The sequence below is a fragment of the Brevibacterium iodinum ATCC 49514 genome (assembly GCF_900169265.1).
Classification (GTDB): Bacteria; Actinomycetota; Actinomycetes; order Actinomycetales; family Brevibacteriaceae; genus Brevibacterium; species Brevibacterium iodinum.
The window spans coordinates 112,965-170,635 of record NZ_FXYX01000002.1; the positions used below are offsets into that span (position 1 = coordinate 112,965).

General features: G+C 64.8%; 50 protein-coding genes, 1 tRNA gene and 1 pseudogene (2 of these 52 cut by a window edge). 14 read left to right on the forward strand and 38 right to left on the reverse strand.

Annotated elements, in window-relative coordinates; genetic code table 11:
- From BI49514_RS03315 to BI49514_RS03325, 3 genes are all read right to left on the reverse strand, one after another.
- Nucleotides 1–176: the 5' end (the start) of a SixA phosphatase family protein gene (locus tag BI49514_RS03315; RefSeq protein ID WP_101544264.1), read on the reverse strand. It extends 331 nt beyond the left edge of the window; 176 of the gene's 507 nt are visible here — the first part of the coding sequence; its start codon is at nucleotides 174–176; the stop codon falls past the left edge of the window.
- 8 nt (nucleotides 177–184) lie between these two features.
- Nucleotides 185–943, reverse strand: a complete 759-nt coding sequence (gene fabI, locus BI49514_RS03320; protein WP_101544266.1) for an enoyl-ACP reductase FabI — start codon at nucleotides 941–943, stop codon at nucleotides 185–187.
- Between the two features lie 147 nt (nucleotides 944–1,090).
- The gene (locus BI49514_RS03325) at nucleotides 1,091–1,801 is read right to left on the reverse strand and encodes a beta-ketoacyl-ACP reductase (RefSeq protein ID WP_101544431.1); all 711 of its coding nucleotides are present in this window, start codon (nucleotides 1,799–1,801) and stop codon (nucleotides 1,091–1,093) included.
- A 130-nt stretch (nucleotides 1,802–1,931) separates the two neighbouring features.
- On the opposite strand from BI49514_RS03325, the gene BI49514_RS03330 reads away from it, so the two are divergent.
- Genes BI49514_RS03330 through BI49514_RS03340 form a run of 3 tightly spaced genes read left to right on the forward strand, consistent with a single transcriptional unit; the run spans nucleotide 1,932 to nucleotide 3,567 of the window.
- Nucleotides 1,932–2,459: a DUF3099 domain-containing protein gene (locus tag BI49514_RS03330; RefSeq protein ID WP_101544267.1), complete on the forward strand. Its 528-nt coding sequence runs from the start codon at nucleotides 1,932–1,934 to the stop codon at nucleotides 2,457–2,459.
- On the forward strand, nucleotides 2,456–2,668 hold the full coding sequence (locus tag BI49514_RS03335; RefSeq protein WP_101544269.1) for a hypothetical protein: 213 nt from the start codon (nucleotides 2,456–2,458) through the stop codon (nucleotides 2,666–2,668). Before BI49514_RS03330 ends, BI49514_RS03335 begins: the two co-directional genes overlap by 4 nt.
- Nucleotides 2,665–3,567 carry an SURF1 family cytochrome oxidase biogenesis protein gene (locus BI49514_RS03340; protein WP_101544271.1) on the forward strand — a complete coding sequence of 301 codons (903 nt, stop codon included), beginning with the start codon at nucleotides 2,665–2,667 and terminating at the stop codon, nucleotides 3,565–3,567. Before BI49514_RS03335 ends, BI49514_RS03340 begins: the two co-directional genes overlap by 4 nt.
- 51 nt (nucleotides 3,568–3,618) lie before the next feature.
- On the opposite strand, the gene BI49514_RS03345 is transcribed toward BI49514_RS03340, so the two are convergent.
- The 10 genes from BI49514_RS03345 to BI49514_RS03390 all read right to left on the reverse strand — a co-directional run bounded on the left by BI49514_RS03345 (nucleotide 3,619) and on the right by BI49514_RS03390 (nucleotide 12,669).
- The gene (locus tag BI49514_RS03345) at nucleotides 3,619–5,217 is read right to left on the reverse strand and encodes an ABC-F family ATP-binding cassette domain-containing protein (protein WP_101544273.1); all 1,599 of its coding nucleotides are present in this window, start codon (nucleotides 5,215–5,217) and stop codon (nucleotides 3,619–3,621) included.
- On the reverse strand, nucleotides 5,214–5,912 hold the full coding sequence (locus BI49514_RS17250; RefSeq protein WP_101544275.1) for a ribonuclease H family protein: 699 nt from the start codon (nucleotides 5,910–5,912) through the stop codon (nucleotides 5,214–5,216). Before BI49514_RS17250 ends, BI49514_RS03345 begins: the two co-directional genes overlap by 4 nt.
- Nucleotides 5,913–6,127: 215 nt before the next feature.
- Nucleotides 6,128–6,463 carry a metal-sulfur cluster assembly factor gene (locus BI49514_RS03355; RefSeq protein ID WP_025778421.1) on the reverse strand — a complete coding sequence of 112 codons (336 nt, stop codon included), beginning with the start codon at nucleotides 6,461–6,463 and terminating at the stop codon, nucleotides 6,128–6,130.
- Nucleotides 6,456–6,935: a Fe-S cluster assembly sulfur transfer protein SufU gene (gene sufU, locus BI49514_RS03360; protein ID WP_167443945.1), complete on the reverse strand. Its 480-nt coding sequence runs from the start codon at nucleotides 6,933–6,935 to the stop codon at nucleotides 6,456–6,458. The genes BI49514_RS03355 and sufU overlap by 8 nt, the downstream gene beginning before the upstream one ends.
- A 16-nt stretch (nucleotides 6,936–6,951) precedes the next feature.
- Nucleotides 6,952–8,202, reverse strand: a complete 1,251-nt coding sequence (locus BI49514_RS03365) for a SufS family cysteine desulfurase (protein ID WP_101544276.1) — start codon at nucleotides 8,200–8,202, stop codon at nucleotides 6,952–6,954.
- A complete protein-coding gene (gene sufC / locus BI49514_RS03370; RefSeq protein WP_101544277.1) occupies nucleotides 8,202–8,960 on the reverse strand; it encodes a Fe-S cluster assembly ATPase SufC in 759 nt (252 codons plus the stop codon). Before sufC ends, BI49514_RS03365 begins: the two co-directional genes overlap by 1 nt.
- Nucleotides 8,961–8,986: 26 nt before the next feature.
- Nucleotides 8,987–9,310, reverse strand: a complete 324-nt coding sequence (locus tag BI49514_RS03375; protein ID WP_101544279.1) for a non-heme iron oxygenase ferredoxin subunit — start codon at nucleotides 9,308–9,310, stop codon at nucleotides 8,987–8,989.
- Nucleotides 9,307–10,482 (reverse strand): Fe-S cluster assembly protein SufD, encoded by a 1,176-nt coding sequence (gene sufD, locus BI49514_RS03380; protein ID WP_101544281.1) that lies wholly within the window; start codon nucleotides 10,480–10,482, stop codon nucleotides 9,307–9,309. Before sufD ends, BI49514_RS03375 begins: the two co-directional genes overlap by 4 nt.
- Before the next feature lie 40 nt (nucleotides 10,483–10,522).
- Nucleotides 10,523–11,953: a Fe-S cluster assembly protein SufB gene (sufB, locus tag BI49514_RS03385; RefSeq protein WP_101544284.1), complete on the reverse strand. Its 1,431-nt coding sequence runs from the start codon at nucleotides 11,951–11,953 to the stop codon at nucleotides 10,523–10,525.
- On the reverse strand, nucleotides 11,950–12,669 hold the full coding sequence (locus tag BI49514_RS03390; RefSeq protein ID WP_101544285.1) for a helix-turn-helix transcriptional regulator: 720 nt from the start codon (nucleotides 12,667–12,669) through the stop codon (nucleotides 11,950–11,952). Before BI49514_RS03390 ends, sufB begins: the two co-directional genes overlap by 4 nt.
- A 137-nt stretch (nucleotides 12,670–12,806) precedes the next feature.
- Here BI49514_RS03390 and BI49514_RS03395 point away from each other — a divergent pair, with 137 nt between their 5' ends.
- The 4 genes and pseudogenes from BI49514_RS03395 to BI49514_RS03410 all read left to right on the forward strand — a co-directional run bounded on the left by BI49514_RS03395 (nucleotide 12,807) and on the right by BI49514_RS03410 (nucleotide 15,790).
- Nucleotides 12,807–13,724, forward strand: a complete 918-nt coding sequence (locus BI49514_RS03395; RefSeq protein ID WP_101544287.1) for an ABC transporter ATP-binding protein — start codon at nucleotides 12,807–12,809, stop codon at nucleotides 13,722–13,724.
- A complete protein-coding gene (locus BI49514_RS03400) occupies nucleotides 13,721–14,452 on the forward strand; it encodes an ABC transporter permease (protein ID WP_101544288.1) in 732 nt (243 codons plus the stop codon). The genes BI49514_RS03395 and BI49514_RS03400 overlap by 4 nt, the downstream gene beginning before the upstream one ends.
- Nucleotides 14,453–14,460: 8 nt before the next feature.
- On the forward strand, nucleotides 14,461–15,363 hold the full coding sequence (locus BI49514_RS03405) for a COX15/CtaA family protein (RefSeq protein ID WP_244195110.1): 903 nt from the start codon (nucleotides 14,461–14,463) through the stop codon (nucleotides 15,361–15,363).
- Between the two features lie 16 nt (nucleotides 15,364–15,379).
- Nucleotides 15,380–15,790 (forward strand): annotated as a pseudogene (locus BI49514_RS03410) (VOC family protein).
- 130 nt (nucleotides 15,791–15,920) lie between these two features.
- Here the strand turns inward: BI49514_RS03410 and BI49514_RS03415 are convergent.
- Both BI49514_RS03415 and BI49514_RS03420 read right to left on the reverse strand, forming a co-directional pair.
- Nucleotides 15,921–16,907 (reverse strand): heme o synthase, encoded by a 987-nt coding sequence (locus BI49514_RS03415; protein ID WP_101544292.1) that lies wholly within the window; start codon nucleotides 16,905–16,907, stop codon nucleotides 15,921–15,923.
- A gap of 10 nt (nucleotides 16,908–16,917) precedes the next feature.
- A complete protein-coding gene (locus BI49514_RS03420; protein WP_101544294.1) occupies nucleotides 16,918–17,475 on the reverse strand; it encodes a hypothetical protein in 558 nt (185 codons plus the stop codon).
- Nucleotides 17,476–17,701: 226 nt separating this feature from the next.
- Here BI49514_RS03420 and tkt point away from each other — a divergent pair, with 226 nt between their 5' ends.
- From tkt to BI49514_RS03435, 3 genes are read left to right on the forward strand one after another with little or no spacing between them, the layout of a single operon-like run.
- Nucleotides 17,702–19,783, forward strand: a complete 2,082-nt coding sequence (gene tkt, locus BI49514_RS03425; protein ID WP_101544434.1) for a transketolase — start codon at nucleotides 17,702–17,704, stop codon at nucleotides 19,781–19,783.
- The gene (gene tal, locus BI49514_RS03430) at nucleotides 19,780–20,883 is read left to right on the forward strand and encodes a transaldolase (protein ID WP_101544296.1); all 1,104 of its coding nucleotides are present in this window, start codon (nucleotides 19,780–19,782) and stop codon (nucleotides 20,881–20,883) included. The genes tkt and tal overlap by 4 nt, the downstream gene beginning before the upstream one ends.
- Nucleotides 20,880–22,511, forward strand: a complete 1,632-nt coding sequence (locus BI49514_RS03435; RefSeq protein WP_101544298.1) for a glucose-6-phosphate isomerase — start codon at nucleotides 20,880–20,882, stop codon at nucleotides 22,509–22,511. The genes tal and BI49514_RS03435 overlap by 4 nt, the downstream gene beginning before the upstream one ends.
- Before the next feature lie 176 nt (nucleotides 22,512–22,687).
- Here the strand turns inward: BI49514_RS03435 and secG are convergent, their stop codons facing one another.
- The 10 genes from secG to BI49514_RS03485 form a co-directional block, all read right to left on the reverse strand.
- On the reverse strand, nucleotides 22,688–22,933 hold the full coding sequence (gene secG, locus BI49514_RS03440; protein WP_101544300.1) for a preprotein translocase subunit SecG: 246 nt from the start codon (nucleotides 22,931–22,933) through the stop codon (nucleotides 22,688–22,690).
- A gap of 55 nt (nucleotides 22,934–22,988) precedes the next feature.
- The gene (gene tpiA, locus BI49514_RS03445; protein WP_101544302.1) at nucleotides 22,989–23,774 is read right to left on the reverse strand and encodes a triose-phosphate isomerase; all 786 of its coding nucleotides are present in this window, start codon (nucleotides 23,772–23,774) and stop codon (nucleotides 22,989–22,991) included.
- A gap of 14 nt (nucleotides 23,775–23,788) precedes the next feature.
- Complete coding sequence (locus tag BI49514_RS03450; RefSeq protein WP_101544304.1) at nucleotides 23,789–25,006, reverse strand: phosphoglycerate kinase; 1,218 nt, start codon at nucleotides 25,004–25,006, stop codon at nucleotides 23,789–23,791.
- A complete protein-coding gene (gap, locus tag BI49514_RS03455; RefSeq protein WP_101544306.1) occupies nucleotides 25,003–26,004 on the reverse strand; it encodes a type I glyceraldehyde-3-phosphate dehydrogenase in 1,002 nt (333 codons plus the stop codon). The genes BI49514_RS03450 and gap overlap by 4 nt, the downstream gene beginning before the upstream one ends.
- Nucleotides 26,005–26,013: 9 nt before the next feature.
- Entirely contained in the window at nucleotides 26,014–26,997 is a 984-nt protein-coding gene (gene whiA / locus BI49514_RS03460; RefSeq protein WP_101544308.1) for a DNA-binding protein WhiA, read from the reverse strand.
- A gap of 25 nt (nucleotides 26,998–27,022) precedes the next feature.
- On the reverse strand, nucleotides 27,023–28,018 hold the full coding sequence (locus tag BI49514_RS03465) for a gluconeogenesis factor YvcK family protein (RefSeq protein WP_101544310.1): 996 nt from the start codon (nucleotides 28,016–28,018) through the stop codon (nucleotides 27,023–27,025).
- A 1-nt stretch (nucleotide 28,019) separates the two neighbouring features.
- A complete protein-coding gene (gene rapZ / locus BI49514_RS03470) occupies nucleotides 28,020–28,910 on the reverse strand; it encodes an RNase adapter RapZ (RefSeq protein WP_420808575.1) in 891 nt (296 codons plus the stop codon).
- Nucleotides 28,911–28,994: 84 nt separating this feature from the next.
- A complete protein-coding gene (gene uvrC, locus BI49514_RS03475; RefSeq protein ID WP_101544315.1) occupies nucleotides 28,995–30,854 on the reverse strand; it encodes an excinuclease ABC subunit UvrC in 1,860 nt (619 codons plus the stop codon).
- Between the two features lie 5 nt (nucleotides 30,855–30,859).
- Nucleotides 30,860–33,730 carry an excinuclease ABC subunit UvrA gene (gene uvrA, locus BI49514_RS03480; RefSeq protein WP_101544317.1) on the reverse strand — a complete coding sequence of 957 codons (2,871 nt, stop codon included), beginning with the start codon at nucleotides 33,728–33,730 and terminating at the stop codon, nucleotides 30,860–30,862.
- Between the two features lie 15 nt (nucleotides 33,731–33,745).
- On the reverse strand, nucleotides 33,746–36,283 hold the full coding sequence (locus BI49514_RS03485) for a DEAD/DEAH box helicase (RefSeq protein ID WP_101544319.1): 2,538 nt from the start codon (nucleotides 36,281–36,283) through the stop codon (nucleotides 33,746–33,748).
- A gap of 65 nt (nucleotides 36,284–36,348) precedes the next feature.
- On the opposite strand from BI49514_RS03485, the gene BI49514_RS03490 reads away from it, so the two are divergent.
- Nucleotides 36,349–36,639, forward strand: a complete 291-nt coding sequence (locus BI49514_RS03490) for a YciI family protein (protein WP_101544320.1) — start codon at nucleotides 36,349–36,351, stop codon at nucleotides 36,637–36,639.
- 131 nt (nucleotides 36,640–36,770) lie between these two features.
- On the opposite strand, the gene BI49514_RS03495 is transcribed toward BI49514_RS03490, so the two are convergent.
- The 5 genes from BI49514_RS03495 to rpsA form a co-directional block, all read right to left on the reverse strand.
- Nucleotides 36,771–37,829, reverse strand: a complete 1,059-nt coding sequence (locus BI49514_RS03495; RefSeq protein ID WP_101544323.1) for a TerC/Alx family metal homeostasis membrane protein — start codon at nucleotides 37,827–37,829, stop codon at nucleotides 36,771–36,773.
- A gap of 186 nt (nucleotides 37,830–38,015) precedes the next feature.
- Nucleotides 38,016–40,148 carry an excinuclease ABC subunit UvrB gene (uvrB, locus tag BI49514_RS03500; protein ID WP_101544325.1) on the reverse strand — a complete coding sequence of 711 codons (2,133 nt, stop codon included), beginning with the start codon at nucleotides 40,146–40,148 and terminating at the stop codon, nucleotides 38,016–38,018.
- Nucleotides 40,149–40,238: 90 nt separating this feature from the next.
- Nucleotides 40,239–41,414 (reverse strand): dephospho-CoA kinase, encoded by a 1,176-nt coding sequence (gene coaE, locus BI49514_RS03505; protein WP_101544326.1) that lies wholly within the window; start codon nucleotides 41,412–41,414, stop codon nucleotides 40,239–40,241.
- A gap of 9 nt (nucleotides 41,415–41,423) precedes the next feature.
- A complete protein-coding gene (locus tag BI49514_RS16475) occupies nucleotides 41,424–43,319 on the reverse strand; it encodes a hypothetical protein (RefSeq protein WP_180954348.1) in 1,896 nt (631 codons plus the stop codon).
- The gene (gene rpsA / locus BI49514_RS03515) at nucleotides 43,297–44,781 is read right to left on the reverse strand and encodes a 30S ribosomal protein S1 (protein ID WP_101544328.1); all 1,485 of its coding nucleotides are present in this window, start codon (nucleotides 44,779–44,781) and stop codon (nucleotides 43,297–43,299) included. The genes BI49514_RS16475 and rpsA overlap by 23 nt, the downstream gene beginning before the upstream one ends.
- Before the next feature lie 206 nt (nucleotides 44,782–44,987).
- Here rpsA and BI49514_RS03520 point away from each other — a divergent pair, with 206 nt between their 5' ends.
- Nucleotides 44,988–45,827 (forward strand): class I SAM-dependent methyltransferase, encoded by an 840-nt coding sequence (locus BI49514_RS03520; RefSeq protein ID WP_101544330.1) that lies wholly within the window; start codon nucleotides 44,988–44,990, stop codon nucleotides 45,825–45,827.
- Nucleotides 45,828–46,224: 397 nt separating this feature from the next.
- On the opposite strand, the gene polA is transcribed toward BI49514_RS03520, so the two are convergent.
- A complete protein-coding gene (gene polA, locus BI49514_RS03525) occupies nucleotides 46,225–48,888 on the reverse strand; it encodes a DNA polymerase I (RefSeq protein WP_101544332.1) in 2,664 nt (887 codons plus the stop codon).
- 42 nt (nucleotides 48,889–48,930) lie between these two features.
- On the opposite strand from polA, the gene BI49514_RS03530 reads away from it, so the two are divergent.
- A complete protein-coding gene (locus tag BI49514_RS03530) occupies nucleotides 48,931–49,392 on the forward strand; it encodes a PaaI family thioesterase (protein ID WP_101544333.1) in 462 nt (153 codons plus the stop codon).
- 117 nt (nucleotides 49,393–49,509) lie between these two features.
- Here BI49514_RS03530 and BI49514_RS03535 read toward each other — a convergent pair whose 3' ends face one another.
- A complete protein-coding gene (locus BI49514_RS03535; protein ID WP_373284070.1) occupies nucleotides 49,510–50,130 on the reverse strand; it encodes an ANTAR domain-containing response regulator in 621 nt (206 codons plus the stop codon).
- A gap of 192 nt (nucleotides 50,131–50,322) precedes the next feature.
- On the opposite strand from BI49514_RS03535, the gene BI49514_RS03540 reads away from it, so the two are divergent.
- A tRNA-Leu gene (locus BI49514_RS03540) sits at nucleotides 50,323–50,404 on the forward strand.
- 174 nt (nucleotides 50,405–50,578) lie between these two features.
- Here BI49514_RS03540 and BI49514_RS16480 read toward each other — a convergent pair.
- From BI49514_RS16480 to gltB, 6 genes are all read right to left on the reverse strand, one after another.
- Entirely contained in the window at nucleotides 50,579–50,737 is a 159-nt protein-coding gene (locus BI49514_RS16480) for a GNAT family N-acetyltransferase (RefSeq protein ID WP_167443898.1), read from the reverse strand.
- A complete protein-coding gene (locus tag BI49514_RS17255) occupies nucleotides 50,685–51,212 on the reverse strand; it encodes a GNAT family N-acetyltransferase (RefSeq protein ID WP_101544337.1) in 528 nt (175 codons plus the stop codon). The genes BI49514_RS16480 and BI49514_RS17255 overlap by 53 nt, the downstream gene beginning before the upstream one ends.
- On the reverse strand, nucleotides 51,097–52,470 hold the full coding sequence (locus tag BI49514_RS03550) for a dicarboxylate/amino acid:cation symporter (protein ID WP_101544338.1): 1,374 nt from the start codon (nucleotides 52,468–52,470) through the stop codon (nucleotides 51,097–51,099). Before BI49514_RS03550 ends, BI49514_RS17255 begins: the two co-directional genes overlap by 116 nt.
- Nucleotides 52,471–52,687: 217 nt before the next feature.
- Entirely contained in the window at nucleotides 52,688–54,235 is a 1,548-nt protein-coding gene (pyk, locus tag BI49514_RS03555) for a pyruvate kinase (protein WP_101544340.1), read from the reverse strand.
- 126 nt (nucleotides 54,236–54,361) lie between these two features.
- Nucleotides 54,362–55,819 (reverse strand): glutamate synthase subunit beta, encoded by a 1,458-nt coding sequence (locus BI49514_RS03560; RefSeq protein ID WP_101544342.1) that lies wholly within the window; start codon nucleotides 55,817–55,819, stop codon nucleotides 54,362–54,364.
- Nucleotides 55,812–57,671, reverse strand: the end of a protein-coding gene (gene gltB, locus BI49514_RS03565; RefSeq protein WP_101544345.1) for a glutamate synthase large subunit. The gene runs 2,835 nt beyond the window's last position; the window shows 1,860 of its 4,695 coding nt (coding positions 2,836–4,695); its start codon lies off the right edge, out of view — the gene reads right to left on this strand; it ends in the stop codon at nucleotides 55,812–55,814. The genes BI49514_RS03560 and gltB overlap by 8 nt, the downstream gene beginning before the upstream one ends.

Below are 57,671 nucleotides of genomic sequence, written 5' to 3' on the forward strand. Positions count from 1 at the left end.
GTCTGCACGGTGCGCCTGGCCGCCGAGGCAATGGCCACATCGGGTGACCAGCGCTCGGCGATCTCGGCTCCGGCCTCGACCGCTTGAGCCAGACCCTTCGAGTCCAGGGACCGTTCGAAGTCGGTCGGACCGTGCGCTTCCGCCTTGGCGTGGCGGGCGAGGATGAGCACAGGCATGAGTGGTCTCAGGCGCCGGTGGAGTGGAATCCGCCGTCGACGTGGATCATCTCGCCGGTAGTGGCGGGGAACCAGTCGGAGAGCAGGGCGACGATGGCCTTGCCGGCAGGAGTGGTGTCCTTCTGGTCCCAGCCCAGGGGTGCGCGGTCGCCCCACATGTCTTCGAGCGTTCCGAAGCCGGGGATGGAGGTTGCGGCGGTGGTCTTCAGCGGTCCGGCCGAGACGAGATTGACGCGCACGCCGTCTTCGCCGACGTACTTGGCGAGGTAGCGGGCGGTCGATTCGAAGGCGGCCTTGGCCACACCCATCCAGTCGTAGACCGGCCAGGAGATGGTCGCGTCGAAGGTCAGTCCGACGATTCCGGCGCCCTTGTTGAGCACGGGCTTCGCGGCCACGGCGATGGCCTTGAGCGAGTATGCGGAGACGTGGATGGCCGCGGACACGGAGTCCCAAGGCGTGTCGAGGAAGACTCCGCCGAGGGCGTCCTTCGGAGCGAAGGCGATGGCGTGGACGATTCCGTCGATATTGCCGCCAAGGCGCTCGGGCAGGGCCGCGAGGTCCTCTTCGTTCGTGGCGTCGAGTTCGATGACCTGCGGGGTCTCGGGCAGGCGTTCGGCGATCACCTGAGTGATCTTCATCTGGCGGCCGAAGCTCGAGAGGATGACCTCGGCTCCCTGCTCCTGTGCGATACGGGCAGCGGCGAAGGCGATCGACGCCTCGGTGAGCACGCCGGTGACGAGAATGCGCTTTCCGTCAAGAATTCCCATGGTGGTCCTTTCGAAAGGAAGGTGGTTGCGTGTGCATGACGCCGCTTCGGGCGGTGTCTCTGTATCGAAGTCTACGGGCTGTGGCCCGGCCGGGCCGCATCGTCTGCGGCCCAGGATCCGGTTGTAACCGGCCCAGCGCCGTCTGAGTCAGTGGCCCATCCCCAGTCCGCCGTCGACGGGGATGACGGCACCGGAGATGTAGGCGGCTTCGTCGGAGGCCATCCAGCGGACGACCTTGGCGACCTCAGCGGGTTCGGCGAACCGCTTGGCCGGGATGGTGGCGAGATATTCCTTCTGCTGCTTCTCGCTGAGCTCATCGGTCATGTCCGTGCGGATGAAGCCCGGGGCGACGACATTGGCGGTGATTCCGCGGGAGCCGATTTCACGGGTGATGGAGCGGGCGAAGCCGACGAGACCGGCCTTCGACGCCGAGTAGTTCGCCTGACCGGGCACGCCGTAGAGACCCGACACGGAGGAGATGAGGACGATGCGGCCCTTCTTCGCACGGATCATCCCGGTGATTCCGCGCTTGACGGTGCGGAAGGCACCGGTGAGATTCGTTTTGATGACGGACTCGAATTCGTCATCGTTCATCCGCATGAGCAGGTTGTCGGCGGTGATTCCCGCATTGGCCACGACGACCTCGACGGGACCGAGCTTCTCCTCGATCTCGGTGAACGCCCGATCGATCGATTCGCTGTCGGTGACATCGGCGGCCACGGCCAGCGCTCCCTCCGGGGCCTGACCGTTGCGGGAGGTGACTGCCACCTTGTCCCCCTGGGCGAGGAATTCCTCGGCGATGGTGCGACCGATTCCGCGGTTGCCGCCGGTGACGAGGACTGTGCGTGGTTCTGACACGTTGGTCTCCTGTTGATCGACTGTGTTCTTCAAACCTATCGTGGACAAACCTATCCTGTCCTTTAGCCGATGGATATGACTCTCACAAAGGACGAGTATCATGTTTGGCAGTCATCGATCGAAGAGGGATATGGTCAGGCACGCTCAGCAGATCACAACGGCAGACACCGCCCTTGATGACGATATGCGGTCTCGGATCATCAAGTATTCGATCACCATGGGCATCAGGACGGTCTGCTTCGTGGCCGCCTATTTCGCTTTCGTCGCAGATATGCACATCCTCATGTGGATGTGCGTGGCAGGGGCGGTCGTCCTCCCCTACCCTGCGGTGATCTTCGCCAATGCGGGCCGTGAACGCACCCGAGATGATCGTTCCGCCCTTCTCGAACAGGCCCCGCTGACAGAGCTGCCGCCGGCGCGAGGTGAGACGATCTCCGGGGACACCCTCGGCGGAGAGACGGTCGATGACGAGACGGTCGACGACCCAGATCCCCGAGGCGGCTCCGATCCCCGAGGCGGCGCCCCTGACGCGACCGATCCAGGCGCGGATCACCGGCACGAAACGATCCGGGGCGAAACGATCCCGGGCGAAACGATTCCGGGTGAGACCATCCCCGGTGAGACCGTAGAAGACGAGGACAGGAGGGACCAGGTTTGAGCGAGCAGCTGCAGTGTTCCGCGAAGGAATGCCGGGCGTTCGCAACCCGCGCCCTGCTGTGGAACAATCCCCGCGTCCACACTCCCGAGCGGAAGAAGACGTGGTTGGCCTGCGATGAGCACCTCGACTATCTGCGCGACTTCCTGACTCTGCGCGACTTCTTCATCACCGACGTCTCCGTCGACGAGATTCCGGAGGACGCAGGTTGAGCCGCTATTCCTTCCTCTTCTCCGCACGCTGGCTCAAATACATCGCCATGGCGATCATCGTCATCATCGCCTGCGTGTTCCTCGCCCTATGGCAGAAAGACCGCCGCGATCAGCGGGAGCAGGAGATCGCGACGATCACCGCGAACTACTCCGCCGACCCCGTCGACATCACCTCGGTGCTCTCGACACCGAATTCGACGCTGGAGACCACCGATGAGTGGACCCAGGTGGAGCTGACCGGAGAGTTCTCCGACGAGGACACCGTCCTCGCACGCAATCGCACGGTCGAAGACGAACCCGGCTTCTATGTGGTGACTCCGTTCGAGATCAGCGGCGGTTCGACGATCGCCGTCGTCCGCGGCTTCACTGCCGAACAGGATGCCGTGCCGCCGGCTCCCCAGGGTGAGCAGACCGTCGTCGCTCACCTGCGTCCTGCTCAGGACGGGTCCGAGGATGAGAACCCGAAGGGACTCATCAAGGCCATCGATCCCGCACGGATTCCGGGAATGGACGATGCCTATTCGCATGTCTACGTCGAGGCGTCACCGGCCGAGACGGGCGGCTCCCCGGAAGAGGGACTGACCCCGCTGCCGATGCCCGAGCTCGACCCGGGCAACCACCTGTCCTATATGCTCCAGTGGTTCGCCTTCGGAATCATGATCATCATCGCCGTGGTCATCTCGGCCCGTCGTGAGCGCAAGGCCGCCGCCGAGGCGGTCGAGCACGGCTCTGCCGACAGCGAAATGGTCGTCATCGACAAGGCCGCCCTCGACGCGGGTGCGAAGATCAGTCAGCCCGGCAGTCGCTATGGCCGCAACCGCTGGGCCTCGCCCACCGTGCGCGGGCAGGCCGAAGCCGATGAGGATGCCCTGTTCGAGGAGCGCTTCCGCTCTCAGTGAGCCGATCAGCCGAGTGAGGCCGACCGGCTCAGCCGAGCGCGATGAGCCGGCTCAGGCGAGCGTGACGAGATCGAGGTACGTGTCGTTCCACAGGTCCTCGTCGCCGTCGGGCAGCAACAGCACCCGGTCGGGATCGAGCGCGGACACCGCACCCTCATCGTGGGTGACGAGCACGATCGCACCTTCATAGCGGCGGATCGCCGAGAGGATCTCCTCGCGGGAGGCCGGATCGAGGTTGTTCGTCGGCTCGTCGAGCAGCAGCACATTCGCGCTCGAGACCACGAGGGTGGCCAGAGCCAGACGTGTCTTCTCGCCTCCGGAGAGGACCCCGGCAGGTTTGTGCACATCGTCACCGCTGAAGAGGAACGAACCGAGCACATTGCGCACCGCGGTGTCATCGAGATGCGGAGAGTTCCGCTTCATGTTCTCCAGCACTGTGCGCTCGAGGTCGAGGGTCTCATGCTCCTGCGCGTAGTAGCCGAGCTTGAGGCCGTGTCCGGGCACGACTTCTCCGGAGTCGGGTTCGTCGAGTCCGGCGAGCAGACGCAGCAGCGTCGTCTTTCCGGCGCCGTTGTAGCCGAGTACGACGACTCGTGTGCCCTTGTCGATGGCGAGATCGACACCGGTGAACACCTCGGTCGAACCGAAGCTGCGAGAGAGTCCCTCGGCCGTCAGCGGCACACGTCCGCAGTCGGCCGGGGCCGGGAAGCGCAGATTCGCAACCTTCTCCGTGGCGCGTTCGTCCTCGAGACCGGCGAGCAGACGGTCGGCGCGCTTGGCCATCTGCTGGGCGGCGACGGTCTTCGTCGCCTTCGCCATCATCTTGTTCGCCTGAGCGTTGAGCGCCGCGGCCTTCTTCTCGGCATTGGCACGTTCGCGGCGGCGACGCCGCTCATCGTCCTCACGCTGTTTGAGGTAGAGCCGGTAGCCCATCGAATAGATGTCGATGGTCTGACGGGTGGCGTCGAGGAAGAAGACCTTGTTGACCACTTCGTCGATGAGATCGAGGTCGTGGCTGATGATGATCAGACCACCGGAGTAGGCCTTGAGATGGTCGCGCAGCCACAGCACGGATTCGGCGTCGAGGTGGTTCGTCGGCTCATCGAGGATCATCGTATCCGGGGCCGAGAACAGGATCCGGGCGAGTTCCACACGGCGGCGCTGACCGCCTGAGAGCGTCCCGATCTCCTGGCTGATCAGTGCCTCGTCGAGTCCGAGGTTCGCGGCGATCGCGAAGGCTTCGGATTCGGCTGCATAGCCGCCGGCGGCTATGAACTCCGCTTCGATGCGCGGGTAGCGGTCGATGGCCTTCGTCGCCACCTTCTCATCCGGTGAGGCCATCTGCCGTTCGGCCTTGCGCAGACGCTTGACGACGACGTCGAGGTCGCGCACCGAGAGGATGCGTTCCATGCCGGTGGCGGTGAGGTCGCCGCTGCGCGGGTCCTGCGGCAGATAGCCGACGGTGCCGGAGATCGACACGGATCCGGATTGGGCCGGGTGTCCTCCCATGATCACCTTGGTCAGGGTCGTCTTGCCGGCGCCGTTGCGGCCGACGAGACCGACTCGGTCGCCCTTGTCGACGCGGAAGGACACCTCGGACATGAGGGTGCGGGCGCCGACGGCGACTTCGAGGCCGGAGGCCTGAATCATTCTGTCTCCAAACTGCGGCCGATGAGTTCGGCCAGAAATTCTTGGGGGTGGATGCCGCGGGCCTGGGCCCGGGCGACGAGGTCATCTGCGACTGAGGACGGCACAACGCAGGACACGACAGTGGTGTCTAACCCGGCGGCTGCGGTCACGGGCGCGACGGAAACATCGTCCTGAGCAACAGGTTTCGTCGAATCGTCTGCCGGTTCGCCCGCCGTCGCGGTCGACGTCCCCGCGGGGACGTATCCGGGGCCTTCCGGCACGGGCGTGCCCTTCTGGAAGGCGGTGGCTGCCGCGCGGGCGCGAACGTCGGCAGCCTCATTGAGTTCGTGGTGGTTGTGTCCTTTGACCCATTCGAACTCGACCGTCCGCCCGCTCAGTGCCTCATCGAGAGACGCTAAGAGGTCCTTGTTGAGGACTTCTTTTCCATCGGCCTTCTTCCACCCTTTGCGTTTCCACCCCGGCATCCATTTGGTCAGAGCGTTGATGACGTACTGCGAATCACAGTATATCTTCAGTTCGTCGTCGCTGTCCGCGGTCGACCGGAGCAGGTCGAGGACGGCCATGAGCTCACCGCGGTTGTTCGTCGCGTTCTTCCACCCGCCGGCGTGCCAGGAGGTGTCGTCGATGTACCAGGCCCACCCGGCGGGTCCGGGGTTGCCGAGCGCGGATCCGTCGGCGGCAGCGATGATCGTCAATGGTTCTCCTTGGAAAGTCGGATTCCATTCTTTCACGCCGCTCTCGGGTTCTCGGTCCGCGGGGCGGTGATCTCCGCGACCCTGCCCAAGGACGATGGCCGGATCGGACGACAATCGCCGAGGCGGGGCTGACTTTCTCAGGTCGCCCCACCTCGGCGATGGTGTTCGTCTGCGTTCCCGAGGGACGCGGACAACCGAACGTCGTCGGTGTCGGATCAGATGTTGAATCCGAGGGCGCGCATCTGTTCGCGGCCGTCCTCGGTGATCTTCTCCGGACCCCACGGCGGCATCCATACCCAGTTGATCCGGTAGGCCGGCACGATTCCCTCGAGCGACTGTGCGGTCTGGTCCTCGATGACGTCGGTCAGCGGGCAGGCCGCCGAGGTCAGGGTCATCTCGATCACGGCGGTGCCGTCGTCTTCGACCGAGAGTCCGTACACGAGGCCGAGATCGACGATGTTGACACCGAGCTCGGGATCGACGACGTCCATCATCGCCTCGCGCACTTCGTCGACGCTGGCATTCTGCGGTGCGTCAATGACTTCAGGCATTGTGTTTCTCCTCACGAGCTGCTTGTGCTTGGTTGAGTGCGTCCTTGAACGCCATCCATGCCAGGAGAGCGCATTTGATCCTGGCCGGGAATTTCGACACTCCGGTGAACGCCGCGGCGTCCCCGAGAATCGACTCATCCGCCTCCATTGTCCCACGTGAATGCATGAGTTCGTGGAACGCGCCTTCGATCTCGAGCATCTGCGCGACGGAGGATTCGGCGGCCAGCTCCGACAGCACCGAGGCCGAGGCCATCGAGATCGAACAGCCGTCGCCGGTCCACCGCACCGCGATCGTGCCGTCCTCACGCAGTTCGGTCTCGAGCTCGATCTCATCGCCGCACGTCGGGTTCACCTGATGCGAATATCCGTGCGGTGACTCTGCGGCGTCACGGAGCAGTTCGGTGTTGCCGATGCGTGCCCGCGACTGGTCGAGGATCACCTGTTGGTAGAGCTGCTGCATCTGAGTGCTCATTGGTTCGCTCCCTTCCTCAGCCGACTCCGAAGAAGGGCCGCACTTCCGCCAGAGTAGAAAGGAAGCGGGTGCAGTCTTCGACGTTGTTGTACAGGTACGTGCTCGCCCGCGTCGAGGCGGTGACCCCGAAGCGGCGGTGCAGCGGCTGAGCGCAGTGGTGGCCCACCCGCACGGCGATGCCCTGCGAGTCGAGATACTGTCCGACATCGTGGGCGTGCACGCCGTCGACGTCGAAGGCCACGGTTCCGATCCGGTCTTCGGCCTCGCCGAGGATGCGGATTCCGGGGATCTGGCCGATCCCGTCGAGGAGGACTCGGGCGAGTTCCTTCTCATGCTCGAGAACATTGTCCAGCCCCACCTCGGTGAGGTATCCGATCGCTGTCGCGAAAGCCGCCACCTCGGCGACCGGCTGAGTGCCGGCCTCGAACCGCTGCGGAGCGGGCATGAACTCGGTCTCCTCCATGGTCACCGTGGTGATCATGGATCCGCCGGTGAGCACCGGCGGCAGAGCGTCGAGCAGTTCGGACTTGCCCCACAGCACACCCAGACCGGTGGGGCCGAGTGCCTTATGAGCGGAGAAAGCGGCGAAGTCGACGTCGAGGTCGACGAAGTCCACAGGCATATGCGGAACGGACTGGCAGGCGTCGAGCACGACGTAGGCTCCGACGGCGCGGGCCCGGTCCACGAGGCGGTCGACCGGGTTGATCGTGCCGAGGACGTTGGAGACGTGCGTGAACGCGAGCACCTTCGTCGATTCGTCGACGATCGTGTCGAGATCGGTCAGATCGAGTTCACCGGAGTCAGTGACCGGCAGCCAGCGCAGCTGTGCTCCCGTGGAGGCAGCCAGCTGCTGCCACGGCACGAGATTCGCATGGTGCTCCATCTCGGTGACGACGATCGAGTCACCGGGGGCGAGGGCGAAACGCTCTGCGTCGTCTCCCCCGAAGCCATGGCTGGCCCGATCCATGCCGAGGGCCACGATGTTGAGCGCCTCGGTCGCATTCTTCGTCCAGCACACCTGGTCCGGTGTCCCGCCGACGAGTCCGGCAGCGGCGATCCGACCGTTCTCGAAGGCGTCCGTGGCCTCGACGGCCAGGGAGTGCGCGCCTCGGTGGACGGCGGCGTTGCGCTGTTGGAAGTACTCGACGAAGGTGTCGATGACGCACTGCGGCTTCTGCGATGTCGCTCCCGAATCGAGATACGACAGCGGCGACTCCCCGACCCTCACATCGAGGATCGGGAAGTCGCCCCTCAGACGTGAGAACATCAGACGCCGGCGGTGAAGAAGCGGTCGTAGCCTTCGTTCTCGAGGCGTTCGGCCAGTTCCGGTCCGCCTTCCTCGGCCACCTTGCCCTTGATGATCACGTGGACGTGATCGGGCTTGATGTAGTTGAGGATGCGCGTGTAGTGGGTGATGAGCATGATGCCGACGTCGGTGGCGTCCTTGACGCGGTTGACGCCTTCGGACACGATGCGCAGCGCGTCGACGTCGAGGCCGGAGTCGGTCTCGTCGAGGACGGCGAACTTCGGCTTGAGCATCTCGAGCTGCAGGATCTCGTGACGCTTCTTCTCGCCGCCGGAGAAGCCTTCGTTGACGTTGCGCGAGGCGAAGGCGGGATCCACGCGAAGGTTCTCCATGGCCTGCTTGAGGTCCTTGGTCCAGTTGCGCAGCTTCGGAGCTTCACCGTCGATGGCGGTCTTGGCCGAACGGAGGAAGTTCGTCACGGTCACGCCGGGAACCTCGACGGGGTACTGCATGGCCAGGAACAGTCCGGCCTTGGCACGCTCGTCGACGGACATCTCGAGGACGTCCTCACCGTCGAGGGTGACCGAACCGGAGGTCACTTCGTACTTGGGGTGCCCGGCCAGGGCGTAGGCCAGGGTCGACTTGCCGGAGCCGTTGGGGCCCATGATGGCGTGGGTCTCGTTCGTGTTGATGATGAGGTCGATGCCGTTGAGGATGGGCTTGAGACCGGTATCGGTGTTGACACCGACGTGCAGGTCTTCGATCTTGAGAGTGGACATAATGATCCTTCTTCTTCGGTCTTGAGTCAGTTCAGGGTGGTGTTCGGGTCGACGAGGATGCGGCCTGCGATCTCTTTGCAGTCATAGACCGCGACGGGTTCGAACGCCGGGGGATTCACCGGCTTGCCCGTGTTGAGGTCGAACTGCGAGCCGTGCAGCCAACATTCGATGGTGCAGTCCTCGACGTCGCCTTCGGCCAGCGACACCTCACCATGGGTGCACAGGTCGTCGATGGCGTGGATCGTGCCGTCGGAGTCGCGAGCGATGCAGATCTCGTACTCGCCGACCTCGATGCGCATGGTGCCGCCGGGGTCCACCTCGTCGGTGGCCGCCACGTCGATCATGGTCACAGAACACTCCGGGACAGTTCGTCCTCGATGCGTTCGTTGATCACGTCTTCGATCTCGGGCACCTGGATCTTCTGGATCACTTCGTTGAAGAATCCGCGGACCACGAGCTGACGAGCGACATCCTCGGGGATGCCGCGGCTCATGAGGTAGAACAGGTGCTCCTCATCGAAGCGACCCACCGAGGAGGCGTGGCCGGCACCGGCGATGTCACCGGTCTCGATCTCGAGGTTCGGCACCGAGTCGGCGCGGGCGCCATCGGTGAGGATGAGGTTCCGGTTGAGCTCGTAGGTGTCGATGTCGAGGGCTTCGGGACGGATGAGCACATCGCCGATCCACACGCTGCGCGCGTCCTTGCCCTGCAGAGCGCCCTTGTAATGGACGTTCGACTGGGCCTTCGCCGTGTTGTGGTCGATGTAGGTGCGGTGCTCGAGGTGCTGACCGGCATCGGCGAAATAGAGTCCGAGAAGTTCGGCCTCTCCCCCGGCTGCCGAGTAGCGCACGTTCGTGTTCAGGCGCACGACGTCACCGCCGAGGGTGATATGGATGTGCTTGAACTTCGCGTCCTTGCCCACGATCGCATCGTGCTGACCGAGGTGCTGGGAGCCGTCGTCCCACAGCTGGAGCGATACGAAGGTCACGTCCGCACCATCGCCGATGACGAGGGAGACGAGTTCGGAGTACCGGGCCAGTCCCTCGTGTTCGACGACGATGGTCGCCTTCGAATTCGCTCCGACCGTGACGACGACATGGCCGTGGCCGAGTGCCTCACCGGTGCCGTCCGCGTGGATGATTGCGGCCCGCTCGAGTTCGGTGTCCGCGGGGACCGAGTAGTGCGTCACCGCAGAGGCGCGGTTGGCGGCGACGGCCGCGGCGCGGTCCTCGGGCTCGAGGATGCCCAGTTCCTGAGCCGACTCGAGGGAGATCTCCTCGACGGACAGGCCCGCGGGCAGATCCGACTCGAACTTCAGCTTCGCCTCGGTGGCGGTGTCCTCGAAGAACTCGCTGAACTTGCGGACAGGAGAGAAGCGCCATTCCTCCTCCCGGCCGGTGGGCACGGGGAAGTCGGCGACATCGAAGCTGCGCGTGCGCGCGTCGCGCTTCGAATCGGGCACCTGGACCTCGGAACCGTGCGAATGCTCCGAGAGGCCAAGCGGGTTGGTGGTATCAGTCACAGATTTACTCCTTTGGGTGCAGTGGGCGCCGGGTCGGGTCTCAGCCGACCGCGCCTTCCATCTGCAGTTCGATGAGGCGGTTGAGTTCGAGGGCGTACTCCATCGGGAGTTCGCGTGCGATGGGCTCGACGAAGCCGCGCACGATCATCGCCATCGCCTCGGTCTCCTCCATGCCGCGGGACATGAGGTAGAAGAGCTGATCCTCACTGACCTTCGACACGGTGGCCTCATGGCCGAGTGTGACGTCGTCTTCGCGGATGTCGATGTAGGGGTACGTGTCCGAACGGGAGACGTTGTCGACGAGCAGGGCGTCGCAGAGGACGTTGTTCGACGAGCCTTCGGCGCCCGGGTGGACGTGGACGAGTCCGCGGTAGCCGGCGCGGCCGCCGCCGCGGGCCACGGACTTCGACACGATCGACGAATGGGTGTGCGGAGCGGCGTGGACCATCTTCGCACCGGTGTCCTGGTGCTGTCCCTCGCCGGCGAAGGCCACGGACAGCGTCTCGCCGCGGGCGTGCTCACCTGTCAGCCAGATGGCCGGGTACTTCATGGTCACCTTCGAGCCGATATTGCCGTCGACCCATTCCATGGAGGCGCCCTCTTCGGCGATGGCGCGCTTGGTGACGAGGTTGTACACGTTGTTCGACCAGTTCTGGATCGTCGTGTAGCGGACCTTCGCATCCTTCTTCGCGATGATCTCGACGACGGCCGAGTGCAGGGAATCGGTCTTGTAGATCGGTGCGGTGCAGCCCTCGACGTAGTGGACCGAGGAGCCCTCGTCGGCGATGATGAGCGTGCGCTCGAACTGGCCCATGTTCTCCGTGTTGATGCGGAAGTAGGCCTGCAGCGGGATCTCGACGTGGACGCCCTTGGGGACGTAGACGAAGGAACCGCCGGACCAGACAGCGGTGTTCAGAGCGGCGAACTTGTTGTCACCGGACGGAATGATCGACCCGAAGTACTCTTCGAAGATCTCCGGGTATTCGCGCAGGCCGGTGTCGGTGTCCATGAAGATGACACCCTGAGCCTCGAGCTCCTCGTTGATCTGGTGGTAGACGACCTCGGACTCGTACTGAGCGGCGACACCGGCGACGAGGCGCTGCTTCTCGGCCTCGGGGATGCCGAGCTTGTCATAGGTGTTGCGGATGTCCTCGGGCAGGTCCTCCCATGACGTCGCCTGTCCCTCGGTGGAGCGGACGAAGTACTTGATGTCCGCGAAGTCGATTCCGGTGAGATCGGCGCCCCAGTTCGGCATCGGCTTCTTGTCGAACAGACGCAGAGCCTTGAGTCGACGCTTGAGCATCCACTCCGGTTCGTCCTTGAGCTTCGAGATGTTGCGGACGACTTCCTCGCTGAGGCCGCGGGTCGCGGTCGCGCCCGCGTCGTTCTCGTCGTGCCAACCGTATGCGTACTGCCCGAGGTCTTTCAGCTCGGGATTCGCATCGATGATCCGATTTCCTGTGTCAGTCATCGTGAACCTCCTTGAGGTCGATCATTGCTGTGGATGAGTGGTCTGGTCAGTTCCGAAGTCGGAATGTGGGTGGTGCACACGTGGTCGCCCTGCGCCAGCGACGACAGCCGCCGCACGTCGACACCGAGGTAGTCGGAGAACATCGCGAGCTCTGCTTCGCAGATCTCCGGGTACTCCGCCGCCACGGCCTGGATCGGGCAGTGCCCCTGGCACAGCTGCATCGCCTCCAACGGGGTTCCGGCCGCGACCGGGGTCGCCGAGGCGGCGTACCCTTCCCGAGTGAGTGCGGCGGCAAGTGCACGTGAGCGAGACGCCACTGTGGTGCCGCCGCGCTTCTCGAGTTCCGGTCCGAGTCGCTCCCGCAGTCGGTTCACGAGGTCTTCTGTGAATCCCTCCACTGCCGATCTGCCGTGCTTGTCCTCCATGAAGCGCAGGATGTTCACGGCCAACTCGTCGTAGGAATGACTGACCGAATCGTGTCCGGCCGTCGTGACCACATAGTGCCGGGCCGGTCGGCCCCTGCCTGCCTGTTTGCCGGCGAGTTCACGGACCTCGAGAAGGCCCTCACTCTCCAGCGCGTCCAGGTGACGACGGATCGCCGCGGGAGTCAGCTCGAGGGCTTTGGCCAAAGACGAAGCAGTGATCGGACCTTCGTCGAGCACCGACTGGAAGACCTTCTGCCGGGTTCGGCGATCTTCCGTGTCGTTTGCAGCCATAATCCACCTCCTTGACTAACACAACAATATTGTTGCGTAATTTGTTTCGTAAAACTAGGTGAGCCTAACCACCACCCGCGTCGCGTGCGGACACCTGCGGTTTCGACACCCGTTTCGACGCGTCGTAGAATAGCCTGGTGTCCTCTCCGGCCCTGACCATTCGCGGTCTCCAGTACTCCTACGGCACCCACCGTGTCGTCGACGGAATTGACCTCATGGCCGAGTCCGGATCCGTCCTCGGCGTTCTCGGACCCAACGGCGCAGGAAAATCCACGACCATCTCCCTGGCCGTGGGCACCCGCCGTCCCGAATCGGGCACGGTAGAGATCTTCGGACACGACCCCGTCGCCGAACACGCGACGACGTCGCAGCTGGCCGGGGTCATGCTCCAGGACGGCGGACTGCCGATGAGCTCGAAGCCCCTGCAGGTGCTGCGGCACCTCTCCACCCTCTATGAGAATCCCGTACCGGTCGACGAACTCGCCGAACCCCTCGGTCTCCACGACTTCGCCGGACGCACGATGCGCAGGCTCTCCGGGGGACAGAAGCAGCGAGTCGCACTGGCCGCGGCCCTTATCGGACGGCCGCGCCTCGTCTTCCTCGACGAACCCTGCGCCGGTCTCGACCCGCAGGCTCGCGAGGTCGTCCACAGCTTCATCCGCGATCTCGCCGACCGCGGAGTCGCCGTCGTCCTCACCACCCACGACCTCGCCGAGGCCGAGGAGCTCTCCGACGAGGTCGTCGTCATCGATCGCGGACGGATCATCGCTCAGGGAGCGCCAGAGGAGCTGCGCAGCGCCTCCGCCGGGTCACGGTCGCTGACGATACGCGTCGACTCCCCCGTCCCCGCCGCCCTCGTCGATCGGCTCACCGAGCTCGGCCCCGCCTCGGCGCAGGGTTCGATGATCTCTCTCGACGGAGCACCGACTGCGAGCCAGATCGCGGCTGCGTGCACTGCCGTCGCCGAGGCAGGCCTGCAGATCACGGACATCGGCATGCAGAGGCAGTCCCTGTCCGACGTCTTCTTCGAACTGACAGGGAGGCCGCTGCGATGACATCGACCCGCATCGTCTCGCAGGCGAAGTTCGAAACCCTGTCCGTTCTGCGCAACGGCGAACAGCTGCTGCTCTCAATCATCTTCCCGCTGGGTCTGCTCGTCTTCCTCGCGAAGACTCCCCTGCTCCCCGGGCTCGGGGTCATCGAGGCCGGCGCCGATCCGCTGTCGATCGCCGTCCCCGGGGCGCTGAGCCTGAGCCTGGCCTCCAGCGCTTTCACCGGGCAGGCGATCGCAACCGCCTTCGACCGCCGCTACGGAGTGCTGCGGCAGCTGGCGACGACTCCGCTGGGGACGAACGGACTCATCCTCGGCAAACTCGGCGCCGTCATCGTCGTCGTCCTCATCCAGTACGCGCTCGTCTTCGCCGCCGCGGCGATTCTCGGCTTCCGGGGTCCCGTCGACGCCCTCGGACTCACCCTGGCCACACTGTTCGGCACCGCAGCGCTGGTCTCGCTCGGACTGCTCATGGCCGGCACAGTCCGCGCCGAAGCGACTCTGGCGGCGACGAACCTCATCTGGGTGCTCATGGCAGGCGTCGGTGGCCTCGTCATCGCACATCCGGGAGAATGGGGAACGGTTGTGGGCTACCTGCCCTCCGGTGCGCTCGGCGACGCCATGCGGTCCGCCATCGGACACGGCGGCACAGACATCAAGGCAATCATCGTGCTCCTGGTATGGGGGCTTGTGGGAACGCTTGCGGCACGCAGGTGGTTCCGTTTCGAATGAGGAGTGAAGTGGTCACGAAGAAGATCCGCATCGCCGCTTGGGCTATGCTCATCGCCCAGGCAGGGATCATTCTGACCGGGGGAATCGTCCGGCTCACCGGCTCTGGGCTCGGCTGTTCGGACTGGCCGAAGTGCACCCCGGATTCGCTCGTGGCCACCAGCGAGATGGGCATCCACGGCGCCATCGAGTTCGGCAACCGCCTGCTGGCTGTGGCGCTGGCGATCCTCGGCGTGTGCATTGCGCTCATGCTATGGAGGCACCGGAAGCGGCGCCCCGATCTCTTCTGGCTCAATATCGGCCTGCTGGCCATTGTGCCCGTCCAGGCCGTCGTCGGCGGAATCACCGTGTGGACGAAGCTCAACCCCTGGGTCGTCGCCGGACACTTCGTGCCCTCGGCCGTCGCTGTCGGGGTCGCCGCCTATTTCGTCCGCCGCACCTATGACACGGGAGTGCGACTGAGGACGAAGGCCCCGGCTCCGCTGCCGACTCTGGGCTGGATCATCCTCGGTCTCACCGCGATCATCGTCGTCTTCGGCGTGCTCACTACGGGGGCCGGGCCCCATTCGGGTTCGACGATCTCGACCCGCAACAACCTCGACAACATCTGGGTCACCCGGCTGCATGCCGCGCCGGTGTGGCTGCTCGTCATCTCCACGATCTCCGCGCTCGTCGTCGCCCGGAAGAAAGCACAGACGGCGATGGTCGCCCCGCTGACCGTGCTTCTCGTCGTCGAGGTCGCACAGGGAATCATCGGCTACGTCCAGTACTTCCTCGGTGTTCCCGAACTGCTCGTGGCCTTACACATGGTCGGCCTGTCGGCTACGATTGCGGCAAGCGTTGCCGTCCTCGACAGCGCATATCCGAGGAGCGCCGAAGTCCATATCGATCGTTCCGTGTCTGTGGTTTCCTGACTGCGCCGAGGAGGCCATGGAGTTCTGCTGCTCCGTCTTCCCCGATTCGCGAGTCCTGTCCATCGAACGCTAGCCCGACGAATCCCTCGACGAACACTTCAAGGGGATGAGCGGGAAGGTCCTGACCGGCCGGTTCGTCCTCGACGGCACAGAGTTCATCTGCCTCGACGGCGGACCGGTGTTCACATTCAACGAGGCGATCTCGCTGACCGTCGAATGCGCGGACCAGGCCGAGATCGACCACTATTGGTCGAATCTGTCGGCGTCACCCGAGCACGAACAGTGCGGTTGGCTCAAGGACCGCTTCGGAGTCAGCTGGCAGATCGTTCCCGCGAATCTCGGCGAGCTGATGACCGGTCCGGCACAGACTGGGGCGCTCATGAGAATGAAGAAGATCGTCATGGACGACCTCGTCAACGCCGGCTGAGAATTTGCGTTCCGACCCGAAGCGCAAGGCACAGACGCACAACGGCCCAGTTTGAGCTGGATAGCACTGTTTCAAATCTGTGCTATCCAGCTCAAACTGGGCCGAATGGATCAGCGGGTTCTTCGGCGAGTCACCAGATACCGGGGATCAGGGTGGGCACGAACGGGTCGATGGCCACTGCCAGGAAGAGCAGCGACAGGTAGGTGATCGAACCGTGGAAGACCTTCATCGCCTTGAGCGAGGTGCCGTCCTTGCCCTGCTTGGCACGGGAGACCAGCGAGTAGCACGACCACAGGAACCAGACTCCGGCGCCGACGGCCACGATCGTGTAGACAGGACCCATCGGAGCGACGGGAATGAGCGCGAGTGAGCAGGCGATCATCGCCCAGGTGTAGAGGATCATCTGACGGCCGACGGATGTCGGCGGAACCTTCGACGGCAGCATGGGCACGTCGGCGGCGTCGTAGTCGGCCTTGTACTTGATCGCCAGCGGCCAATAGTGCGGCGGGGTCCAGAAGAAGACGACGAGGAAGAGCAGCACGGGCTCCCACGCGATTCCTCCGGTCACGGCCGACCAGCCGATGAGCACGGGCATGCAGCCTGCAGCGCCGCCCCAGACGATGTTCTGTGAGGTGCGGCGCTTGAGGACGAGGGTGTAGAAGACTGCGTAGAGCAGAATCGCCGAGGCGGTGAGTCCCGCCGTGACCCAGTTCGTGAATCCGCCGAGCCAGAAGATCGAACCGATGCCGAGCACGAAAGCGAAGATGAGTGCAGAACGGGGGCTGATCTCACCGGTGACGAGGGGGCGGTCCTTCGTCCGTTCCATCTTCGCGTCGATGTCACGGTCGACGTAGCAGTTGAAGACCGAGGCCGAGGCCGCAGCGGCGGCTCCGCCGATGAGGGTGTTGATGACCAGCCAGATGTTCGGCAGTCCCTGAGCGGCCAGGAACATCACGGGCGCGGTCGTGACGAGGAGCAGCTCGATCACCCGCGGCTTGGTCAGCGCGATATAGGCGCTGATGATCGAACGCGGTCGGGTAGCGAGACTCTGCTCGTCGATGGCCCTCTGCAGAGGTCGTTCACTCTGCTCTTCCCGGTTCTGACGAAGTTTGCTCACGCCCTAGATTCTACCTGTTGTCGAAGTTTTTGCCAGTCGCACGCAGGCGAGTCGAGTCACTGACGATGCGGACGAGGAACGCCACCGCCGCACACACCGGAGCAAGCACGACGACCTGCACGATGAGCACTGAGATGAAGCTCAGCGCAGCCGACTGCGGATCCGTGCGGAGGAGATTCGCATCGACGCACAGTCCGATGATTCCGGCGATGACGGAATAGACGAGGGCGGTCGTCCACACCAGCCCGCCGCGCCGTGCATTGAGCATCACGGCCAGCGCTGCCGCGAAGGGGGTGAGCAGAAGGAGTGTGCCCAACGTCCACAGGCCGAGCTCCCCGATGTCGACGGTGCCGTGCAGCGGCTGGGCGATCGCCGACGACACGGCGACGGTCGCCACGGCGAAGAACACCGGGCACGCCGTGCCGATCCGGGAGATCAGCCGACGGAGCCCCCTCGTCTGTTCGGCCACCTCGGCGAGATCGGGGCGCCTGCCCGCCAGCCGATCGGATCGCTGGTCTCCGCTGTCTGCGACGGCGGCATCGATCACGGGATCAGCACCTTTGCTCACCCTGTCACCTCTCTCAGTCAGCACCGGTCGCTCTTCAGTCTCTTCGGCGCACCGCAGTTGTTGAATGTCGAATCACAGCTGTGCGCGAGACCACACTTTACCCGTCGGTAGCCTAAATGTCTCGCTCCCCGTCGGCACGGCAGATGAACAGGGGCGGCGCTTCAGGCATCCGACGGGTAGAGTTTGAATGCACGCTCTTCAGACGAACGAAGGATCGCTCGACGACATGACAACTCTGTCCTGGACTGAACTCGACAATCGCGCAGTCGACACCGCCCGCCTCCTCGCCGCGGACGCGGTGCAGAAGACAGGGAACGGGCACCCGGGCACCGCGATGAGCCTGGCTCCCATTGCCCACTACCTGTATCAGCACGGACTCACTCACGACCCGGCCGACCCGACTTGGGTCGGCCGTGATCGTTTCGTCCTCTCCTGCGGTCACAGTTCGCTCACCCAGTACGTCCAGCTCTACCTGGCAGGGTTCGGGCTCGAGCTCGACGACCTCAAGGCGCTGCGCACATGGGGTTCGCTCACCCCAGGGCACCCGGAAGTCGGCCACACCGCCGGCGTCGAGATCACCACGGGGCCCTTGGGCTCCGGGCTGGCCTCGGCCGTGGGCATGGCCATGGCCGCTCGCCGTGAACGCGGACTCTTCGACCCCGAGGCGGCTCCCGGCACCTCACCGTTCGACCACAACATCGTCGTGCTCGCCTCCGACGGCGACCTCGAAGAGGGAGTGTCCGGTGAGGCGTCATCGCTGGCCGGGACACAGGAGCTGTCGAACCTGCTGCTGATCTGGGACGACAACAAGATCTCCATCGAAGACGACACCGCGATCGCCTTCGGGGAGGACACGGCCGCCCGGTACGCCGCCTACGGCTGGCACGTCCAGCACGTCGACTTCACCGCCGGTGGTGACTACCACGAGGACATCGAAGCCTTCCACGCCGCCGTCGAGGCCGCTCGCGCAGATTCCCGCCCCTCGTTCATCCGCCTGTCCACGATCATCGCCTGGCCCGCCCCGAACGCGCAGAACACCGGCGGGTCCCACGGTGCGGCCCTCGGCGAGGACGAGATCCGTGCGACCAAGGAGGTCCTCGGCTTCGACCCGGAGTCGACCTTCGCCGTCGATGACGAGGTTCTCGCACACACTCGACAGGCCCTGGACCGCGGTCGTGCCGCCCATCTCGAATGGGACAAGTCCTTCGCCGAATGGCGCACCGCCAACCCGGACAACGCCGCCCTCTTCGACCGTCTGTCCAAGCGCGAGCTGCCCGCCGGCCTCGATGCGGCCTTCCCGGTCTTCGAAGCCAGCGAGAAGGGCATCGCCACTCGCGCGGCCTCCGGTCAGGTGCTCAATGCGATCGCCGAGACCATGCCCGAACTCTGGGGCGGTTCCGCGGACCTCGCGGGCTCGAACAACACGCTGATCAAGGGTGAGCCGAGCTTCCTGCCCGCTCACCGCTCCACGGCTGCATTCTCCGGCCACGAGTACGGACGCAATATCCACTTCGGCGTCCGCGAGTTCTCCGCCGGTCTCATCGGCAACGGCATCGCCCTGCACGGCGGAACCCGCCCGTACAACGGCACGTTCCTCGTCTTCAGCGACTACCAGCGTCCGGCCGTGCGCCTGGCAGCCCTCCAGCAGCTGCCGAACCTGTTCGTGTGGACACACGATTCGATCGGCCTCGGCGAAGACGGACCGACCCACCAGCCGATCGAGCACCTCTCCGCGCTGCGGGCGATCCCCGGCCTCGACCTCGTCCGACCGGCCGATGCGAACGAGACCGCGGTCGCGTGGCGGAAGCTCCTCGACCGCACCGACGGTCCCAGCGGCCTCGTGCTCACCCGACAGGCCGTGCCTGTCCTCGACCGCGAGAAGTACGCCCCGGCTGCCGAGGCCGCACGCGGCGGCTATGTGCTCACCGATACCGGTGACCAGCCCGAGGTGGCCATCATCGCCAGCGGTTCCGAGATCGCCATCGCGCTCGAGGCCGCCGAGGCTCTGCAGGCATCGGGCACAGCCGCTCGCGTCATCTCCATGCCGTGCCAGGAATGGTTCGACGCTCAGCCGGAGGACTACCGGGCCACCGTGTTGCCGCGTTCACTCAAGGCACGCGTGAGCATCGAAGCCGCCTCGGCGATGAGCTGGCACAAGTACCTCGGCGATGCCGGTCGTGCCGTGTCCATCGAACACTTCGGCGCATCCGCGGACTACCAGACCCTGTACGAGAAGTTCGGCATCACGGCCTCGGCCGTCGTCGACGCAGCCAAGGAATCCATCAACGCAGCAAAGGCGGAAGCATGAGTGAACGTCTCCAGCAGCTCAGCGCGGCCGGAGTCTCGATCTGGCTCGACGACCTCTCCCGCACCCGACTCGAATCCGGGGATCTCGCCCGCCTCATCGAGCAATCCTCCGTCACAGGTGTGACGACGAATCCGACGATCTTCGCGAACGCGATCTCGGCAGCCGACGACTACGACTCTGCGGTCGCCGAGCTCGGTGCCTCCGGTGCCGATGTGGATGAGGCCATCGAGGCGCTGACCACAGCGGATGTCGCCGAGGCGGCCCGCCTGTTCCGTCCGGTCTTCGAGTCCACGGACGGTGAGGACGGTCGCGTGTCGATCGAGGTCGCTCCCCCGCTGGCCCATGATGCCGGGGCGACCGTCGCCTCGGCGAAGGCCCTGTGGGAACGCGTCGGCGAGCCGAATGCGATGATCAAGATCCCCGCCACCGAGGAGGGACTCCGCGCGATCTCCGAAACGATCGCGGCCGGGATCAGCGTCAACGTCACGCTCGTGTTCTCCCTGACCCGCTACCGCCACGTCGTCGAAGCCTTCCTCCAGGGACTGGAGAAGGCCCGCGCCGCCGGTCATGACCTCTCGACGATCCGGTCGGTCGCCTCGGTGTTCGTCTCCCGGGTGGACTCCGAGATCGATTCCCGACTCGACTCCATCGACGACCCGAAGGCCGTGGAGCTCAAGGGCAAGGCGGGCATCGCGAACTGCGTGCTCGCCCATGAGATCCATTCGCAGCTGTTCACCTCCGAACGCTTCCGAGTCCTCGAACTCGCCGGGGCCCGTCCCCAGCGTCTGCTGTGGGCTTCGACCGGAGTGAAGAATCCCGACTACGCCGACACGATGTACGTGACCGGGCTCGTCGCACCGAACACCGTGAACACGATGCCCGAACCCACTCTGGAGGCGTTCGCCGACCACGGTGAGGTCACCGGCCAGATCACCTCCGAGCACTACCGTGCCGCCGACGAAGTCTTCGACGCTCTGGCACGACTGGGCATCGACTACGCTGAGGTCATGACTGTGCTCGAAGAGCAGGGGCTGGAGAAGTTCGACGTCAGTTGGACCGAACTCCAGGAAACGATCCGTACGGCTCTGGACCGCTCATGAAGCTCTCACTCTCTGTTCCCGTGGATGAGGAGTTCGAGGCAGAGGCCGCGCGTCTCATCGACGCCGGCCTGGCTTCCCGGCTGAGCGCCAAGGATGCGGAACTGTTCGACGGGGCCGCCGACGCCGCGGACCGGATGGGCTGGGTGGATCTTCCGCAGAACGCCGCAGATCTGCTCGATGAGATCGAATCCCTGCGGGTGCGTCTGCAGGAGCAGGGTCTGCGCACGATCAGCTTGGCCGGAATGGGCGGATCATCGCTCGCTCCCGAGGTGATCGCTCAGACGGCCGGTGTCCGACTCGAGATCATCGACTCGACGGATCCCAATCAGGTCGCCGAGGCGATCGGCACCGATCTCGACCACACGGTCCTCATCATCGCGTCGAAGTCCGGAACCACGGTGGAGACGGATTCGATCCGCCGCAGCTTCGCCGCGGCCTTCGAGTCGATCGGCGTCGATCCGGCGTCCAGGATGATCGCGATCACCGATCCGGGAACCGAACTCGAAGCGCTGGCCGCCGATCAGGGCTTCCTCGCGACCTTCCTGGTCGACCCCACGGTCGGCGGACGCTTCAGCGCTCTCTCGGCCTTCGGACTCGTCCCCGCGGGTCTGGCCGGTGCCGATGTGCGCGGAATCGTCGCAGAGGCCGCCGCTGCCGACGCCGACCTGTCTGCCGACGGTCCGGACAATCCTGCGCTGCGGTTCGGCGCTTGGCTGAGCATCGCTCACGCCCGGACGACGGAGAAGCTCGTCCTCGCCGAGACCGCCGAGCAGCTGAACGGGCTCGGGGCCTGGGTCGAGCAGCTCATCGCCGAATCCCTCGGCAAGGACGGTCAGGGCATCCTTCCCATCGTCGTCGACTCCCCCGCCGACATCGGGTTCTCCGATGCACGTGCAGACGCGCTCCTGTGCCTGCTCGGGCGGGCAGCCGATGACTCAGAGCTGGGTGCGCCGTCCGGATTCGAAGCGACGATCACGGGTGGGTTGGGCGAGCTGTTCCTGTTCTGGGAATATGCCACGGCGATTGCCGGATACAGCATCGGGGTCAATCCCTTCGACCAGCCTGATGTGGAGGCGGCGAAGGCACAGGCCAGGCATCTGCTCGACGGACCGGACTCCGGTTCGACGGAGCAGCCGCGGTTCCGTGAGGGTGACATCGACGTTCTCGAGGTCGTCGATGAGGCCACGGATCTCATCGGAGCCCTTGAGGAGCTGTTCTCGCAGGTCGACGAGTACGGTTATGTCGGCATCCAAGCCTACCTCGATCGGATCGCCGATGCCGAGGCTGAGGATCTGCGTCCGCTCGTGTCCGCGCATGCCGGAGTGCAGTCGACCTTCGGCTTCGGCCCCCGCTACCTGCATTCGACCGGTCAGTACCACAAGGGCGGTCATCCCAACGGAGTGTTCCTCCAGATCACCGGTGAGGCTCGCACGGACCTGCTGGTGCCGGGACGCGACTTCGGCTTCGCTCAGCTGCAGCGCGCCCAGGCCGCCGGCGATGCGGCGGTGCTGAGTGAGAAGGGCCGGCCCGTGCTGCGTCTGCATCTGCTTGATCGTTCTCGTGGGCTCGAACAGCTGCGGGAGGCGATCGGGTCGATCAGCCCGCGCCACCACTTCGGCCACGACTGATCTGCCTGAAACGGCACTGATCCGCCGGAAGGACGGACAGAGCACGAACAGAGAAGGACCCCGACCGAATCGGTCGGGGTCCTTCTCATTCCTCTCGGGGTCCTTCTCATTCCTCCACCGGGACCTCGCCTCGGTGTCGGTGTCTCACGGTCTCGGCATCAGCGGGCCGCGATGGCTCAGGAGTTGAACCGAGTGAGGACGCCCAGCAGGATGATGCAGGCCGCCCAGATGATCGCCATGAGCGTCGTGAACCTGTTGAGGTTGCGCTCCGCGACGCCCGAGGATCCCAGCGACGAGGACATTCCGCCGCCGAACATGTCGGACATGCCACCGCCCTTGCCCTTGTGCATGAGGATCAGCAGGGTGAGGAAGATGCTCGTGAGCACGAGCAGCGCGATGAGAATGATGTTGAGGATTTCCACGTCGGATTCAACCTATGTTTCGTCGAGTGTTTCGTCGAATGATGCGTCTGTCAGTCTACTTCGCGACCGCGGCCTTGCACAAAGCGGCGAAGTCCGGACCGCTCAGGCTCGCACCTCCGACCAATGCGCCGTCGACGTCTGCGGAGGCGACGATCTCGGCCACGTTGTCGGCCTTGACCGACCCGCCGTAGAGAATGCGGGTGGTCTGGGCAAGAGGCTCGCCGTACTTCTCACCGATGCGTGTGCGGATCGCCGACGCCATCTCGGCGGCATCGGCAGCAGTGGCTGTCTCTCCGGTGCCGATCGCCCAGACAGGTTCGTAAGCGATGACGAGGCCGGAGAGGTCGCCTGCGTCGAATCCGGCCAGCGACTCCTCGAGCTGTCCGAGGGTGAACTCGACGTGGCTCTTCTCCTGCCGCTGTTGCAGCGACTCCCCCACGCAGAGGATCGGAGTGAGTTCGGCCGAAAGTGCGGCCTTGATCTTGGCGGCCACGACCTCGTTGGTCTCATGGTTGTCGGCACGGCGTTCGCTGTGGCCGATGACCACGTAGCTACAGCCGAGGCGGGAGAGGAACGATGCAGCGATCTCACCGGTATGCGCTCCGGGAGCGTACTGGGAGACGTCCTGGGCACCGTACTTCAGCCACAGCTTGTCGCCCTGGACGAGTGTCTGCACCGAACGGATGTCGGTGAACGGGGGAATGACGACGACTTCGCAGTCGCTGTCGTCGAGTTTGGCGTCCTCGAGTGCCCAGGCGAGCTTCTGGACAGCGGAGATCGCCTCCAGATGATCGTGGTTCATCTTCCAGTTGCCTGCCAGCAGCAGGGTGCGGTCGCTCATGGTGTCTGTCTTCCTCATCCGAGTGCGTCGAGTCCGGGCAGGGTCCTGCCTTCGAGATATTCGAGGCTGGCACCTCCGCCGGTGGAGATGTGGCCGAAGGCGTCATCGGCGAAGCCGAGGCTGCGCACGGCGGCTGCGGAATCGCCGCCGCCGACCACGGTCAGCCTCTGTCCCCCGCTGCTGCCTTCGTCTGCCAGGGCTTGGGCTACGGCTTTGGTGCCGGAGGCGAAGGCCGGGAACTCGAAGACGCCCATCGGCCCGTTCCAGAACACAGTGGTCGAGCCTGCGATGATCTCGGCATAGGCGCGAGCCGATTCGGGGCCGATGTCGAGGCCGAGGCCGTCGCCTCCGGCCGGAGTGTCTTCGAGTTCGGCGACGGGCCGTACCCAGTGCTCGGCGTCGGCGGCGAAGGAGGCGGCCATGACGATGTCCGTGGGCAGGACGATGCGTGCACCACCGGACCGGGAGCGTTCGAGGTAGCCCTTGACGTCGTCGATGCGGTCCTTCTCGACCAGGCTCGATCCGATGTCGTGGCCGAGTGCGGCGAGGAAGGTGAAGACCATTCCCCCGCCGATGAGCAGATTGTCGGCACGGTCGATGAGGTTGTCGATGACGCCGAGTTTGTCCGAGACCTTGGATCCGCCGAGGACGACGGTGAACGGTGGTTCGGGGTTGTTGAGCAGCCTGTCGCTGACCTCGACTTCGGCACGCACGAGTGAGCCGGCATAGTGCGGGAGGAGGCCGGCGATGTCGTAGACCGAAGCCTGTTTGCGGTGGACGACGCCGAATCCGTCGGAGACGAAATCGTCGGCCAGCGCTGCCAGCTGGGTGGCGAATTCCTGGCGCTCGGCATCGTCCTTCGCTGTCTCGCCGGGGTTGAAGCGCAGGTTCTCCAGCAGCAGCACGTCGCCGTCGGACAGGGCTGCGGCCTTCGTCTGCGCATCGTCACCGACGGTGTCGGCGGCGAAGGCGACCGGACGGCCGATGGCTTCGGCGAGTTCGGGGACGATCGGGGCCAGTGAGAACTGCGGATCCGGTTCTCCCTTCGGCCGGCCCAGATGCGACATCACGATGACCTTGGCTCCCGCCTCGGCGAGGGACCTGATCGTTCCGGCCGACGCCAGGATGCGACCGCGGTCGGTGATCGTGCCCTCGTCCATCGGCACGTTGAGATCGCTGCGGACGAGCACCGTGTGTCCGGCGAAGATGCCCGCATCGTCGAATGTCCTCATGAGTCCCTTTCGCTGAGAATGTAGCTGACCATGTCTTTGAGTCGGTTCGTGTATCCCCACTCGTTGTCGTACCAGGCCACGACCTTGATCTGGTCGCCCAGCACCATCGTGAGCTTGGAATCGACGATCGCCGAGGCGGTGGTGCCGACTATGTCGCTGGAGACGAGTTCGTCGGTGGAGAAGTCGAGGTAGGGCGATCCATCTGCTGCGGAGGCGAGGATCGCGTTGACCTCGTCGCGGTCGGCGCTCGTGGAGGTGGTGAAGGTGAAGTCGATGATCGATCCGGCGGGCACGGGCACACGCACGGCGAGTCCGTCGAGCTTGCCTTCGAGGTGGGGCATGACGCGGCCGACGGTGCGTGCGGCTCCAGTCGTGGTCGGCACGATGTTGACGGCGGCGGCTCGGGCGCGACGCAGGTCCCTGTGGGGTCCGTCGACGAGCATCTGGTCGCCTGTGTAGGCGTGAACGGTGTTGAGCAGACCGGATTCGACGCCGAGGGCATCGTCGAGCGCCTTGACCACGGTGGCCATGCAGTTCGTCGTGCACGAGGCGTTCGAGACGACGGAATGTTCGGACGGGTCGAAGGTGTCTTCGTTCACCCCCATGACGAGCGTCGCGTCGACGTCCTTACCGGGTGCGGAGAGCACGACGGTCTGCACGGTGCCGCCGAGGTGGGCCTCGGCCTGATCCTGCCGGGTGAAGCGTCCGGTGGATTCGACGACGAGTTCGACCTTGTGCGAACTCCAATCGATGGCGGACGGGTCGGCTTGGCTGGTCACCGCGATCTCTCGTCCGTCGACGATGATCGCCTCGTCGGCGGCGTCGACATCATGGTTGAAGCGAGGCCACACGGAGTCGTGGGAGAGCAGATGAGCCAGGGTCGTCGTATCGGTGAGATCGTTGATGGCCACGACCTCGAAATCAGCATCGGGTTCGAGGGACAGACGGAACAGGGCGCGGCCGATGCGGCCGAAGCCGTTGATGGCGATTCGTCTCATGCCTCGATCTTAGCGATCCTCGAGCATTTCCGGGGTCAGACTGGCTTCGGTGCCGGGAATTCCCAGTTCTTCCGCATGCTTGTCCGCTGTGGACAGCAGCCTGCGGATCCGGCCGGCCACTGCGTCTTTCGTCATCGGCGGGTCGGCGAGCTGACCGAGCTCTTCGAGGGACGCCTGTTTGTGGGTCACGCGAAGCTGACCGGCATACCGGAGGTGTTCGGGGACTTCGTCACCGAGGATCTCCAGGGCGCGTTCGACCCGGGCACCGGCGGCCACAGCGGCACGTGCCGAGCGACGCAGGTTCGCATCGTCGAAGTTCGCCAGGCGGTTCGCAGTCGCGCGGACCTCCCTGCGCATCCGCCGTTCCTCCCAGACCAGCACGGCGCTGTGGGAGCCCATGCGGGTGAGCAGCGCGGCGATGTCGTCGCCGTCGCGGATGACGACACGGTCGACTCCGCGGACCTCGCGAGCCTTCGCACTCAGTCCGAGCCGGCGCGCTGCGCCGACGAGGGCAAGAGCCGCCTCGGGGCCGGGGCAGGTGACTTCCAACGCCGAGGAGCGCCCCGGCTCGGTCAGTGAGCCATGGGCGAGGAAGGCTCCCCGCCAGGCGGCTTCGGCATCGGCGACGGAGCCGTTGACGATGGCCGAGGGCAGTCCGCGCACGGGACGGCCGCGGTTGTCGACGAGTCCGGTCTGGCGGGCCAGGGCTCCCCCGTCACGGGTGACGCGCAGCAGGTAGCGGTTGGTGCGGCGGATTCCGGCGGCGTTGATGACGACGATGTCGGCATGCTGACCGTAGAGATCCTTGATCTCCGCGCGCAGCCGTTTGGCGGCCTGGGCAGTGTCGAGTTCGGCTTCGAGAACGATCGAGCCGTTGACGAGGTGGAGGGCGGAGGAGAAGCGGAAGATCGAGGACACCTCGGCCTTGCGGGCGGAGGTGCGAGTGATCTTCACTCGCGCCAACTCGTCCTTGACCTGGGCGGTCAGTGCCATAGCTCGTCCTCCTGCACCTGAAGTTCTACCACTGCTCGGCGACGCCGATCCCGGCGTCCAACAACATGTCACGGTAGCATGCCGCCAGCTTGAGGCTGTCATGCTGTCCCTGCCTCCGTGAGCGCAGGGGACGTTCCCAGAGTTTCGCTCCGAACATGTCCTCGGCCCGCTGCGGCAGGTCGGGTTCGAGTTCGGTGGCCGCCTCGTCGACGAGGACATAATCCAAGGTCAGTGAGCGGGCATGACGGTGGAGGGAGACGAGGTGTTCGCCGAGGCTCAGGTCTTTCGTCTCACCGTCGGTGGAACTGAGATTGAGCGTGAGGGATTTCACCGCTGTCGAGGCCACGATCGCCTCGGCGAGCGACGGCACGAGCAGGTGCGGCATCACCGAGGTGTACCAGGAGCCGGGGCCGAGGTTGAGAACCTCGGCCTCCTCCACGGCTTCGATCGTCTCGTAGCGGGCCGGTGGAGCCGCCGGGTCGAGGCGCACGGTCTCGACGTGGCCGATCGTGGAGGCGAGCACGGACTGTCCGCGCACGACCTGGAAGGAGCCAGGGAACTTCACATCGGCTTCGATCGTCAGCGGCACCGAGGACATCGGGAGCACGCGACCGTGAGCGCGCAGCAGCCGGGCCATCCAGTCCAGGCCGGCCACATGGTCGCCGTGGATCTGCCACAGGGCTGCGATGAGCAGGTTGCCCACCGCGTGACCGTGCAGCTCACCTGTCGATTCGAAGCGGTGCTGGATGACATCACGCCAGGTCTGGCCCCACGTGCCGTCGTCGCAGAGTGCGGCCAGAGCCATCCGCAGATCGCCGGGAGGCAGTCCGCCGAGTTCGTCGCGCAGTCGTCCGGATGAGCCGCCGTCGTCGGCGACTGTGACGACCGCGGTGAGGTCTTCGGTGAGCAGACGGAATGCCCTCAGCGCCGCGTAGAGTCCGTGGCCTCCGCCGAACGAGACGATATTGGGACCGTCCTTCTGTGCGCCCGTGGAGATGACGGGCAGATCTTCGGTCTCCATGTCATTCTCTTCCCAGATCGCGGTGACGCACAGCCACTGGGATCCCGGTCTGGGCCGACAGCAGTCGTCCGACCCTTTCGCTGATCGCCACGGAGCGGTGTTTGCCGCCCGTGCAGCCGATTCCGATCATCGCGTAGCCGCGGCCTTCGTGCAGATATCCCTCGGCGACGGTAGACAGAGTCGCGGCATAGCGTTCGATGAATTCCTCGGCGCCGTTCTGCTCAAGGACGTAGGCTGCGACATCGGAGTCGAGTCCGTTGTGTCCGCGCAGATGGGGAATCCAGTACGGATTCGGCAGGAAGCGGACGTCGGCGACGTGGTCGGCGTCCTTGGGCAGGCCGTATTTGAATCCGAAGCTCATCACCGTCAGACGCAGCGGCGGGGTGTCGTCGTCGCTGAAGCGTTTGCGCACCTCCGCGGAGAGCTGGTGCACGTTGAGATCGGAGGTGTCGACGATGATATCGGCGCGGTGTTTGAGAGACTCGAGCTCGGCACGTTCGGCTTCGATGCCGTCGAGCAGGGTCCCCTCCCCCTGCAGAGGGTGGGGCCGCCTGGTCGATTCGAAACGTCGGACGAGGACTTCGTCGGAGGCGTCGAGGAATACGATGCGCAGGGACAGACCCTGATCGACGAAATCGCTGATCGTCTCCTGCAGTTCGGTGTATTTGGTGCGCCCTTTGGCGTCGATGACGACGGCGATCTTCGGCAAGGCGCCGTCGGCCCGGGCGACGAGCTCGACGAGCGGACGCATCATCTGCGGCGGCAGGTTGTCGACGACATACCAGTCCATGTCTTCGAGCACATTGGCCACGGTGGTACGACCCGCTCCGGACATTCCGGTGACGAGCACAACCTCGATGGGGTGGTCGGATCCGTTTGATTCGGCCTGCACGCTCACTCGTCCTCCTCTGCTCGTGCCCGATCGGTCGGTGGGCACTGTACCTCTCGGCACTACTCTAGGCCAGAATCGCAGAGCTCAGTCGGCCAGAGCGGTGACGATCTTCGCGGCGAGGGAGGGACCGATTCCCTTGACCTCGCAGATCTCCTCGGCGGTGGCAGCACGGACCTTCTTCACGGATCCGAAATGGCGCAGCAGAGCGGTGCGCTTCGACTCTCCGAGACCCGGAATGTCGTCGAGCACCGAACTCGTCATCGCCTTCGCACGTTTCGACCGGTGGTAGGTGATGGCGAAGCGGTGGGCCTCATCACGCAGGCGCTGCATGAGGAAGAGCCCTTCGGAGTTGCGTGGGAGGATGACCGGGAACGGATCGTCCGGAAGCCAGATCTCTTCGAGCCGTTTGGCCAGACCGACGACGGAGATGTCGACGATGCCGAGATCCGTCAGTGCGCGCGTCGCTGCCGCAACCTGCGGGCCGGCACCGTCGACGACGAGGAGGCTGGGTCGGTAGCCGAAGCGCTCATCGGGCTCCTCGGAGGTCGTCTGTTCGAGGTAGCGGCTGAAGCGACGGGAGACGACGTCGTACATCGAAGCCGTGTCGTCGGCCGCGGCTTCACCGTGGATGGCGAAGTGTCGGTAGTCGCGCTTCTTCGCCATTCCGTCTTCGAACACGACGAGGGAGGCGACGACGTTCGATCCCTGGGTATGGGAGATGTCGATGCATTCGATGCGCAGCGGTGCTTCCGGCAGGTCGAGGTGCTCCTGGATCTCCTTGAGAGCCTGGCTGCGGGTCGTCAGGTCGGACGAGCGTTTGAGCTTGTGCTGGATGAGCGCTTCCTTCGCGTTCTTCCCCACGGTGTCCAGGGCCGCCTTCTTCTCCCCGCGCTCGGGTACCCGCACGGTCACCCGCGAACCGCGCTGCTCGCTCAGCCAGGCCTCCAGGGATTCCAGATCCGCCGGAAGTGTGTCGACGAGGATCTCCTTCGGAATGGCATCGGCATCGAGTCCGGAGTATGCCTGTCGCAGGTAGTCGGTGGTCAGTTCCGCGGGAGTGTGATCATCGGAGCGTTCGATGATCCAGCCGCGTTGGCCGCGGATACGACCCTGGCGCACGTGGAAGACCTGGACGGAGGCTTCGAGCTCCTCGGTGACGAGGGCGAAGATATCGCAGTCGGCGCTCACCGATAGGACGACGGCGGATTTGTCGAGGACCTTCTGCAGGGCGGAGATCTCGTCGCGCAGACCGGCCGCGCGTTCGTAGTCGAGTTCGGCCGCGGCTTTGGCCATCTCCTTCTGCCGGTGGCTGATGAACCGTCCGGTGTTTCCGGACATGAAGTCGGAGATGCTGCGGGCCAAGTCCTTGTGATCGTCCTTGCTGATCTGACCGACGCAGGGAGCAGCGCATTTGTCGATATAGCCGAGCAGGCAGGGCCTGCCGCTGCGTTCGGCCCGCCGGTAGACCCCTGCTGTGCAGGTGCGCATCGGGAAGGCCTTGAGCAGCAGGTCGAGGGTGTCCTTGATCGCCCACACCTGAGCGAAGGGACCGAAGTACTTCACGCCCTTGCGTCGTTTTCCCCGGGTGATGAAGGCCCGAGGCACCTCGTCATTCATCGTGATCGCGAGGTAGGGGTAGGACTTGTCGTCGCGGAACATGACGTTGAACCGCGGGTTGAACTCATTGATCCACGTCCATTCGAGCTGCAGAGCTTCGACCTCGGTGTCGACGACGGTCCATTCCACCGAGTTCGCGGTGTGGACCATCGTCGAGGTGCGCGGGTGCAGCTGGGCAGGGTTGGCGAAGTACGAATTGAGTCGGTTGCGGAGGTTCTTCGCCTTTCCGACATAGATCACCCGCCGGTCGGGGTCACGGAATTTGTAGACCCCGGCCGATGTGGGGATCGACCCGGTGGCCGGACGGTAGGTGGATGGATCAGGCATTCGGATCAGGACTTGAGCATCGGCTTGAGGAACCGTCCGGTGTGCGATTCGGCCACCTCGGCGACCTCTTCGGGAGTGCCCTGGGCGATGATCTGCCCACCGCCGCGGCCGCCCTCGGGTCCGAGGTCGATGATGTGATCGGCATTGCCGATGACATCGAGGTTGTGTTCGATGACGATGACCGTATTGCCTTTGTCGACGAGTCCCTGGAGGACCATGAGCAGCTTCGAGATGTCCTCGAAGTGCAGACCGGTCGTCGGTTCGTCGAGCACGTAGACGGTGCGACCGCGGGAGCGCTTCTGCAGTTCGGCGGCGAGCTTGACACGCTGAGCCTCGCCGCCGGAGAGAGTCGTGGCCGGTTGGCCGAGTCGGACATAGCCGAGCCCCACCTCGACGAGGGTCTTGAGATGTCGCGAGATCGCGGGAATCGCGGCGAAGAAGTCGTTGGCCTCCTCGATGGGCATATCGAGGACCTCGGCGATGTTCTTCCCCTTGAACGTGACCTCCAGGGTCTCCCGGTTGTACCGGGCGCCCTGGCAGACCTCACAGGGGACGTAGACGTCGGGCAGGAAGTTCATCTCGATCTTGATCGTGCCGTCGCCGCTGCAGTTCTCGCAGCGTCCGCCCTTGACGTTGAAGGAGAATCGACCGGGCAGATAGCCGCGGACCTTCGCCGATTCGGTTTCGGCGAACAGTCGGCGCACATGGTCGAAGACGCCGGTGTAGGTCGCGGGATTCGACCGCGGCGTGCGACCGATCGGAGACTGGTCGACGTGGACGACCTTGTCGAGATGGTCCAGACCGGTCACGCGCTTGTGCCGTCCCGGCACCCGCGAGGCGCCGTTGAGGACGTTGGCCATCTGTGTGTAGAGGATCTCGTTGACCAGAGTCGATTTGCCCGAACCGGACACGCCGGTGACTGCGGTGAGCACACCGAGCGGGAAGGACACCGTGACGTCGCGCAGGTTGTTCTCCACGGCCTTCTCGACGGTGACCATCCGGTCCTTGTCGACGGAGCGGCGGGTCGGCGGGATCTGGATCGTTCGTCGGCCGGAGAGGTAGTCGCCGGTGATCGATCCCTCGGCATCCCTGAGGCCGGTGACGGGACCGGAATAGACGACCTCTCCCCCGTGCTCGCCGGCGCCGGGTCCGATATCGACGATCCAGTCGGCGGATTCGATGGTGTCCTCATCGTGTTCGACGACGATGAGGGTGTTGCCGAGATCCTTGAGCTTGTTGAGTGTTTCGATGAGTCGGCGGTTGTCTCGCTGGTGCAGTCCGATCGAGGGCTCGTCGAGGACGTAGAGGACGCCGACGAGGCCGGACCCGATCTGCGTGGCCAGGCGGATGCGCTGGGCCTCGCCGCCGGAGAGCGTACCGGCTGCCCGGTTGAGGCTGAGGTAGTCGAGGCCGACGTCGAGGAGGAACCCGAGCCGGGCGTTGATCTCCTTCATCACCTGCGCCGCCACGGCGGCATCGCGGGAGCTCAGCTCGAGGGAGCCGAGGAAGGAAGCTGCTTCATCGAGGGCGAGTTCGGAGACCTCGGCGATGGACCTGTCTCCGACCTTGACGGCGAGGATCTCCGGTTTGAGGCGCGTACCGTCACAGCTGGCACACGGGATCTCGCGCATATAGGACTCGTAGCGTTCCCTCGACCACTCGGATTCTGTTTCCTCGTGCTTGCGCTGAATGTATTGGTAGACGCCTTCGAAGCCCGTCGAGTACGTGCGTTCACGCCCGAAGCGGTTCTTGTACTTGACGTGGACCTTGTAGTCCTTGCCCGTGAGAATCGCGGTCTTCGCGGACTTCGGCAGCTTCTTCCACGGCGTCTTCATATCGAAGCCGAGTTCGTCGCCGAGCCCCTTGAGCAGACGGTTGAAGTACTTCGAGACCTGTTTGCCTCCCGACCAGGGGGCGATGGCGCCGGAGCCGAGGCTGAGGTCCTCGTCGGGGACGACGAGATCTTCGTCGACCTGCAGGCGCGTGCCGATCCCGTCGCAGGTGGGGCAGGCGCCGAAGGGCGAGTTGAAGGAGAACGAGCGCGGTTCGATCTCGTCGATCGTCAGCGGGTGCTCGTTCGGGCACGACATGTGCTCGGAGAAAGTGCGGGTCGTGCCTTCGTCGACGAGTTCGATGTCGATGCGTCCGTCGGCGAGCCCCAGGGCGGTCTCGACGGAGTCGGTCAGCCGCGGGCGCATTCCCGATTTGGCGACGAGGCGGTCGACGACCACGGAGATCGTGTGCTTGTACTGCTTCTCCAAGGTCGGCGGTTCGCTCAGGCTGATCTGCTCGCCGTCGACGATGGCCCTGGAGAAGCCCTTGGACTGCAGGTCGGCGAAGAGGTCGACGAATTCGCCCTTGCGGGACCGGACGACGGGAGCGAGGACGAGGAACTTCGTCCGTTCCTCGAGTTCGAGCAGCTGGTCGACGATCTGCTGCGGGGTCTGCTTCGTGATGACCTCACCGCAGACGGGGCAGTGCGGGATGCCGATCCGCGCCCACAGCAGGCGGAGGAAGTCATAGACCTCGGTGATCGTGCCGACGGTCGAACGCGGATTGCGCGATGTCGATTTCTGGTCGATCGACACCGCCGGGGACAGCCCTTCGATGAAGTCGACGTCGGGTTTGTCCATCTGCCCGAGGAACATCCGGGCATAGGAGGACAGGGATTCGACGTAGCGTCGCTGCCCCTCGGCGAAGATCGTGTCGAAGGCCAGCGAGGATTTGCCGGAACCGGACAAGCCGGTGAACACGACCATCGAATCGCGCGGCAGCGCGATCTCGACGTTCTTGAGATTGTGTGCTCGCGCTCCCTTGACCCACAGGGTGTCGAGATGGGAGACGCCTGTCACTTGCTCACCGTTATTGGTTTTCATCACCTGACCACTGTATTACTCGGCACTGACATTGCTGTATTCGCAGCGGTTTCCGGCAAATCTGCCGATCTCTCCGACGGAGAGGATGCGGAGCACGATATCTCCGGATTCGTCGCTGGCGGCCACGTCCACCTCGGCGTCGATGGCCCAGTCCCTGTTGTCGTCGGGATCGGCGAGGATCTGTCGGACGCTCCATGTGTCTGAACCGGGTGTGATGTCGATATATTCCCGACCGCGGGCCTTCTGGTCGACGATGAGCTCTCCGTATTCGTCGTAGAAGTCCTCGATCGCGTCTTCCCAGGCACGGGAGTCGAATCCGGATTCGGCGTCGAGGCGGCCGAGCTCCGTGTAGTTCGCACGTTCGGCCAGCAGAACTCGGTGGAACAGGGCATTGCGGACCTCTGCGGTGAACACCTTCGTGTTCTCGGAGAAGCGGCGGTCGAGTGCCGGCAGATCGTCGGGGGCTTCGGTGGGGTCGAGCCCCTGCAGGGTGCGCCATTCGTCGAGCAGCGACGAATCCGTCCGTGCGATGGTTTCACCACACCATTCGATGATGGTCTCGAGTTCCTCGGTCCGGTTCTCCGCGGGGACGTTGTGGAGCAGTGCGCGGTAGACGTCGGTGAGGTAGCGCAGCAGGCTGCCCTCGGCCCGGGCGAGACCGTAGTAACCGACGAACTGGGTGAAGCCCATGGCCTGCTCGAGCATGTCACGGACGACGGATTTGGGTTCGAAGCCGCCTCGGTGGAGCCAGGGATGGGTCTCGACGAAGTGGTCGAAGGCCGGGTCGAGCATCTCGGCCAGGGGTGCGGGGCTTTCGATCTCGTCGAGGATCGCCATGCGTTCGGCGTATTCGACGCCTTCTGCCTTGAGCTCGGCCAGGGTCTCTCCCTTGATCCGGTCGAGTTGGCCCTTCAGTATCTGGAACGGCACCGAGGTGGTCGCCTCGACGATGGATACGACGTCGAGGGCGTAGGTGTCGTCGTCCTCGTCGAGAAGCTCCAGTGCGGCGAGCACGAAGGGAGCCAGGGGCTGGTTGAGCGCGAACTGGGGGCCGAGGTCCTGGGTGGCGATGAGTTCGCTGCCGCGGACCTCGATGAGTCCGGCGTCGATGAGGGAGCGTCCGATGCTGATCGCGGTGAGTTTGAGGTCGAGCCGGCGTTCCCTTGTCTCATGCGTCTTGTCGATGAAGTCGCTGATGGTCGACACATCGGAGCCGGGACGGGCGACGAGGTTGAGGATCGTCGAGTGGTCGATCTTCATCCGCGGCCGCAGGGTCTCGGATTCGCCTTCGATGAGTTTTGCGAAGGTCTCTTCGGACCAGCCCACGAAGCCGACCGGAGCGGCCTTCTTCTTGACCTTCTTCTTTTTCTTCTTGTCATCGTTGGCCGCTTTGGCTTCTGCCTTGAGGTTGTCGATGACGTGTTCGGGGGCTTGGGCGATGACGTAGCCGCGGGTATCGAATCCGGCGCGGCCGGCACGTCCGGCGAGCTGTTGGAATTCGCGGACGCTGAGTCTGCGCATCTTCCGCCCGTCGAACTTCGTCAGTCCGGTCAGCAGCACGGAGCGGATGGGCACATTGATACCCACGCCGAGGGTGTCGGTGCCGGAGATGACGAGCAGCAGTCCCTTCAGCGCGAGCTGTTCGATGAGACGGCGGTACTTCGGCAGCATTCCGGCGTGGTGGACGCCGACGCCGTGCAGCAGCAGTTTGCGCAGGCTGGTCCCGAATCCCTTGCCGAAGGTGAAGCCCTTGATGGCTGCGGCGATCGCGGCCTTCTGTTCCTTGGAGGCGAGATCCACCGAGAGCAGGTTGGTGGCGAGGTCGATGGCACCGTTCTGAGAGTAGGAGACGACGTAGACCGGGGCTTTGTCGTTGCGGACGAGGCCGCGGAGAGTGTCCGAGAGCGTCTCCGTCGAATATTCGTAGTCGAGCGGGACCGGCCTGGTCGCCGAGGTGACCACGGAGGAGTCGCGTCCGGTCGTCTCCGTCATCGTCCGTCGGATGTCGGTGGTGTCGCCCAAGGTGGCGGACATGAGGACGAACTGGGTCTGCGGCATCTCGAGGAGGGGCACCTGCCAGGCCCACCCGCGGGAGGGGTCTGCGACGTAGTGGAATTCGTCCATGACGACCATTCCGGCGTCGAGCATTCCGCCTTCGCGCAGCGCCTGATTGGCCAGGATCTCCGCCGTGGCGCAGATGACGGTCGCCTCCGGGTTGACGGTGGAGTCGCCGGTGATCATCCCGACGTTCTCGGGGCCGAAGGCGTCGATGAGGGAGAAGAACTTCTCGCTCACCAGGGCCTTGAGCGGGGCCGTGTAGTACGACCGGATCCCGCGGGTGAAGGACTGGTAGAGAGCGAACAGAGCGACGAGTGACTTCCCCGATCCGGTCGGGGTCGCCATGATCGTATTGTCTCCGGCGAGGATCGTGAGGAACGCCTCGTCCTGAGCCGGGTAAGGCTCGACACCGATCTCTCGGCAGTATTCGCCGAAGGACTCATAGATCGTGTCGTCGTCAGCGAATTCCGCTGGGATCTCCTGCAATCTGGCCACGCTGATGCACAGACCTTTCCGATTAGACTGGTTCCATCCTATTGCTCGACACCGAGGAGTCACATATGCCGGTCTTCGCCGTCACCTACCACTATGGTCCCGATACGGATACGCGATTGGAACACCGCCCCGCGCATCGCCGCTGGCAGGCGGAGCTGAATGAGGCCGGGACGATCCTCGCCTCCGGCCCCTTGGACAACGATCCGCAGCCGGGAGGGCTGCTGATCCTCAACGCCGCCGACCGTGCGGAGGTCGAAGGCCACCTCGCCGCCGATCCCTATGCTTCCCTCGGTGTCATCGAGTCGACGGACATCCGCGAATGGACTCCCGTGTTCGGCCCCTTCGCCCAGGGCTGAGGGCCGCGCTGCCGGTCCGGGTCTGCCCGGACAGGGAAGACGCGAGCGGGGTCGTCCCGAGAGATCGAGACGGACCCCGCTCGTTCTGAGCCGACACGAAGGCGGTGCCGGCGCGACCGGGTTCGATCGGCTCAGGCCTCTTCGGATTCGTTCGAGCTGACGTCCTTGAAGGAGATGCCGTCCTTCTTCATCTTCACGAGTGAGGCGATGGTGGCCACCACCATGGCGAGGACGATGACGGTCAGCGACAGCCACGTCGGCACCTCGGGGATCGAATGACCCCACGAGAGGAACTCCCACTCACTCGAATGCAGAGCGTGGATGATGAGCTTGACGCCGATGAAGCCGAGGATGGCAGCGATTCCGTAGTGGAGGTAGACGAGCTTGTCGACGAGTCCTCCGAGCAGGAAGTACAGCTGACGCAGACCCATGAGGGCGAACACGTTCGCAGTGAACACGAGGAACGCGTTCTGAGTGACGCCGAAGATCGCGGGAATCGAGTCGAGAGCGAACATCACGTCGGTCGAGCCGATGGCGATGAACACGATGAACATCGGGGTCCAGTACTTCTTGTTGTCGTCGAGGGTCACCCTCAGCTTGTTGCCGTGGTATTCGTCGACGACGTTGATCCGCTTGCGCAGGAACCGGATGAGACCGTTCTCGCCGTCCCCCTCGTCTTCGGAGCTGAAGGCCTGCCGGTAGGCGACGATGAGGAGGAAGATGCCGAAGATGAAGAAGACTTCGACGAAGGCGCTGATGATCGCCGCACCTGCGAGGATGAAGATGCCGCGGAAGATGATGGCGATGATGATGCCGACCATGAGCACTTCCTGCTGGTACTTCCGCGGTACCGAGAAGCTGCCCATGATGATGATGAAGACGAACAGGTTGTCGATGCTCAAGGAGTACTCGAGCAGCCAACCGGTGAGGAACTCGCTGCCGTGCTGGGCATCGCCGATGGCGAAGAGCGCGCCGGCGAAGACCAGCGCCAGGGCGACGTAGAAGGCGACCCAGATGCTCGCTTCGCGCATCGACGGGGTATGTGGTCGCTTGACGACCAGCAGGAGGTCGAAGACGAGGATCGCAACGACGATGGTTCCCGAGGTGATTATGAACCAGACGGGAATCGGAGATCCGCTCGCAGCAGCTGCGTTGCCGCCGGCTGCAAGCGTGGAGGACAGGATATCCATGGATGCCTTTCGTGGTGAACAGGATGTATCCAGGTCGAAAGTCTCTCCCACGCGATGAATCTGCGTGCGCTCCGCGTCCGGACCCCTGGTGGGGTCGTGGTGACGACCGCGGATGGACGGGATACTCCCTTTCGCCAGCACACCAGTATAAACACGCGGGCATCACTCGCGCGTCACCGGTGCGGATCAGGCGTGCCCGGCCTCCTTCATCTGGCGCAGCTCCTGCTTGAGGTCGGAGAGCTCATCGCGCAGTCGTGCGGCGAGCTCGAACTGCAGCTCCGCGGCGGCCGAATGCATCTGCGAGGTCAGTGATTCGATGAGTTCTGTGAGGTCAGCCGCCGGCGGGCGCAGCGAACCGGGCTTGCCGGCGGCTTCCCTCTGTTCGTCGGTCAGGGTCGAGTTGTAGCCTCGTTTGCCCTTGCCGTAGTCGAACTCGGTGAGCAGCTCTCGAGTGTCCTCGTCCTCACGCTGCAGTCGTTCGGTGATGTCTGCGATCCGCTTGACCAGCGGCGCCGGATCGATTCCGTGCTCTTCGTTGTAGGCGATCTGGATGGCGCGCCTGCGGTCGGTCTCGTCGATGGCGGTGCGCATCGAATCCGTGATCGTGTCGGCGTACATGTGCACCTGGCCGTTGAGGTTACGTGCGGCACGACCGATCGTCTGGATGAGCGAGGTCGACGACCGTAGGAAGCCTTCCTTGTCGGCATCGAGGATCGCCACGAGGGAGACCTCGGGAAGGTCGAGGCCCTCACGCAGGAGGTTGATGCCGACCAGCACATCGAATTCGCCCGCGCGCAGCTCTGTGAGCAGCTCCACACGTCGCAGAGTGTCGACGTCGGAGTGGAGGTACTGGACGCGGATATCGTGTTCGAGCAGATAGTCGGTGAGATCTTCGGCCATCTTCTTCGTCAGGGTCGTCACGAGCACACGCTCATTCGCGTCGACACGGGTCTTGATCTCGTCGAGCAGGTCGTCGATCTGCCCCTTCGTCGGCTTGACCTTGATCTCGGGGTCGACGAGTCCGGTGGGGCGGATGATCTGCTGGACGTATCCGTTGGCGTTGCCGAGTTCGAAGTTGCCGGGTGTGGCCGACAGGTACACGCTCTGTCCCACGCGCTCCCGGAACTCGTCGAACTTCAGCGGCCGGTTGTCCATGGCGCTGGGCAGACGGAAACCGTGCTCGACGAGGGTGCGCTTGCGCGACATGTCGCCTTCGTACATTCCGCCGATCTGCGGGACCGTGACATGGGATTCGTCGATGACGAGGAGGAAGTCCTCGGGGAAGTAGTCGAGCAGACAGTTCGGTGCCGAGCCGGGTGCGCGACCGTCGATATGCCGGGAGTAGTTCTCGATGCCGGAGGTGAAACCCATCGATTCCATCATCTCGAGGTCGTAGGTCGTGCGCATCTTCAGCCGTTGGGCTTCCAGCAGCTTGTTCTGCGATTCGAACTCGCTCAGCCGCTTCTGCAGCTCGTCCTCGATGCCGCTGATCGCGGTGGCCATCCGGTTCTCACCGGCGACGTAGTGGCTGGCCGGGAACACGTGGATGGTGTCCTCGTCGCGCACGATCTCGCCCGTCAGCGGGTGGAGGGTCTGCAGCGTTTCGATCTCGTCGCCGAAGAATTCGATCCGCAGCGCGAGCTCCTCGTACTGCGGGATGATCTCGACGGTGTCTCCTCGCACGCGGAAGGTCCCGCGGGTGAAAGCCATATCATTGCGGGCGTACTGCATCGACACGAAGCGTTTGAGCAGTTCGTCCCGATCGCATTCGTCGCCCTTGTGAAGGGTGACCATCCGGTCGACGTACTCCTCAGGAGTGCCGAGACCGTAGATGCACGACACCGTCGAGACCACGACGACGTCGCGTCTGGTGAGCAGCGAGTTCGTGGCCGAGTGCCGGAGACGTTCGACTTCGTCGTTGATCGAGGAGTCCTTCTCGATGAACGTGTCCGTCTGCGGCACATAGGCTTCCGGCTGGTAGTAGTCGTAGTAGGAGACGAAGTACTCGACCGCGTTGTTGGGCAGCAGCTGTCGGAACTCGTTCGCCAGCTGCGCGGCGAGAGTTTTGTTCGGCGCCATGATCAGGGTCGGTCTCTGCACCTGCTCGATGAGCCATGCCGTCGTCGCCGACTTGCCTGTGCCGGTGGCACCGAGGAGGACGATGTCCCGCTCTCCCGCGTCGAGCCGGTCGGAGATCTCTCGGATCGCCGTCGGCTGGTCACCGGAGGGAGAGTACTCGGAGACGACCTCGAAGGGCGCCACCTCACGGGTGACGTCGGGGCGGTGGCCGATCGCTGGCAGGGGGCGTTCTGAGCTCATAGTCCAACCCTAGCCCCCGCCCCTGACATTGGGCAGACCGGAGTCGGAACGACAGCCTCGGCGAAGTGTCCGCCGACGTGGGTCAGCGTGTCAGTCGAAGCTGTCGGGCACCAGTCGGCGGCGCATCTGCAGGAAGTACGGTTCCTTCGATTCCGCATATGTTCGTATCATCTGCCCGTTCGTCCCGCCCGCAGCCTTGGCTTCGGCCACACGGTCTCTCTTCAACTCGAGGTAACGGTCCCGCTCGCCCGTGTCCGCGATGAGCAGGTCACGGAATGCGCGGGCGAAGCGCACACCGACCGAGTCCGCAGTGCGCACATGCAGATCGACGGCGCGGCCGGGGTCCGTGTTCGCGTGGAACCATTTCCCTTCGGTCGACTCTTCGCCGAGATGGTCGCTCGTCTCGGCACCCGGATAACCGAGTTCGGCCAGTCGGGGTGCCAGCTCCCTGGCGGCGGTGAGATCGGGGACGAGGAGCTGCAGATCGATGACGTCCATGGCGGGCAGTCCCGGCACAGAGGTGGAGCCGATATGTTCGATGGCGAACTTCTCGCCCGTTCCGTGTCGCAGCTTCCTGATCGCTCTCTGTGCGTCACCGATCCAGTCGGCCTCCGCGGGATCGACGAGTTCGAGGGCTGCCTTCGGTGCCCGCTGCCCGGACGCGAGATTGGCGGCGAAGGGGCGGATCCGCGATTCGATGAGCCGGGCGACCGCGGCCTTCGTCTCTTCGACGGGACCGGAGTTGTCGATGATGACATCGCAGGCTGCTCGGCGGGTGTCGTCATCGGCTTGGCGCGAGATCCGTGCGGCGGCGTCGTCGCGGTCCATTCCGCGGGAGTCCATGAGCCGCTGCAGACGCACCTCGGCGGGCACGTCGACGAGGAGATTGAGGTGGTAGGCCGGTGTCATGTCGTTCTCGACGAGCAGCGGGACGTCGTGGACGACGATCTCGGCCTCGGCGTGTCTGGCGAAGTGTTCGGCGGTGCGGTCGCGGATCGCCGGATGCATCAGGCCGTTGAGCCGTGCTGTGTGGTCGGAATCGACGAAGGCTGCCGCGGCCAGTGCCGGCCGGTCGAGCGAACCGTCGGAGTGCAGCACCTGCGGCCCGAAGGCCTCGGCCAGCTTCTCAAGCAGCGGCTGTCCGGGTTCGACGACTTCGCGGGCGATTCTGTCGGCGTCGACGATTACTGCCCCGTGTTCGACGAGCATTGCGGACACCGTTGACTTTCCGGCGCCGATTCCGCCGGTGAGACCGATTCTCAGCATGGGATCATCCTACTGATCCAGTCGGTAGACCCGCACTCCCTCATCGGCGAAGATCGGATCTCCGACGGCGGCATCGAGGAATGCCGCATACTCTCCCTCACCTCCCGGCAGGAGCGGAGCTTCGGGGGCGAGGACGATGAAGTCGACCCCGGTCTCCCTCAGTTCGGCGACCGCCGAGGCGACTTCCGGGCTGTCCGCGCCCGGCATGGGCTCCCCGTCGAAGACGGAGCCGTGCAGGAGTTCGTCGAGGGCATCCTCGGGGGCGGAATACGTCACCGGCGATTCCGGGCTCGAACCGATGAAGTAACCGCCGGTCTCGCGGTAGCGGAATCCGCTCACCGACTGCCACACCATGGCTTCGTCGGCGTGGGGCTCGGCCCATGCGAGGGGGCGGGGGAAGGTTTTGACGACGGATCCGGCGGGGATCACCTCGGCGATGGAGTGCTCGTAGAAGTCCGGAACTGTCACCTCATGGGCGGTCTGCGGAGCGGGGAGGATGGCAACGGCGGCGAGGACGAGCAGGATGAGGAAGGCGCGGGCGCGACGCAGTCTATGGTGGTTCAGCGCCCATTGGAGGCCGATGCCGAGCACGGCGAAGAGCGCGATCGTCGAGTGGAGGACGAGCCGCATGGGCAGGATGTTGTTGAGTACGGGGATGGCTTCGATGAGGGCGAACGGACCGGTCTCGAGGGCGATTCGGCCGCGAAGGAGAATCGGTGAGCCGAGTGCCAGCAGACCGACGAGGATGCCGGTGCTCGTAGCGATGCGCACCGGCACCTCGTGCGCGGATCGTCGGGCGAGGCCGAGGACGATGAGCACAGCCGCCGCCAGTGCTGGTGCGCCGACGTAGGCGCCGAGTTCGGCGGGGTCGATCTCCATGATCCGGGGCAGAGGGGACACTCCGGAACTCAGCCAGGCCGGGGCTGCGGGCAGGATCGGGTCGAGCAGGTCGGTGTTCCATACTCCGTGTGGGCGGATGACGCCCTGTGGGGCGTTCGGTCCGGACATGGTCACCAGCAGCGGGATCGCACACAGCATGGCGATACACCCGGCGACTGCGGAACCGAGACCGAGGGCGACCCATGACCGGGCGCGGTAGAGGCGGCGTCCGAAGACGCCGAGGCTGGCCAGGAAGCAGAGTGCCGCGAGGAAGGTTCCGGCCAGAACTTCGGTGGAGACGTAGAACTGGAAGCCGAGGAGGAACCCGAAGCCTCCTCCGAGCAGCCACAGGCGACGGCTGCGCAGCAGAGAACGGCCGGAATCCACCTGTGTCGCGCGGCCGAGGTCGAGGAGAGCGAGGATCGCCCAGGCGGTCAGGGGCGGAGTGACGATATAGGCGAGGTTCGGGTGGCCGCCGAGCTGGGCGATGACATAGCTGGAGAAGCCGACCCCAGCAGCGGCGATGAAAGCGGGCAGACGGTCGAGGAAACGGCGGAAGAGCACGGCTGCGGCCAGGCTGCCGAACACCGGGAAGGCGAGGATGAGGAGGTTGTAGCTCACGATGGGGCCGGCCACCCACGTCACGGGAGCGAGCAGGATCGCGAACCCGGCGAGCGAGGTGTTCCAGGCTCCGTTGACTCCCCCGCCGAGGGCGTTCATCGATTCCGTGTACAGCAGGCCGCCGGTTTCCCCCGGTCCGAATCCGAGGATGTCTGCGAGAACCTGCGCGCCGTGCCCGAGCCACCAGATGAACAGTGAGGTGTCGTCATTGGAGGCGACGACGCTGCCGCCGGGGTCCGCGGCGACGGAGCCGAAGACGGTCAGGCTGCCGACACACAGGATGAGCGTGTACCACAGCCACGGGCGCAGGCGTGCCCGAGCCTTGGGGGCATACAGAAAGGGCTCCCGGCCTGCCGACCGGGAGCCCTTCTGGTGGCTGCTATCAGCTGCCTGCAAGCTTCTCACGCAGGGCTGCGAGAGCTTCGTCGCTGGCCAGGGTGCCCTCGTCGCTCGCCTCTTCGGAGGAGAACGATCCGGTGGCCGGAGCGGCTTCGGCAGATCCGACGGCATCGGCTGCGGAGGCCTCGGCATCCGCTGCGATGGCCTTGGCGACCTGCTTCTTGTGTTCTTCCCAGCGTTCCTGAGCGGCGGCGTACTGCTGCTCCCAGGTCTCGCGCTGAGCCTCGTAGCCCTCGACCCATTCGTTGGTCTCGGGATCGAAGCCCTCGGGGTACTTGTAGTTGCCTTCCTCGTCGTACTCCTGCGGCATGCCGTACAGAGCGGGGTCGAGGAACTCTTCGGCCTCGGGGTCGACGCCTTCGTTCGCCTGCTTCAGCGACAGCGAGATGCGGCGGCGTTCAAGGTCGATGTCGATGACCTTGACATAGATGGTCCCTTCGACCGAGACGACCTGCTCGGGCAGATCCACGTGGCGCACGGCCAGCTCGGAGATGTGGACGAGGCCTTCGATGCCGTCTTCGACGCGCACGAATGCACCGAACGGAACGAGCTTGGTGACCTTGCCCGGCACGATCTGTCCGATGACGTGCGTGCGAGCGAAGTGCTGCCAAGGATCTTCCTGGGTGGCCTTGAGCGACAGCGAAACGCGCTCACGGTCCATGTCGACGTCGAGAACCTCGACGGTGACTTCGTCGCCCACGGTGACGACCTCACCCGGGTGATCGATGTGCTTCCAGGACAGTTCGGAGACGTGGACGAGTCCGTCGACACCACCGAGGTCGACGAACGCACCGAAGTTGACGATGGAGGACACGACACCAGGACGGACCTGGCCCTTCTGCAGGGTCTGCAGGAAGTCGTGACGGACGGCCGACTGGGTCTGCTCGAGCCAAGCACGGCGCGACAGGACCACGTTGTTGCGGTTCTTGTCGAGCTCGATGATCTTGGCTTCGACCTGCTGGCCGATGTAGGGGGCGAGGTCGCGGACGCGGCGCATCTCGACCAGGGACGCGGGCAGGAAGCCGCGCAGTCCGATGTCGACGATCAGGCCGCCCTTGACAACCTCGATGACGGTGCCGGTGACAACGCCGTCGTCTTCCTTGATCTTCTCGATGTCGCCCCAGGCACGCTCGTACTGAGCGCGCTTCTTCGACAGCATGAGACGACCCTCTTTGTCTTCCTTCTGAAGAACGAGGGCTTCGATTTCGTCCCCGACCTCGACGACTTCGCCGGGATCGACATCGTGCTTGATGGAAAGCTCACGCGCGAGGATGACGCCTTCCGTCTTGTATCCGATGTCGACGAGGACTTCGTCACGGTCGACCTTGACGACTTCGCCCTCAACGATGTCGCCATCGTTGAAGTACTTGATGGTCTCATCGACGGCGGCGAGGAAATCCTCAGCGGTTCCGATGTCGTTGACAGCGACCTGCTTCGGCTGCACCGATTCCGGCGTGGTGGTGGTCATATAGGTAGGGACTCCGATGGAATATTGGTCCAGATCCGGTACCCTGGCGACAGGTCGTGTAAGTTGCCGCAAGAACCGAATCCGGTCTCGATTGCGAATTTGGACTTGTATGCACAGGCGCATACGGTTGTCAATGCTAGCACCTTATCGGGTGTGAATGCACGCCGAAGAGACGAATCATCACCACCTGGGGCCACGGAGGAACCATGAGCGAAGGAACTGACGGAGCCGAGGTCATCAGCGGTGGCTATCTCCCGATCGACGAAGAGGCTTCCGTCCGGGCCAATCGCAGCTATTGGGACAACTCGGCCGAGGAGTATCTCGCCGAACACGGCACGTTCCTCGGGGCTTCGGATTTCATCTGGTGTCCGGAAGGAATTCACGAATCCGATGTGCGCCTCCTCGGCGATGTCGCCCGGAAGCAGGTTCTCGAGGTCGGCTGCGGTGCCGGTCAGTGCTCCCGGTGGCTGGCCGAGCAGGGCGCGATCACCACAGGTGTCGATGTCTCCGCCGGAATGCTCGAGCAGGCCTCGCGTCTGCAGCGCGAACATCCCCTGAGCGCCGAGGCGACTCCGCCGACGTTCCTTCTCGCCGATGCCCGACAGCTGCCGTTCGCATCGAACAGCTTCGATCGCGCGTTCTCCTCCTACGGCGCCCTGCCCTTCGTCAAGGACGCCGAGGTCGTCTTCGCCGAGGTGGCCCGAGTGCTGCGCAACGGCGGACAGTGGGTCTTCTCGACGACTCACCCGATGCGGTGGATGTTCCCCGATGTTCCGGGTGAGGCCGGTCTGACGGTTGAGTACTCGTACTTCGATCGCACTCCGTACGTCGAGCTGTCTTCGGACGGTCAGCCGGTCTACGCCGAGCATCACCGGACGATGAGCGACTGGGTCCGTCTCCTCGTCGAGGCCGGCTTCACGATCGATTCGGTGACCGAACCCGAATGGCCCGACGAGAATCGGACCGCTTGGGGCGGCTGGTCGCCGCTGCGTGGTGCGCTCATGCCCGGTACCGCGATCTTCTCCACCACCCTGACCAAGGACTGACGGGGCCGGAATAGAGACGATCCTCAGCCGAGGACTGTGAAGGCCTTCGCCAGTCCCCCCGCGCCCGGTCAGCCCGGCGAGCACTGAACTTCCCTTTCCGCTCTGCACCGCGAGTTCCACGGCGATCGGCATGATCGTCGCATCCGCGTCTGCGGAGCTCAGTGCAGAGCGGAGATGTACCGGCTCGCGACTATCAGAGTGCCAGCCTTCGGCACACAGTGTCCTCGTTCAAACCGCCCTCGCCCCGCGTATCTCACCCGCCGCGCTCCCGTTCAAGCGCCCGCGCGGATGTCGTGTGGTACACGGCGCGCAAACTGCGGGGACGCGTGAACGAGCGCAGGCGAGACCCTTTTCTGCGCTTGTGCTTGAACGAGAGCGGCGGTTCAGTGGGCAGAGGTCAGTGGGCGGCGGCGTGCCAGGATCGTCCGGTGCCGACGTTGACGTCCAGAGGCACATCGAGTTCGAAGGCCGACCCCATCTCCTCCGTGACGATCGTCTTCACCTCATCGATCTCGTCCGGACGGACGTCGACGATGATCTCGTCATGGACCTGCAGCAGCATCGGCGAGCGGAGACCGTCCAGACGGCCGGCCACCTTGAGCATGGCGATCTTCATGATGTCGGCTGCCGAACCCTGGATCGGAGCATTGAGTGCGGCGCGTTCGGCCATGTCCCGCAGCTGCCGACGCTCGCTGTGCAGCGCCGGCAGATAACGACGACGGCCCATGATGGTCTCCGTGAACCCCTTCGCGCGAGCCTGCTCGACGATGTCGTCGAGGTAGTCCTTGACGGCACCGAAGCGTTCGAAGTACTGGTCCATCAGCCCCTTGGCTTCATCGACGCCGATCGCAAGCTGCCGGGAGAGGCCGTAGGCGGAGAGCCCGTATACCAGCCCGTAGGACATGGCCTTGACCTTCGAGCGCATCTCGGAGTCCACGTCGTCGATGCCGACTCCGAAGACCTTCGAGCCGACATAGGAGTGGAGATCCTCGCCGTCCTTGAACGCCTGGATGAGCGCGGCATCGCCGGACAGATGAGCCATGATCCGCATTTCGATCTGCGAGTAGTCGGCGGTGAGCAGAGTCCCCTCAGCCACCTCGGGGTCGGCGATGAAGATGTCTCGGATGCGGCGGCCTGATTCGGTCCGCACCGGAATGTTCTGCAGGTTCGGGTCCAGCGACGAAAGCCGTCCGGTGGCGGCCACGGTCTGCTGGTAGGTGGTGTGGATGCGGCCGTCGTCGGCAACAGTTTTGAGCAGTCCGACGACGGTCTGCTTGAGCTTCGTCGAATCCCGGTAGGCCAGCAGGTGTTGGAGGAAGGGGTGTTCGGTCTTGACGAACAGTTCGGCCAGGGCGTCGGCATCGGTCGTATAACCGGTCTTCGTCCGCTTGGTCTTGGGCATATCGAGTTCGTCGAAGAGCACGGCCTGCAGCTGTTTGGGAGAACCGAGGTTCACCTCGTGGCCGATCGCCTCATAGGCTTCCCCCGCGCTGGCTTCGGCCTGTTTCGTGAATTCGTCGATGAGGTTCGACAGTCCGGTCTCGTCGACGGCGATCCCGGTCGCTTCCATGCGCGCGAGCACGTGCACGAGCGGCAGTTCGATCTCGCGGTAGACCTCCGTCATGTTCGCGTCCTCGACGGCCTTCGCGAGCACCTCGTGAACCTCGAGCAGGGCGGCGGCACGTTGGCCGTGCGTAGTCGCCGCGGCATCCGAGTCGAGGTCGAGGGCCAGCTGTCCTGTATCGAACTCGGGTTCGCTGAGATCCATTCCGGCGCGGTCGGCGGCGATCTGACCGAGTTCGTAGGACCGGGCATCGGGAACGAGGAGGTAGGCAGCCAGGGCCGTGTCCCCGGCGATATCCGTCACGGACAGTCCCATCGACTCCCACGCTTTGATCTGCAGCTTCGAACTGTGGAGGATGAGCGAATGCCCGCCCAGGGTGGAACCGAGCGCGCCGACGGCCTTCTGCCCCGCCTCGGCGAGGTCGACGACCCAGGCCTGGCCGGGTTCGGCGGAGACCGCCAGGGTCCGTGCCTGACCGTGTCCGAGTTCGAAGGAGGCGTCGGAATCAAGCGCCAGCACATCGTGGTCGGCGATCTTCGTCAGCAGAGTGTCGATGTCGACGGTCTCGATGTTCGTCTCGCGTGTCGGTGCCGGCTCGGACTCGGCTCCGGCCTCGGGGAAGATCGCGGCCAGACGCTTGCCGAGGGCCTGGAACTCGAGTTGGTCGAACAGGCTCGACAGCTCGGCCGGGTCGCCTTCGCCCCAGGCCAGGTCGTCGAACTCCAGTCCCAAGTCGACGTCGTCGAGGAGGCGGTTGAGTCGGTAGTTCCGCTCCACCTCGCTGATATGGTCGCGCAGCTTCTCACCGACCTTGCCGCCGATCTTGTCGGCGTTGTCCAACACCCCGGGCAGATCGACGTGTGCGGTGAGCCATTTCGCGGCGGTCTTGTCACCGACTCCGGGCACACCGGGCAGATTGTCGGCCTTCTCACCGACGAGCGCGGCCAGCCCCCGGTAGTTCGCGGGGCTCACCCCGTACTTCTCCTCGACCGCGGCCGGCGTCATCCGGTTGAGGTCGCTGACTCCGCGTTTCGGGTAGAGGATCGTCACCCGGTCGGAGACGAGTTGGAACGAATCCTTGTCTCCGCTCATCACCTCGACGAACGAGCCGGCGTCCGTGCCCATCTTCGCCATCGTCGCCAGAACATCATCGGCCTCGAACCCCTCCTTCGTCACCACCCGGATGCCCATCGCCGTGACGATGTCCTTGATGAGGTCGATCTGCGGATGGAACTCGGGCGGAGTCTTCGCCCGTCCGGCCTTGTACTCGGGGTATTCCTCGAGGCGGAACGTCTGGCGTCCGAGGTCGAAGGCCACGGCCACGTGGCTGGGCTCTTCGTCGCGGAGGACGTTGATGAGCATGGAGATGAAGCCGTAGATGGCGTTCGTCGTCTGGCCGGTGCTGGTGGAGAAGTTCTCGACCGGCAGGGCGTGGAATGCCCGGTAGGCCAGGGAGTGTCCGTCGATGAGCAGGAGGGATTCGTTTGAGTGACTCACATGGCATAGCCTAGCGTTCGAAGCTGACTTGAAGGAGAACCGATGCTGCGTCCCGACGTGTCCCTGACCGCTCACACCTCCCCTGAGGAGATCGACACGCTGCTCGGGCAGCTTCGCACGCCGGGGTCAGGGGGTGAGCTGGCCGAGAGGATGGGAATCGAGTTCGTCGACCTCGCCCACGATCATGTCGTGGCCACAGCTCCGGTCGTCGGCAACCGGCAGCCGATGGGTCTCTTTCACGGAGGCGGCCACGTCGTTCTCGCCGAATCCCTGGCCTCGATGCATTCGTATCTGCTCTCCGGCGGTAAGAACGTCGTCGGGGTCGATCTCAACGCCACTCACCTGCGTGCCGCGCGAGCGGGCGTGGTGACTGGTCGCGCCGAGGTGCTCCACCAGGGACGCACGATCGTCTCCCATGAGGTGAAGATGACCGACGAGGCGGGGCGCCTGCTCTCGATCGTGCGGATCACCAATATGATTCTGAAGACCGAGCCGAAGGGCTGAGGCACGGCTCGTCCTCGGCGAAAGTCCACAGCGAAAGCAGAGGGCCGGCGAATCCATCTCGGGATTCGTCGGCCCTCTCGGGTTCCGGATCCGGACCGTGACCGGTCCGGGAGGTGATTACTTCTTCGTGCCGATCTGTTTGAGCACGGTCTCAGCGACCTCGCGCATCGTCAGGCGACGGTCCATCGAGGTCTTCTGGATCCAGCGGAATGCTTCGGGCTCGCTCAGACCCATGGAGGTCTGCAGCAGGCTCTTGGCGCGCTCGACGAGCTTGCGGGTCTCGAAGCGTTCGGTGAGATCGGAGATCTCGGACTCGAGCGAGCTGATCTCGGCATGACGCGAGAGCGCGATCTCCAGGGCCGGGATGAGGTCGGCCGAGGTGAACGGCTTGACGACATAGGCCATGGCACCCGCATCGCGGGCGCGCTCGACGAGCTCCTTCTGCGAGAAGGCTGTGAGCAGAACCACGGGGGCGATGCGGGCCCTGGCGATGCGCTCGGCGGCGGAGATTCCGTCGAGGATGGGCATCTTGATGTCCATGACGACGAGGTCCGGGCGCAGCTCCTCAGCCAGGCGGATGGCGGATTCGCCGTCCGCAGCTTCACCGACGACGTCATAGCCGACTTCGCGGAGCATTTCTACGATATCGAGACGAATCACGGCCTCGTCTTCGGCCACGACTACGCGGCGGACCGGCACGGACTCATCTGAAGTTGATTCTTCGCTGTTTGAAAGCACGGCACCAGTCTAGACCAGCCGCTCAGCGTCATGGCCAGCGGACCCGGAAGTTTATTCTGTGAGGGTGGCCACGGGCGGTGACGGTGGCCACCGGAGGGCATCCTCGGCGGGTGGCGATTGTGCAATCGGTCCGCGCGCGCAGTAGAATCGTCCCCGTTGCACAGGCGGTCCGCAAGGGACTGCTCGTGACGAGCCGGATTGGCGGAATCGGTAGACGCGGTGCACTCAAAATGCATTGTCGAAAGACGTGCGGGTTCGAGTCCCGCATCCGGTACAGACGAAGGCACTGTCGAACGTGATGTCGACAGTGCCTTCTGCATTTCCCCGGGTGACGGCGGCTCCAACTCCCGAATCCAGGTCGCAATCGGACATTTCGTGCGGCGGAATGTCTCCGATGGTGACCTGGATTTGCCCTCAGAGAGATGGGGCGGGTTCAGTTCACGCGAAATCACTGGCCTGTGCGCAGGTCGAGGGAGTACAGCAGCGTGTCGTATCGCTTCTCCCCCACCGCCACGAAGCCCGGGAGTCGTCCGTATCGGGTGAAGCCGAGGGATTCATAGAGGCCGATGGCGGCCGCATTGTCCCCACGCAGGGCGAGAGTGACCACTTCCGTGCCCGTGATGACGTGCCGCCCGAATGGGCGCCTCCATCAGCTTCCTGCCCGCGCCCTGACTTTGAGCGTCCGGGGCGACGGCCACCTTTTCGATGTCGACCTGGGGGCGGATCGGCGCGCGAGCGTACCGATTCCAGTACGCGAAGCCGGTGATCTCGGTTCCGGTGCGAGCGATTGCGGCAGCGGAATCCCCGGTGTCAGTGCCCGCAGCCAGGCAGCCGACGAGATCCGCGATCTCCTCGACAGTCGGAGCTGAGACCCAGCCGAGAGCGGCACCTGAATCGACGAGGCGGCCGCGCAGCGATGTCACCTGCAGGACATCGTGCTCGGCCACCCCCTCGGCTGGGAGAAGATCAACTCTGACTGCGGACGTCCTCGGTGCGGGTCTCGTCGACATCTGCGTCCTCCTCGGTCGGAACGTAGCCGTTGATGCGCAGGGCATCGTAGCGTTCGACGTCCAGGATCTCATGCCGCTTGGCAACGATGGCCGGGACGAGTGCCTGACCGGAGACGTTGAGCGCGGTACGGCCCATGTCCACGATCGGCTCGATGGCCAGCAGCAGTCCGACGCCCTCGAGGGGCAGACCCAGGGTCGACAGGGTCAGGGTGAGCATCACGGTCGCACCTGTCGTGCCGGCCGTTGCGGCCGAGCCGATGACAGCGACGAAGATGATGAGCAGGTACTGGATGAGGGAGAGATCGATGCCGAAGAACTGAGCGACGAACACGGCGGCGATGGCCGGATAGATCGCGGCACAGCCGTCCATCTTCGTCGTCGCACCGAAGGGCACGGCGAAGGCGGCGTAGGAGTGGGGCACCCCGAAGTTGTCGGTGGCGACCTTCTGCGTCACGGGCATGGTGCCGATCGACGACCGGGAGACGAATCCCATCTGAGTGGCCGGCCAGACTCCGGAGAAGTACTGGCGCACCGACAGCCCGTTGGCGCGAGCCAGGGCCGGATAGACGATGAAGAAGACGATCGCGAGACCGATGTAGACGGCGACGACGAACCACAGCAGCGAGCCCATCGTCGACCAGCCGTAGGAGTTCACTGCGTTGCCGATGAGGCCGAGGGTACCGATCGGGGCGATGCGCACGATCCACCAGACGACCTTCTGGACCACGGCCAGGGCCGCCTCGGTGAACTGGAGGAACGGCTCTGCGGCCTTGCCGACCTTGACCGCGGCGATGCCGATGGCACCGGAGACGATGATGAGCTGGAGGATGTTGAAGTTGACCTCGGAGGTCATGACTCCGGCGTCATCGGGTGCGGTGGCCACCTCGAGGCCGAGGAAGTTCACCGGGATCAGTCCGGTGAGGAAGCCCAGCCAGCTGCCCTGGGAGTCGGGTGCACCGGCGTTGAGCGAAGCGGCATCGGCGTGGGCGCCGGGCTGCATGACGATGCCGATGATGAGTCCGAGGACGACGGCGATGAGAGCGGTGAGGGCGAACCACAGCAGGGTCGACATCGCCAGCCTGGCGGCGTTGGTGACCTTGCGCAGGTTGCCGATGCTCGCGATGATCGCGGTGATGACCAGTGGGACGACGGCAGCCTTGAGCAGTGTGACATACGACGAGCCGATGGTGTCCAGGGTCTGGCCGAGCCAGTTGTCAGTGGTGTCGCTGACCGGTCCCCATGAGCGGGCGATGAGCCCGAGGATGACACCGGCGATGAGTGCGATAGTCACCTGCACTCCGAATGACTTGCTCCACGCGGGCAGTCTCATTGAATTCCTCTCCTAGCAGGTCCTCCCCTCTGAGATTCGCAGGGAGGATTGGGCAACAGAGAGCACAACTGTTGAGCAATTTCCAAAATTCCCTGGACCCCAGTGATCTGTCTCGCAGTTTGGAATCGGTCCACGCTCGGTCCCGGACACAGAGACGCCGACGGCGCCCGCCCCGGGGTCATGGGGCAGCGCCGCCGGCGTTTGAGCCTGGTGGCGGTCAGTGGCGGGGCGAGTGGCCTTCGCGCACGATCGGCACTTCACGGGTGATCGGCGCTTCGGCCACGACTCCGTATCCGGCCAGCGGATCCTCTTCCGAGTCCGAGGCGTCCTGATAGGCGGCCGTCACACCCTTGGCGGCATCACCGATGGTGTGGATGCGCAGGGCGTTCGTCGAACCGGGGATCCCGGGAGGCGAACCGGCCACGAGGATGCTCTGATCGCCTTCGCGGGCAGTGCCGTCCGCGAGCAGAACGGCGTCGACCTGGCGCGCCATCTGGTCGGTGTGGCGCACGGTCTTCACAAGGTACGGGCGCACTCCCCAGGTCAGCGCCAGCTGGTGGCGGACCTGCGGGTCGGGCGTGAAGCCGAGGATGGGCCAAGCAGGGCGCAGCCGCGACATGCGCCGCACGGAGTCGCCGGTCTGTGAGAAGGTGCACAGGAGGTCGATATCGAGCTGCTCAGCAATCTGCACGGCAGCGGCGGTGACGGCTCCGCCCTTCGTGTGCGGGACGGTGCCCAGTGCCGGGATCCGCTCGAGACCGTGTTCTTCGGTGGAGCCGATGATCCGGCTCATCGTCCGGATCGCCTCGACCCAGTGCGCACCGACCGAGGTCTCACCGGAGAGCATGAGCGCATCGGCGCCGTCGAGGACGGCGTTCGCGCAGTCGCTGGCCTCGGCGCGGGTGGGCCGCGGCGCATCGATCATCGTCTCGAGCATCTGCGTGGCCACGATGACGGGCTTGGCCTGCTGGCGGGCGATCTCAACGGCCCGCTTCTGCACGATCGGCACCTGTTCGAGCGGCAGTTCGACGCCGAGGTCGCCGCGGGCGACCATGATTCCGTCGAAGGCATCGATGACCTCATCGAGCTGGTCGACGGCCTGCGGCTTCTCGAGCTTGGCGATGACCGGAGCCGTGATGCCGACTTCGTCCATGACCGCGCGCACATCGTTCATGTCCTCAGGGCTGCGGACGAAGGACAGGGCCACCCAGTCGAAGCCGAGCTGAAGTCCCCATTTGAGATCGTCGACGTCTTTCTCCGACAGAGCGGGGACGGAGACCGGGACGCCGGGGAGGTTGATGCCCTTGTGGTTGGAGATGGTTCCGCCGATCTCGACCTCGGTGACCACGTCGGTGTCGGTCACCTCGGTGGCGCGCAGGCGCAGGCGCCCGTCGTCGATGAGCAGCGGATCGCCCACGGAGACGTCTTCTGCAAGGGTCGGCAGGGTCGTGGATACGAGTTCTGCGCTGCCGGGGACCTCACGGCTGGTGATGGTGAAGGTGGCCCCTTCGACGAGCTCTTCCTTCCCGTTGGCGAAGGTGCCCACGCGGATCTTCGGACCCTGCAGGTCCAGCAGGACGGCGACGGGGCGTCCGGTGTCGAGTGCGGCCTGGCGGACCCAGGCGAACTTCTCTTCGTGCTCTTCTCGTTTTCCATGGCTCAGATTGAATCGGGCGACATCGACGCCCTCATCGACTAGCTCGCGGATCTCTTCATAGGAGTTCTGGTTCGGACCTAAAGTTGCGACTATCTTTGCACGCCTCATACGCTCCACCCTACCTAAAGTCTCTGCGGGCGGTTTCCACCGCGCTACGCTGGTCACGGGCGGTGATAGTGCGGCACTTCGCTGTGCCGCACCACCACCCTTTCTCAATTTCTGACATGCATTATCTTAGCATTTGAACCCTTCGTCGGTGGGCCGCACGGGTGCCGGAAGCCGCGTCGACCCGGTCAGGAACCGGTCGACTTCCGCGGCCGCGGCACGGCCTTCCGCAATGGCCCAGACGATGAGCGACTGTCCGCGTCCGGCATCGCCGGCGACGAAGACTCCCGGCTGCGCCGCATAGTCTTCGGCCCGTTCGAATGCCCCACCTGCACCGGCGTCGAGATCGATCTGCGCGGTCTCCGGTCCGCTGAATCCCAGTGCCAGCAGCACGAGATCGGCCGGGATGACGTGCTCGGTGCCCGGTGTCGGGATGCGGCGGCCGTCGGCGAACTGCGTCTGTGCTACCTCGATTCCGCTCACCTTGCCCGAATCGTCTCCGACGAACCGCGTCGTCGAAGCCAGATACCGCCTGGTTCCGCCCTCCTCGTGTGAGGATTGGACCTCGAAGATCCGCGGCACCGTCGGCCACGGCGAGTCGGCACCGCGGTCGACCGGCGGCTGGGCGCCGATGGCCAGTGTCGTCACCGAGGCGGCTCCCTGGCGCAGAGCCGTGCCCAGGCGGTCCGCTCCGGTGTCGCCGCCGCCGATGATGACGACGTGCTTGCCGGCCGCATCGATGAACGGTGCCGAGTCTGTCGCCGAGGCCGCGTCGGACGCCTGTGCCCGGTTGGACGGCACGAGGTAGTCCATCGCGAATTCGATTCCGTCCAGTCCGCGCCCCGACAGCTCCATATCGCGCGGCACGGTGGCTCCGGTCGCCACGAGCACAGCGTCGAAGCGAGTCTGCAGTGCGGCGAAGTCGATGTCGCGGCCGATCTCGACTCCGGTTTCGAACCGAGTGCCTTCGGCACGCATCTGGGTCAGGCGGCGGTCGATATGGTGCTTCTCGAGTTTGAAGTCCGGGATGCCGTAGCGAAGCAGTCCGCCGAGGTGGTCCTCGCGTTCGAAGACGACGACCGTGTGCCCGGCTCGGGTCAGCTGCTGAGCGGCGGCGAGTCCGGCCGGTCCGGAGCCGATGACGGCGACGGTGTGCCCGGTGATCCTGTCGGGGACGTCGGGGGTGATGAGTCCGGCGGCGAATCCGTCGTCGACGATGGAGACTTCGACCTGTTTGATCGTCACGGCGGGTTGGTTGATGCCGAGCACGCAGGCGTTCTCACACGGTGCCGGGCAGGCCCGGCCGGTGAACTCGGGGAAGTTATTCGTCGCGTGGAGCAGTTCCACAGCGCGGGAGAGCTCCCCGCGATACATGGCGTCGTTGAACTCCGGAATGAGGTTGCCCAGCGGACATCCTTGGTGGCAGAAGGGCACTCCGCAGTCCATGCAGCGAGAAGCCTGTCGGCGCAGCTGTGCCGGATCACCCTTTTCGTAGACCTCGGAGTAGTCCATGAGCCGGATCGGCACGGGCCTGCGCGCAGGGAGTTCGCGTTCGGTGGTGGTGAGGAATCCTCGCGGATCAGCCATGTGCGGCCTCCAGAATGGTCTGCCAGGTGTTCTCGGAATCGGCAGTTTCGCCGCGGTTCTCGAGCTCTTCCTGGATGTCTTTGATTCGCGCATAGGCGACGGGAATGATCTTGGTGAAACGGGACAGGATGTCCTGCCCGCGGTCGAGTCCGGCCAGCAGTTCGCCGGCCAGCGGAGAACCGGTCGCCGCGACATGGTCGCTGAGCAGTCTCTGCAGGATCGGCACATCGGAGTCGCCGATGCCGCCGAATCTGAAGACGCCAGCGGCTCGTTCCTTCGGGTTGAGTCGACTGGGGTTGAAGTCGAGGACGAAGGCCGTGCCTCCGGACATCCCGGCCGCGAAGTTGCGTCCGGTGGGTCCGAGGATGACCGCCACTCCCCCGGTCATGTATTCGAGTCCGTGGTCTCCGATGCCTTCGACGACGGCTTCGACGCCCGAGTTGCGTACGAGGAATCTCTCGCCGACCGTTCCGGACAGGAATATCGACCCGGACGTCGCGCCGTAGCCGATGACGTTGCCGGCGATGACATTGTGTTCCGGTCGGGTGGAGTTCTCCGGGCGCGGCGCGACGCTGATCGTGCCGCCCGACAGTCCCTTCCCGACGTAGTCATTGGCGTCGCCGCGCAGATCGATGCTCACACCGCGCGGCATGAAGGCGCCCAGGGACTGGCCGGCCGTGCCGTTCAGGGATACGCGCACGGTTCCCGAGGGCAGCCCGTCCGCGCCGTGGGCCTGAGTCACTCGGTGGCCCAACAGGGTGCCGACCGACCGGTCCGTATTCTCCACCTCGGCATTCAGGTGCACCGGGGAGCCGGCAGCGACAGCCGCTCCTGCCTGCTCCAGCAGTCGAACGTCGAGTTCGCCCGCGAAGTCACGTGGTGTGCGCGTCTGGCTCACCCTCGCCGAGGCGGGAGCGCCGTCGAGATCGGTCGGAACCGTCAGGATCGGGGTCAGGTCGAGATCCAGTCCCGAGGCGGCCGCCCGATCTGCGTCGATGCGCAGACGTTCGACGGCGCCGATCGCCTCGTCAAGGCTGCGCAGTCCCAGCTGTGCGAGGTAGCCGCGGACCTCCTCCGCGATGAAGGTGAAGAAGTTCACGACGTGGTCGGCCTGACCGTGGAACCGTTCGCGCAGCTTCGGGTTCTGCGTGGCCACGCCGACCGGGCAGGTGTCCTGGTGGCAGACCCGCATCATGATGCATCCGGAGACGACGAGGGCAGTGGTGGCGAAGCCGAATTCCTCTGCCCCGAGCAGGGCGGCGATGATGACGTCGCGACCGGTCTTCAGCTGCCCGTCGACCTGAACGCTGATCCGTTCGCGCAGACCGTTGAGCACAAGAGTCTGCTGGGCTTCTGCCAGTCCGAGCTCCCACGGAGTTCCGGCGTGTTTGAGCGAGTTGAGAGGGCTGGCGCCCGTGCCCCCGTCATGGCCGGAGATGAGCACGACATCGGCTCCGGCCTTCGCCACTCCGGCGGCCACAGTCCCGACTCCGATTCCGGAGACGAGTTTGACGTGGACGCGGGCGGCCGCATTGGCCCGGCCGAGGTCGTGGATGAGCTGAGCGAGGTCTTCGATGGAATAGATGTCGTGATGCGGCGGCGGCGAGATGAGACCGACTCCGGGCGTGGCGTGGCGGGTCTTCGCGATCCACGGGTACACCTTCTCCCCCGGCAGCTGACCGCCTTCGCCGGGTTTGGCACCTTGGGCCATCTTGATCTGCAGGTCGTCGGCGGCGGTGAGGTAGTGGCTGGTGACGCCGAACCGACCGGAGACGATTTGCTTGATCGCCGACCGACGTTCCGGGTCGAGCAGGCGCTCGGTGTCCTCGCCGCCCTCGCCCGTATTCGACTT

Coding starts and splice junctions, on each gene's coding strand:
- fabI (WP_101544266.1), bottom strand. CDS start 943: ATGGGAATTCTTGACGGAAAGCGCATTCTCGTCACCGGCGTGCTCACC.
- BI49514_RS03330 (WP_101544267.1), top strand. CDS start 1,932: ATGGTCAGGCACGCTCAGCAGATCACAACGGCAGACACCGCCCTTGAT.
- BI49514_RS03345 (WP_101544273.1), bottom strand. CDS start 5,217: ATGATTCAGGCCTCCGGCCTCGAAGTCGCCGTCGGCGCCCGCACCCTC.
- BI49514_RS03355 (WP_025778421.1), bottom strand. CDS start 6,463: ATGCCTGAAGTCATTGACGCACCGCAGAATGCCAGCGTCGACGAAGTG.
- sufU (WP_167443945.1), bottom strand. CDS start 6,935: ATGAGCACTCAGATGCAGCAGCTCTACCAACAGGTGATCCTCGACCAG.
- BI49514_RS03365 (WP_101544276.1), bottom strand. CDS start 8,202: ATGTTCTCACGTCTGAGGGGCGACTTCCCGATCCTCGATGTGAGGGTC.
- sufC (WP_101544277.1), bottom strand. CDS start 8,960: ATGTCCACTCTCAAGATCGAAGACCTGCACGTCGGTGTCAACACCGAT.
- sufB (WP_101544284.1), bottom strand. CDS start 11,953: ATGACTGACACAGGAAATCGGATCATCGATGCGAATCCCGAGCTGAAA.
- BI49514_RS03390 (WP_101544285.1), bottom strand. CDS start 12,669: ATGGCTGCAAACGACACGGAAGATCGCCGAACCCGGCAGAAGGTCTTC.
- BI49514_RS03400 (WP_101544288.1), top strand. CDS start 13,721: ATGACATCGACCCGCATCGTCTCGCAGGCGAAGTTCGAAACCCTGTCC.
- tkt (WP_101544434.1), top strand. CDS start 17,702: ATGACAACTCTGTCCTGGACTGAACTCGACAATCGCGCAGTCGACACC.
- tal (WP_101544296.1), top strand. CDS start 19,780: ATGAGTGAACGTCTCCAGCAGCTCAGCGCGGCCGGAGTCTCGATCTGG.
- BI49514_RS03435 (WP_101544298.1), top strand. CDS start 20,880: ATGAAGCTCTCACTCTCTGTTCCCGTGGATGAGGAGTTCGAGGCAGAG.
- tpiA (WP_101544302.1), bottom strand. CDS start 23,774: ATGAGCGACCGCACCCTGCTGCTGGCAGGCAACTGGAAGATGAACCAC.
- BI49514_RS03450 (WP_101544304.1), bottom strand. CDS start 25,006: ATGAGGACATTCGACGATGCGGGCATCTTCGCCGGACACACGGTGCTC.
- gap (WP_101544306.1), bottom strand. CDS start 26,004: ATGAGACGAATCGCCATCAACGGCTTCGGCCGCATCGGCCGCGCCCTG.
- whiA (WP_101544308.1), bottom strand. CDS start 26,997: ATGGCACTGACCGCCCAGGTCAAGGACGAGTTGGCGCGAGTGAAGATC.
- BI49514_RS03465 (WP_101544310.1), bottom strand. CDS start 28,018: ATGGAGACCGAAGATCTGCCCGTCATCTCCACGGGCGCACAGAAGGAC.
- uvrC (WP_101544315.1), bottom strand. CDS start 30,854: ATGCCTGATCCATCCACCTACCGTCCGGCCACCGGGTCGATCCCCACA.
- uvrA (WP_101544317.1), bottom strand. CDS start 33,730: ATGAAAACCAATAACGGTGAGCAAGTGACAGGCGTCTCCCATCTCGAC.
- BI49514_RS03490 (WP_101544320.1), top strand. CDS start 36,349: ATGCCGGTCTTCGCCGTCACCTACCACTATGGTCCCGATACGGATACG.
- BI49514_RS03495 (WP_101544323.1), bottom strand. CDS start 37,829: ATGGATATCCTGTCCTCCACGCTTGCAGCCGGCGGCAACGCAGCTGCT.
- uvrB (WP_101544325.1), bottom strand. CDS start 40,148: ATGAGCTCAGAACGCCCCCTGCCAGCGATCGGCCACCGCCCCGACGTC.
- coaE (WP_101544326.1), bottom strand. CDS start 41,414: ATGCTGAGAATCGGTCTCACCGGCGGAATCGGCGCCGGAAAGTCAACG.
- rpsA (WP_101544328.1), bottom strand. CDS start 44,781: ATGACCACCACCACGCCGGAATCGGTGCAGCCGAAGCAGGTCGCTGTC.
- BI49514_RS03520 (WP_101544330.1), top strand. CDS start 44,988: ATGAGCGAAGGAACTGACGGAGCCGAGGTCATCAGCGGTGGCTATCTC.
- BI49514_RS03530 (WP_101544333.1), top strand. CDS start 48,931: ATGCTGCGTCCCGACGTGTCCCTGACCGCTCACACCTCCCCTGAGGAG.
- BI49514_RS17255 (WP_101544337.1), bottom strand. CDS start 51,212: ATGAGATCCTGGACGTCGAACGCTACGATGCCCTGCGCATCAACGGCT.
- BI49514_RS03550 (WP_101544338.1), bottom strand. CDS start 52,470: ATGAGACTGCCCGCGTGGAGCAAGTCATTCGGAGTGCAGGTGACTATC.
- pyk (WP_101544340.1), bottom strand. CDS start 54,235: ATGAGGCGTGCAAAGATAGTCGCAACTTTAGGTCCGAACCAGAACTCC.
- BI49514_RS03560 (WP_101544342.1), bottom strand. CDS start 55,819: ATGGCTGATCCGCGAGGATTCCTCACCACCACCGAACGCGAACTCCCT.